General features: G+C 69.9%; 59 protein-coding genes and 4 tRNA genes (1 of these 63 only partly in view). 30 read left to right on the top strand and 33 right to left on the bottom strand.

The features are described from left to right. From alaS to EHW97_RS09810, 7 genes are all read right to left on the bottom strand, one after another. A protein-coding gene (gene alaS / locus EHW97_RS09840; protein ID WP_124236998.1) for an alanine--tRNA ligase crosses the window boundary here: on the bottom strand, nucleotides 1-2,563 show its 5' portion. 89 nt of this gene lie to the left of the window's left edge; the window shows 2,563 of its 2,652 coding nt (coding positions 1-2,563); it begins with the start codon at nucleotides 2,561-2,563; its stop codon lies beyond the left edge, outside the window. After that, nucleotides 2,563-2,835, bottom strand: a complete 273-nt coding sequence (locus EHW97_RS09835) for a DUF6167 family protein (protein ID WP_124236997.1) — start codon at nucleotides 2,833-2,835, stop codon at nucleotides 2,563-2,565. The genes alaS and EHW97_RS09835 overlap by 1 nt, the downstream gene beginning before the upstream one ends. After that, complete coding sequence (locus EHW97_RS09830; RefSeq protein ID WP_124236996.1) at nucleotides 2,832-3,314, bottom strand: hypothetical protein; 483 nt, start codon at nucleotides 3,312-3,314, stop codon at nucleotides 2,832-2,834. Before EHW97_RS09830 ends, EHW97_RS09835 begins: the two co-directional genes overlap by 4 nt. Before the next feature lie 9 nt (nucleotides 3,315-3,323). After that, complete coding sequence (locus EHW97_RS09825) at nucleotides 3,324-4,688, bottom strand: replication-associated recombination protein A (RefSeq protein WP_124236995.1); 1,365 nt, start codon at nucleotides 4,686-4,688, stop codon at nucleotides 3,324-3,326. A gap of 56 nt (nucleotides 4,689-4,744) precedes the next feature. Beyond that, nucleotides 4,745-6,499: an aspartate--tRNA ligase gene (aspS, locus tag EHW97_RS09820; RefSeq protein WP_124236994.1), complete on the bottom strand. Its 1,755-nt coding sequence runs from the start codon at nucleotides 6,497-6,499 to the stop codon at nucleotides 4,745-4,747. After that, nucleotides 6,496-7,827 (bottom strand): histidine--tRNA ligase, encoded by a 1,332-nt coding sequence (hisS, locus tag EHW97_RS09815; protein WP_124236993.1) that lies wholly within the window; start codon nucleotides 7,825-7,827, stop codon nucleotides 6,496-6,498. The genes aspS and hisS overlap by 4 nt, the downstream gene beginning before the upstream one ends. A gap of 79 nt (nucleotides 7,828-7,906) precedes the next feature. Beyond that, nucleotides 7,907-8,602 carry an MBL fold metallo-hydrolase gene (locus tag EHW97_RS09810; protein WP_124236992.1) on the bottom strand — a complete coding sequence of 232 codons (696 nt, stop codon included), beginning with the start codon at nucleotides 8,600-8,602 and terminating at the stop codon, nucleotides 7,907-7,909. 76 nt (nucleotides 8,603-8,678) lie between these two features. Between EHW97_RS09810 and EHW97_RS09805 the strand changes: the two genes are divergently transcribed. Further along, on the top strand, nucleotides 8,679-9,914 hold the full coding sequence (locus EHW97_RS09805; RefSeq protein WP_124236991.1) for a DUF349 domain-containing protein: 1,236 nt from the start codon (nucleotides 8,679-8,681) through the stop codon (nucleotides 9,912-9,914). Nucleotides 9,915-10,088: 174 nt separating this feature from the next. Here the strand turns inward: EHW97_RS09805 and EHW97_RS09800 are convergent, their stop codons facing one another. From EHW97_RS09800 to thrS, 14 genes are all read right to left on the bottom strand, one after another. Then, the gene (locus tag EHW97_RS09800; RefSeq protein WP_124236990.1) at nucleotides 10,089-12,413 is read right to left on the bottom strand and encodes a RelA/SpoT family protein; all 2,325 of its coding nucleotides are present in this window, start codon (nucleotides 12,411-12,413) and stop codon (nucleotides 10,089-10,091) included. A gap of 144 nt (nucleotides 12,414-12,557) precedes the next feature. Then, a complete protein-coding gene (locus tag EHW97_RS09795; RefSeq protein ID WP_124236989.1) occupies nucleotides 12,558-13,091 on the bottom strand; it encodes an adenine phosphoribosyltransferase in 534 nt (177 codons plus the stop codon). Next, nucleotides 13,088-13,552, bottom strand: coding sequence for a hypothetical protein (locus tag EHW97_RS09790; RefSeq protein WP_124236988.1), 465 nt, complete (start codon nucleotides 13,550-13,552; stop codon nucleotides 13,088-13,090). Before EHW97_RS09790 ends, EHW97_RS09795 begins: the two co-directional genes overlap by 4 nt. After that, on the bottom strand, nucleotides 13,552-13,848 hold the full coding sequence (gene yajC, locus EHW97_RS09785; protein ID WP_166367468.1) for a preprotein translocase subunit YajC: 297 nt from the start codon (nucleotides 13,846-13,848) through the stop codon (nucleotides 13,552-13,554). The genes EHW97_RS09790 and yajC overlap by 1 nt, the downstream gene beginning before the upstream one ends. A 67-nt stretch (nucleotides 13,849-13,915) precedes the next feature. After that, nucleotides 13,916-14,959: a Holliday junction branch migration DNA helicase RuvB gene (gene ruvB, locus EHW97_RS09780; protein ID WP_124236986.1), complete on the bottom strand. Its 1,044-nt coding sequence runs from the start codon at nucleotides 14,957-14,959 to the stop codon at nucleotides 13,916-13,918. Beyond that, nucleotides 14,959-15,561 (bottom strand): Holliday junction branch migration protein RuvA, encoded by a 603-nt coding sequence (ruvA, locus tag EHW97_RS09775; RefSeq protein ID WP_124236985.1) that lies wholly within the window; start codon nucleotides 15,559-15,561, stop codon nucleotides 14,959-14,961. Before ruvA ends, ruvB begins: the two co-directional genes overlap by 1 nt. Beyond that, entirely contained in the window at nucleotides 15,558-16,076 is a 519-nt protein-coding gene (gene ruvC / locus EHW97_RS09770; RefSeq protein ID WP_124237054.1) for a crossover junction endodeoxyribonuclease RuvC, read from the bottom strand. Before ruvC ends, ruvA begins: the two co-directional genes overlap by 4 nt. 70 nt (nucleotides 16,077-16,146) lie before the next feature. Continuing rightward, entirely contained in the window at nucleotides 16,147-16,905 is a 759-nt protein-coding gene (locus EHW97_RS09765; protein ID WP_124236984.1) for a YebC/PmpR family DNA-binding transcriptional regulator, read from the bottom strand. 11 nt (nucleotides 16,906-16,916) lie between these two features. After that, a complete protein-coding gene (pdxT, locus tag EHW97_RS09760) occupies nucleotides 16,917-17,534 on the bottom strand; it encodes a pyridoxal 5'-phosphate synthase glutaminase subunit PdxT (protein WP_124236983.1) in 618 nt (205 codons plus the stop codon). Then, nucleotides 17,531-18,436, bottom strand: a complete 906-nt coding sequence (pdxS, locus tag EHW97_RS09755; RefSeq protein WP_124236982.1) for a pyridoxal 5'-phosphate synthase lyase subunit PdxS — start codon at nucleotides 18,434-18,436, stop codon at nucleotides 17,531-17,533. Before pdxS ends, pdxT begins: the two co-directional genes overlap by 4 nt. Nucleotides 18,437-18,468: 32 nt before the next feature. Next, a complete protein-coding gene (locus tag EHW97_RS09750; RefSeq protein ID WP_124236981.1) occupies nucleotides 18,469-19,437 on the bottom strand; it encodes an NAD-dependent epimerase/dehydratase family protein in 969 nt (322 codons plus the stop codon). Nucleotides 19,438-19,491: 54 nt separating this feature from the next. Further along, complete coding sequence (pgsA, locus tag EHW97_RS09745; protein WP_124236980.1) at nucleotides 19,492-20,106, bottom strand: phosphatidylinositol phosphate synthase; 615 nt, start codon at nucleotides 20,104-20,106, stop codon at nucleotides 19,492-19,494. Continuing rightward, nucleotides 20,106-20,624 (bottom strand): HIT family protein, encoded by a 519-nt coding sequence (locus tag EHW97_RS09740; RefSeq protein ID WP_124236979.1) that lies wholly within the window; start codon nucleotides 20,622-20,624, stop codon nucleotides 20,106-20,108. The genes pgsA and EHW97_RS09740 overlap by 1 nt, the downstream gene beginning before the upstream one ends. Continuing rightward, the gene (gene thrS / locus EHW97_RS09735) at nucleotides 20,624-22,621 is read right to left on the bottom strand and encodes a threonine--tRNA ligase (protein WP_124236978.1); all 1,998 of its coding nucleotides are present in this window, start codon (nucleotides 22,619-22,621) and stop codon (nucleotides 20,624-20,626) included. The genes EHW97_RS09740 and thrS overlap by 1 nt, the downstream gene beginning before the upstream one ends. A gap of 191 nt (nucleotides 22,622-22,812) precedes the next feature. Between thrS and EHW97_RS09730 the strand changes: the two genes are divergently transcribed. The 5 genes from EHW97_RS09730 to EHW97_RS09715 are packed head-to-tail and all read left to right on the top strand — an operon-like array spanning nucleotide 22,813 to nucleotide 26,366. Next, entirely contained in the window at nucleotides 22,813-23,382 is a 570-nt protein-coding gene (locus tag EHW97_RS09730) for an HhH-GPD-type base excision DNA repair protein (protein WP_124236977.1), read from the top strand. Then, nucleotides 23,375-24,322, top strand: a complete 948-nt coding sequence (locus tag EHW97_RS15550) for an MFS transporter (RefSeq protein ID WP_208001978.1) — start codon at nucleotides 23,375-23,377, stop codon at nucleotides 24,320-24,322. The genes EHW97_RS09730 and EHW97_RS15550 overlap by 8 nt, the downstream gene beginning before the upstream one ends. Then, nucleotides 24,240-24,854: an MFS transporter gene (locus EHW97_RS15545; protein ID WP_208001977.1), complete on the top strand. Its 615-nt coding sequence runs from the start codon at nucleotides 24,240-24,242 to the stop codon at nucleotides 24,852-24,854. The genes EHW97_RS15550 and EHW97_RS15545 overlap by 83 nt, the downstream gene beginning before the upstream one ends. A 38-nt stretch (nucleotides 24,855-24,892) precedes the next feature. Continuing rightward, entirely contained in the window at nucleotides 24,893-25,354 is a 462-nt protein-coding gene (locus EHW97_RS09720) for an NUDIX hydrolase (RefSeq protein WP_124236976.1), read from the top strand. Nucleotides 25,355-25,370: 16 nt separating this feature from the next. Then, entirely contained in the window at nucleotides 25,371-26,366 is a 996-nt protein-coding gene (locus EHW97_RS09715; protein ID WP_243696381.1) for an NAD(P)H-dependent flavin oxidoreductase, read from the top strand. Here the strand turns inward: EHW97_RS09715 and EHW97_RS09710 are convergent. Next, nucleotides 26,347-26,796 carry a hypothetical protein gene (locus EHW97_RS09710; RefSeq protein WP_124236975.1) on the bottom strand — a complete coding sequence of 150 codons (450 nt, stop codon included), beginning with the start codon at nucleotides 26,794-26,796 and terminating at the stop codon, nucleotides 26,347-26,349. The two genes, EHW97_RS09715 and EHW97_RS09710, sit on opposite strands and share 20 nt — an antisense overlap. A 190-nt stretch (nucleotides 26,797-26,986) precedes the next feature. Between EHW97_RS09710 and EHW97_RS09705 the strand changes: the two genes are divergently transcribed. After that, nucleotides 26,987-27,487: a hypothetical protein gene (locus EHW97_RS09705; RefSeq protein ID WP_124236974.1), complete on the top strand. Its 501-nt coding sequence runs from the start codon at nucleotides 26,987-26,989 to the stop codon at nucleotides 27,485-27,487. Nucleotides 27,488-27,544: 57 nt separating this feature from the next. Here the strand turns inward: EHW97_RS09705 and EHW97_RS09700 are convergent, their stop codons facing one another. The 4 genes from EHW97_RS09700 to EHW97_RS09685 all read right to left on the bottom strand — a co-directional run bounded on the left by EHW97_RS09700 (nucleotide 27,545) and on the right by EHW97_RS09685 (nucleotide 30,475). Beyond that, on the bottom strand, nucleotides 27,545-28,924 hold the full coding sequence (locus EHW97_RS09700; protein WP_208001976.1) for a basic amino acid/polyamine antiporter: 1,380 nt from the start codon (nucleotides 28,922-28,924) through the stop codon (nucleotides 27,545-27,547). Between the two features lie 123 nt (nucleotides 28,925-29,047). Continuing rightward, nucleotides 29,048-29,119 (bottom strand) — tRNA-Val (locus tag EHW97_RS09695). Between the two features lie 157 nt (nucleotides 29,120-29,276). Beyond that, nucleotides 29,277-29,615 (bottom strand): hypothetical protein, encoded by a 339-nt coding sequence (locus EHW97_RS09690; RefSeq protein ID WP_124236973.1) that lies wholly within the window; start codon nucleotides 29,613-29,615, stop codon nucleotides 29,277-29,279. Nucleotides 29,616-29,641: 26 nt separating this feature from the next. Then, nucleotides 29,642-30,475, bottom strand: a complete 834-nt coding sequence (locus EHW97_RS09685; protein ID WP_124236972.1) for an aminotransferase class IV — start codon at nucleotides 30,473-30,475, stop codon at nucleotides 29,642-29,644. Nucleotides 30,476-30,556: 81 nt separating this feature from the next. Here EHW97_RS09685 and EHW97_RS09680 point away from each other — a divergent pair. From EHW97_RS09680 to EHW97_RS09670, 3 genes are all read left to right on the top strand, one after another. Then, nucleotides 30,557-30,628, top strand: a tRNA-Gly gene (locus tag EHW97_RS09680). A 29-nt stretch (nucleotides 30,629-30,657) separates the two neighbouring features. After that, nucleotides 30,658-30,728 (top strand) — tRNA-Cys (locus EHW97_RS09675). A 20-nt stretch (nucleotides 30,729-30,748) separates the two neighbouring features. Further along, nucleotides 30,749-30,820: transfer RNA gene (locus tag EHW97_RS09670), tRNA-Val, on the top strand. Between the two features lie 214 nt (nucleotides 30,821-31,034). Here the strand turns inward: EHW97_RS09670 and EHW97_RS09665 are convergent. After that, nucleotides 31,035-31,262: a hypothetical protein gene (locus EHW97_RS09665; protein WP_124236971.1), complete on the bottom strand. Its 228-nt coding sequence runs from the start codon at nucleotides 31,260-31,262 to the stop codon at nucleotides 31,035-31,037. Nucleotides 31,263-31,557: 295 nt separating this feature from the next. After that, nucleotides 31,558-32,529 (bottom strand): NADPH:quinone oxidoreductase family protein, encoded by a 972-nt coding sequence (locus tag EHW97_RS09660; protein WP_124236970.1) that lies wholly within the window; start codon nucleotides 32,527-32,529, stop codon nucleotides 31,558-31,560. 97 nt (nucleotides 32,530-32,626) lie between these two features. Between EHW97_RS09660 and EHW97_RS15330 the strand changes: the two genes are divergently transcribed. From EHW97_RS15330 to EHW97_RS15750, 4 genes are read left to right on the top strand one after another with little or no spacing between them, the layout of a single operon-like run. Beyond that, entirely contained in the window at nucleotides 32,627-32,767 is a 141-nt protein-coding gene (locus EHW97_RS15330; RefSeq protein WP_166367467.1) for a hypothetical protein, read from the top strand. Nucleotides 32,768-32,803: 36 nt separating this feature from the next. After that, nucleotides 32,804-33,280, top strand: a complete 477-nt coding sequence (locus EHW97_RS09655) for a YbaK/EbsC family protein (protein WP_124236969.1) — start codon at nucleotides 32,804-32,806, stop codon at nucleotides 33,278-33,280. A 16-nt stretch (nucleotides 33,281-33,296) separates the two neighbouring features. Continuing rightward, the gene (locus tag EHW97_RS15755; protein ID WP_243696380.1) at nucleotides 33,297-33,575 is read left to right on the top strand and encodes a hypothetical protein; all 279 of its coding nucleotides are present in this window, start codon (nucleotides 33,297-33,299) and stop codon (nucleotides 33,573-33,575) included. Then, nucleotides 33,572-33,961: an SDR family oxidoreductase gene (locus EHW97_RS15750; protein WP_243696379.1), complete on the top strand. Its 390-nt coding sequence runs from the start codon at nucleotides 33,572-33,574 to the stop codon at nucleotides 33,959-33,961. Before EHW97_RS15755 ends, EHW97_RS15750 begins: the two co-directional genes overlap by 4 nt. 7 nt (nucleotides 33,962-33,968) lie before the next feature. Here EHW97_RS15750 and EHW97_RS09645 read toward each other — a convergent pair whose 3' ends face one another. Then, nucleotides 33,969-34,871: a YihY/virulence factor BrkB family protein gene (locus tag EHW97_RS09645; protein WP_124236968.1), complete on the bottom strand. Its 903-nt coding sequence runs from the start codon at nucleotides 34,869-34,871 to the stop codon at nucleotides 33,969-33,971. 69 nt (nucleotides 34,872-34,940) lie between these two features. Here EHW97_RS09645 and EHW97_RS09640 point away from each other — a divergent pair, with 69 nt between their 5' ends. The 7 genes from EHW97_RS09640 (at nucleotide 34,941) to msrB (ending at nucleotide 41,223) form a co-directional block, all read left to right on the top strand. Beyond that, nucleotides 34,941-35,600: a hypothetical protein gene (locus tag EHW97_RS09640; protein ID WP_124236967.1), complete on the top strand. Its 660-nt coding sequence runs from the start codon at nucleotides 34,941-34,943 to the stop codon at nucleotides 35,598-35,600. 258 nt (nucleotides 35,601-35,858) lie between these two features. Beyond that, nucleotides 35,859-37,544 (top strand): nitrite/sulfite reductase, encoded by a 1,686-nt coding sequence (locus tag EHW97_RS09635; protein ID WP_124236966.1) that lies wholly within the window; start codon nucleotides 35,859-35,861, stop codon nucleotides 37,542-37,544. Between the two features lie 163 nt (nucleotides 37,545-37,707). Then, nucleotides 37,708-38,466 (top strand): sirohydrochlorin chelatase, encoded by a 759-nt coding sequence (locus tag EHW97_RS09630; RefSeq protein WP_124236965.1) that lies wholly within the window; start codon nucleotides 37,708-37,710, stop codon nucleotides 38,464-38,466. 56 nt (nucleotides 38,467-38,522) lie between these two features. Then, nucleotides 38,523-39,554 carry an AbrB family transcriptional regulator gene (locus EHW97_RS09625; protein ID WP_124236964.1) on the top strand — a complete coding sequence of 344 codons (1,032 nt, stop codon included), beginning with the start codon at nucleotides 38,523-38,525 and terminating at the stop codon, nucleotides 39,552-39,554. A 30-nt stretch (nucleotides 39,555-39,584) separates the two neighbouring features. Next, a complete protein-coding gene (locus EHW97_RS09620) occupies nucleotides 39,585-40,289 on the top strand; it encodes a pyrimidine reductase family protein (protein WP_124236963.1) in 705 nt (234 codons plus the stop codon). 9 nt (nucleotides 40,290-40,298) lie between these two features. After that, nucleotides 40,299-40,796: a hypothetical protein gene (locus EHW97_RS09615; protein ID WP_124236962.1), complete on the top strand. Its 498-nt coding sequence runs from the start codon at nucleotides 40,299-40,301 to the stop codon at nucleotides 40,794-40,796. 1 nt (nucleotide 40,797) lies between these two features. Beyond that, nucleotides 40,798-41,223 (top strand): peptide-methionine (R)-S-oxide reductase MsrB, encoded by a 426-nt coding sequence (gene msrB / locus EHW97_RS09610; protein ID WP_124236961.1) that lies wholly within the window; start codon nucleotides 40,798-40,800, stop codon nucleotides 41,221-41,223. A gap of 64 nt (nucleotides 41,224-41,287) precedes the next feature. On the opposite strand, the gene hemQ is transcribed toward msrB, so the two are convergent. The 3 genes from hemQ to hemE are packed head-to-tail and all read right to left on the bottom strand — an operon-like array spanning nucleotide 41,288 to nucleotide 44,370. Beyond that, nucleotides 41,288-41,986 (bottom strand): hydrogen peroxide-dependent heme synthase, encoded by a 699-nt coding sequence (gene hemQ, locus EHW97_RS09605; protein WP_124236960.1) that lies wholly within the window; start codon nucleotides 41,984-41,986, stop codon nucleotides 41,288-41,290. Next, entirely contained in the window at nucleotides 41,983-43,329 is a 1,347-nt protein-coding gene (gene hemG / locus EHW97_RS09600; RefSeq protein WP_124236959.1) for a protoporphyrinogen oxidase, read from the bottom strand. Before hemG ends, hemQ begins: the two co-directional genes overlap by 4 nt. Before the next feature lie 3 nt (nucleotides 43,330-43,332). Next, nucleotides 43,333-44,370, bottom strand: a complete 1,038-nt coding sequence (hemE, locus tag EHW97_RS09595; protein WP_124236958.1) for a uroporphyrinogen decarboxylase — start codon at nucleotides 44,368-44,370, stop codon at nucleotides 43,333-43,335. A gap of 70 nt (nucleotides 44,371-44,440) precedes the next feature. Here hemE and EHW97_RS09590 point away from each other — a divergent pair, with 70 nt between their 5' ends. From EHW97_RS09590 to EHW97_RS09575, 4 genes are read left to right on the top strand one after another with little or no spacing between them, the layout of a single operon-like run. Next, entirely contained in the window at nucleotides 44,441-45,040 is a 600-nt protein-coding gene (locus tag EHW97_RS09590; protein ID WP_124236957.1) for a DUF3000 domain-containing protein, read from the top strand. Continuing rightward, nucleotides 45,037-46,275 (top strand): ribonuclease D, encoded by a 1,239-nt coding sequence (locus EHW97_RS09585; protein WP_208001975.1) that lies wholly within the window; start codon nucleotides 45,037-45,039, stop codon nucleotides 46,273-46,275. The genes EHW97_RS09590 and EHW97_RS09585 overlap by 4 nt, the downstream gene beginning before the upstream one ends. A gap of 13 nt (nucleotides 46,276-46,288) precedes the next feature. Then, nucleotides 46,289-47,467 carry a serine hydrolase domain-containing protein gene (locus EHW97_RS09580; protein WP_124236955.1) on the top strand — a complete coding sequence of 393 codons (1,179 nt, stop codon included), beginning with the start codon at nucleotides 46,289-46,291 and terminating at the stop codon, nucleotides 47,465-47,467. Next, complete coding sequence (locus EHW97_RS09575; protein ID WP_124236954.1) at nucleotides 47,455-48,069, top strand: hypothetical protein; 615 nt, start codon at nucleotides 47,455-47,457, stop codon at nucleotides 48,067-48,069. The genes EHW97_RS09580 and EHW97_RS09575 overlap by 13 nt, the downstream gene beginning before the upstream one ends. Nucleotides 48,070-48,224: 155 nt before the next feature. Here the strand turns inward: EHW97_RS09575 and EHW97_RS09570 are convergent, their stop codons facing one another. Next, the gene (locus tag EHW97_RS09570; protein ID WP_124236953.1) at nucleotides 48,225-49,187 is read right to left on the bottom strand and encodes an aldo/keto reductase; all 963 of its coding nucleotides are present in this window, start codon (nucleotides 49,185-49,187) and stop codon (nucleotides 48,225-48,227) included. A gap of 32 nt (nucleotides 49,188-49,219) precedes the next feature. On the opposite strand from EHW97_RS09570, the gene EHW97_RS09565 reads away from it, so the two are divergent. The 5 genes from EHW97_RS09565 to EHW97_RS09545 are packed head-to-tail and all read left to right on the top strand — an operon-like array spanning nucleotide 49,220 to nucleotide 54,816. Beyond that, entirely contained in the window at nucleotides 49,220-49,582 is a 363-nt protein-coding gene (locus EHW97_RS09565) for a hypothetical protein (RefSeq protein WP_124236952.1), read from the top strand. Nucleotides 49,583-49,627: 45 nt separating this feature from the next. After that, on the top strand, nucleotides 49,628-51,928 hold the full coding sequence (secD, locus tag EHW97_RS09560; RefSeq protein WP_124236951.1) for a protein translocase subunit SecD: 2,301 nt from the start codon (nucleotides 49,628-49,630) through the stop codon (nucleotides 51,926-51,928). A gap of 17 nt (nucleotides 51,929-51,945) precedes the next feature. Beyond that, nucleotides 51,946-52,239: a TM2 domain-containing protein gene (locus EHW97_RS09555; RefSeq protein ID WP_124236950.1), complete on the top strand. Its 294-nt coding sequence runs from the start codon at nucleotides 51,946-51,948 to the stop codon at nucleotides 52,237-52,239. 55 nt (nucleotides 52,240-52,294) lie between these two features. Beyond that, nucleotides 52,295-53,668 carry a cystathionine beta-synthase gene (locus tag EHW97_RS09550; protein ID WP_124236949.1) on the top strand — a complete coding sequence of 458 codons (1,374 nt, stop codon included), beginning with the start codon at nucleotides 52,295-52,297 and terminating at the stop codon, nucleotides 53,666-53,668. Further along, nucleotides 53,665-54,816: a cystathionine gamma-synthase gene (locus tag EHW97_RS09545; RefSeq protein WP_124236948.1), complete on the top strand. Its 1,152-nt coding sequence runs from the start codon at nucleotides 53,665-53,667 to the stop codon at nucleotides 54,814-54,816. Before EHW97_RS09550 ends, EHW97_RS09545 begins: the two co-directional genes overlap by 4 nt. The last annotated feature ends 78 nt before the right edge of the window (nucleotides 54,817-54,894 follow it).

Below are 54,894 nucleotides of genomic sequence, written 5' to 3'. Positions count from 1 at the left end.
CGCGGCCGCCGATCTTCTCGCCGATGACGCCGATCAGCTGATTCGCCGCGATGCCCCGCTCCTGCGCCGCCGGGTTGACCGCGACCACGACGCTCGGTTTGTCGCCGGCCGTGCCGATCACCACGACGACCGCCGGGCGGTCCTGGATGCGCCCGCGGATATCGAGGGCCATCTGGCGGACGTCGCTGCCGCCGACACCGTCCGCACGGTGGGCGACGAGCGCCACGCCGTCGACGTCCTTGGCGTTCTTGGCCAGGTCACCGGCCGCACCGAGGAGCTGGGCGGTCTTGAGGCGCTCCAACTCCTTTTCGCTGGCGCGCAGCCTGCTCACGAGGTCCTGGACGCGTCCGGGCACGTCATCGGGCTTGGTCTTCAACAGATCCGTCAGCTGAAGCACCAGATCGCGCTCCTTGGCCAGGTACCGGAAGCCCTCGAGTCCCACGAGCGCCTCGACGCGGCGGTTGCCCGCACCCACCGAGGAGTCGGAGGTGATCACGACGGTCCCGATCTGGCTGGACCGCTGTACGTGCGTGCCACCGCACAGCTCACGCGACCACGGGCCACCGATCTCGATGACGCGCACGTCCTCGCCGTACGTCTCACCGAACAGGGCGAGCGCGCCGATCTCCCGGGCCTTGGGCAACGGCATGATCGCCGCCGACACGGGAAGGTCCTCGCGCAGCGCGCGGTTCGCCGCCTCCTCGACGTCATGGAGCTGCTCGGGCGAGAGCGCGCCGTTCCAGCCGAAGTCCAAGCGGAGGTACCCGGGCCGGTTGTACGAGCCGGACTGCAGCGCCGTGGGGCCGAGGACCTCGCGCAGCGCGGCGTGCACGACGTGGGTGCCCGAGTGCGCCTGGCAGGCACCGACGCGCCAGTCACGGTCGACGTCGGCCGACAGCAGCGTGTCGAGCGTCAGCTCGCCCTCGAGCACGCGCACCTGGTGCACGACGAGCCCGCGCACCGGCCGCTGGACGTCGAGCACCTCGGCACGGCCGCCGTCCCAGCTCAGCGTGCCGGCGTCGGCGTTCTGACCGCCCGACTCGGCGTAGAAGGGCGTGCGGTCCAGCACGACCTCGGCGAGCGTGCCGGCCGCGGCCGCGGGCGTCGTGGCGCCTTGCGCGTAGAGCGCGAGGACGCGCGACTCGGTCGTGAGAGTCGTGTACGCCTGCCAATCGGTCGGACCGTGTGCGTCGAGTGTCTGGCGGTAGAGCGTCGTATCCGCGTGGCTGCCCTTCTTGGCCTTGGCATCGGCCTTCGCCCGCGCGCGCTGCTCGGCCATCAGGCCGCGGAAGCCCTCTTCATCCACGCTGAGCCCCTGCTCGGCGGCCATCTCCAGCGTGAGGTCGATCGGGAAGCCGTACGTGTCGTGCAGCTGGAACGCCTTGTCGCCGCTGAGCTGCGTGGCGCCGGAGGTCTTGGTCTCGCCGGCAGCGAGATCGAAGACCTGCGTGCCCTTGGCCAGCGTGGAACGGAACGCCTCCTCCTCGGCGTAGGCGACCTGGCTGATCCGCGCGAAGTCGGCCTCCAACTCGGGGTAGGAGCGCTTCATCTTGTCGAGGCTGACCGGCAGGAGTTCAGGCAGCGCCGGGCCCTCGTAACCGAGCAGGCGCATCGAGCGCACGGCACGACGCAGGAGTCGGCGCAGCACGTACCCGCGCGCCTCGTTGCCGGGCGTGACGCCGTCGCCGATGAGCATGAGCCCGCTGCGGACGTGGTCGGCGATGACTCGGAAGCGCACGTCGTCGACGTGGTCGGCGCCGTAGCGCTTGCCCGACATCTCCGCGGCCTTGGCGATGACCGGGAAGACCTCGTCGATCTCGTACATGTTCTCCTTGCCCTGCAGGAGGTACGCGACCCGTTCGAGGCCCATGCCGGTGTCGATGTTCTTCTTGGGCAACGGAGCGAGGACGTCGAAATCGTCCTTCGCGCGGACCGCGCTCAGCTCCTCCTGCATGAAGACGAGGTTCCAGATCTCCAGGAAGCGATCCTCGTCGGCCTCGGGGCCGCCGTCCGGGCCGTACTGCGGGCCGCGGTCGACGTAGATCTCCGAGCACGGTCCGCCGGGGCCGGGAACGCCCATGTTCCAGTAGTTGTCGAGCAGACCACGGTTCTGGATGCGCTCGTCGGGGAGCCCGGCGACCTTCTTCCACAGCTCACGCGCCTCGGTGTCGCTGTGCAGCACCGTGACCCAGATGCGGTCCGGATCGAAACCGAGACCGCCGGCGTCGACCGGATTGGTGATGAGCGACCACGCCAGCTCGATGGCGCCTTCTTTGAAGTAGTCGCCGAAGCTGAAGTTGCCGTTCATCTGGAAGAACGTGCCGTGACGCGTGGTCTTGCCGACCTCCTCGATGTCGAGGGTGCGCACACACTTCTGCACGCTCGTCGCCCGGTCGAACGGCGGCGTCTCCTGGCCGAGGAAGTAGGGCTTGAACGGCACCATGCCCGCGTTGACGAACAGCAGATTCGGGTCGTCGAACAGCAGCGGCGCCGACGGCACGACCGTGTGGCCGGCGGCCTCGAAGTGAGCGAGGAAACGGCGCCGGATCTCTGCGGTGTCCATCAGGTGGGATCCTTCTCGAGTGACAGTCGGGGCTGGTCCAGGGGGGCGGAGTCGAGCTGCGGCGCGCCGAGCACCTCGGCTCGGAGCTGGTACTCCTTGGCGTGCATGCCTTCACGCATCTCGGCGTTGAACGCGCGAACGCCGGTGCCGAGCGCGCTGGCCTGATCGACGAGGCCGGGCATCGACATGCGGTAGGCGGCCCGGCGGGCCTTGACCGAGGCGTACACCCCGGCGGCCGTCCCGGCGACGAACCACAGAACACGTCCCGTCATGAGCTCATCCATCCGTCGGTCTGGCCAGGTGGAGGCGGGGCGACCCGTGCTGCGCGTCGAGCGGCCCGCTGCCGAGCACGCCGTCGCTGGCGGTAGTCGCGCCGCATGAGACCGCTGATGCGGTCGCGGCTCTCCGGTCGCAGGGCGTGCATGACACCGGCGACGACGATGGCGATGCGCACGCTCGGCCGGGTCATCTGGGCGGCGACGAGCTGCTCCTGCGTGGGCGGCACAATGACCCGACCTTCGATGATGCGGGCCTCAGGGGCCGGGGCGACGGCCGGCGCCTCGACCGAGCGAATGTCGAGGTCCTGTCCCCCGCGCTGCTCGGGCTCGACGGGGGCCGGTGTCGGTGCCGCGGAGGCGCGCAGCGCCTTGACCTCGCGGACGGCGCGCAGGGCGACGATCGCGGCGACGAGCGCGACCACGGCGAGCACCGCGGCCACGCCGAGTACGACGACGTCGACCGAAGAGGGCATATGACGAGGTTACCGGTCACGGAGGATGGCGCGAATACGGGCGAGGCGATCGGCGAGCGCTGCCTCCGCACCGTGCCGCCCGGGGCGGTAGTACTCTGCGCCGTCCACGTCGTCGGGCGCGTACTGCTGGGGCACCACCCCGCGCGGGTCGTCGTGCGCGTACACGTAGTCGTGTCCGTGACCGAGCTTCTTGGCCCCCGCGTAGTGGGCGTCGCGCAACGCCGGTGGAACGGCTCCCACCTTGCCGGCGCGCACATCGGCGAGCGCCCCGTCGATCGCGGCGATGACGGCGTTCGACTTGGGCGCCGTGGCCAGGTGGATGACGGCCTGCGCGAGCGGGATGCGCGCCTCGGGGAAGCCGATCATCGCCACCGCCTGCGCCGTGGCCGTGGCCACCGGCAGCGCTGTCGGGTCGGCCATGCCGATGTCCTCGCTGGCGTGGATCATCAGCCGTCGTGCGATGAAGCGGGGGTCTTCCCCTGCCTCGATCATGCGGGCGAGGTAGTGCAGCGCCGCGTCGACGTCGGAGCCGCGGATCGACTTGATGAACGCGCTCGTGACGTCGTAGTGCTGGTCGCCTTGCCGGTCGTAGCGCACCGCGGCGCGGTCGACGGCCAGCGCGGCGTCCTCGACGGTGATCTGCGTCTTGCCCTGGGCGGTGGCCGCGCCGGCCGCTGCTTCGAGGTAGGTCAGGGCCCGGCGGCCGTCGCCTCCGGCGAGCCGGACCAGATGCTCGCGCGCGTCCTCGGTGAGGGTGACCTCGCCGGCCAGACCGCGCTCGTCGACGAGCGCCCGGTCGACGAGCGTGGCGACGTCGTCGTCGGTGAGCGATTCGAGAGTGAGCAGCAGCGAGCGGCTCAGCAGCGGCGAGATGACGCTGAAATGCGGGTTCTCGGTCGTGGCCGCCACGAGGCTGACCCAGCGATTCTCGACACCGGGGAGCAGCGCGTCCTGCTGCGCCTTGCTGAACCGGTGCACCTCGTCGACGAACAGCACGGTCTCCTGGCCGGTGGCCGCCAGGGCGCGGCGGGCGCCCGCGATGACCTCGCGGACCTCCTTGACTCCCGCGCTGACCGCCGAGACCTCGACGAATCGACGGTCGGTCTGCGCGCTGATGAGGCTCGCGAGGGTCGTCTTGCCGGTGCCCGGGGGGCCCCACAGCAGGATGGTGAGCGGCTTGTGGCCGTCGATCATCTGCCGCAGCGGTGAGCCGGGCGCGAGCAGGTGCTGCTGCCCCACGAGCTCGTCGAGGCTGCGGGGGCGCATGCGCACCGCGAGCGGCGCCGAGGCGTGCTGGTTTCCGGCCAGCGTTCCACCGGAATCGGGCCGGGGCGGCGGCGCGTCGGGCAGGTCGAAAAGACCGTCGGACGTCATGAGGCGAGCCTAGCCGCCGCCACCCGCACCGAGCGGTGAGCGGGATGGCTCACCGCTCAGGCGTCGTCGTCCTCGGGGACCGCGTCGACGCCGGCTTCCTCGCGCTGCTGCGCCGTGATGGGTGCCGGAGCCGCGGTGAGCGGGTCGTAGCCGCCGCCGGACTTGGGGAACGCGATCACCTCGCGGATCGAGTCCGCGCCCGACAACAGCGCGCACGTACGGTCCCATCCGAAGGCGATGCCGCCGTGCGGCGGCGCGCCGAAGCGGAACGCGTCGAGCAGGAAGCCGAACTTCTCCTGGGCCTCCTCGGCGCCGATCCCCATGATCTCGAAGACCCTCGACTGGACGTCCTCGCGGTGGATACGGATCGAGCCGCCGCCGACCTCGTTGCCGTTGCACACGATGTCGTAGGCCTGCGCGAGCGAGGTGCCGGGCTCGTCGAGGGTCGCCGGGTCCTGCGGGGCCGTGAAGGCGTGGTGCACCGCGGTCCACTCCCCTGCGCCGACCGCGACGTCGCCGGAATCGAGCTCGTTGACCGGCTCGAACATCGGCCAGTCGACGACCCAGCAGAAGGCCCACGCGGACTCGTCGATGAGACCGCAGCGGTGCCCGATCTCCAGGCGCGCGGCACCGAGGAGGTTCTGGCTGGACTTGCGAGCACCGGCCGCGAAGAACACGCAGTCGCCGGGCTTGGCGCCGACGAACTCGGCGAGGCCGGCCTTCTCCTCGTCGGACAGGTTCTTGGCGACGGGTCCGCTCAGCTCACCGTCCTCGCCGACGAGCACGTACGCGAGACCCTTGGCCCCGCGCTGCTTCGCCCACTCCTGCCAGGCGTCGAGCTGGCGGCGCGGCTGGGACGCACCGCCGGGCATGACGACCGCACCGACGTACGGCGCCTGGAACACGCGGAAGGGCGTGTCGGCGAAGTACTGGGTGCACTCGGTCAGCTCGAGGTCGAGGCGCAGGTCCGGCTTGTCCGAGCCGTACTTGGCCATCGCGTCCGCGTACGTGATGCGCGGGAACGGCGTGGGAAGGTCGACGCCGATGAGCTTCCACAGCTCGACGTAGATCTCCTCGGCGAGCGCCATGACGTCGTCGGGCTCGACGAAGCTCATCTCGAGGTCGAGTTGGGTGAACTCCGGCTGGCGGTCGGCGCGGAAATCCTCGTCGCGATAGCAGCGGGCGATCTGGTAGTACCGCTCCATGCCGCCGACCATGAGCAGCTGCTTGAACAGCTGCGGGCTCTGCGGCAGCGCGTACCAGCTGCCGGGCTTGAGCCGCGCGGGGACGAGGAAGTCGCGGGCGCCCTCGGGCGTCGAGCGGGTGAGCGTCGGCGTCTCGATCTCGACGAATTCGTGCCGCTCCAGCACCCGGCGGGCGGCCGCGTTGACCTTGCTGCGCAGGCGGATGGCGGCGGCGGGTCCGCTGCGGCGCAAGTCCAGGTAACGATGCTTGAGGCGGACTTCCTCGCCGACGTCGACGTGGTCGTCGATCGGGAACGGCAGCGGTGCGGCCGAGCTGAGGATCTCCACATCGTCGGCGATGACCTCGATCTCGCCGGTCGCGATCCCGGGGTTCTCGTTGCCCTCGGGCCGCTTCTCGACGGTGCCGACGATCCGCAGGCAGTACTCGGCGCGCAGCTGGTGTGCGACGTCCTCGCGGACGACGACCTGGACGACACCGGAGGCCTCGCGCAGGTCGATGAACGCGACGCCGCCGTGGTCGCGGCGCCGGGCGACCCATCCGGCGAGCGTGACCTGCTCGCCGATGTTCGCGGCGGTCAGGGTTCCGGCGTCGTGCGTGCGGATCACTGCTGCTTCTCCTTCGTGACGACGACCTGCGGGCGCAGGTCGCTGGCGGGGGGCTCCCAGGCGGCGGGATCGGCCGCCTGCTGGTCGCCGGTACGGATGTCCTTGACCTCGTGGCCGTCCTCGCCCTCCGCGGGCGGGAACCAGACGAACGGGATACCGCGGCGCTCGGCGTACCGGATCTGTTTGCCGAACTTCTGCGCCGTGGCGGCGACCTCGGCGGGGATGCCCCGGGCCCGCAGTTGCTGAGCGACGGCGTCGCTGACCGGCCGGCTGTCCTCGGTGACGAGCGCGACCAGCACGGCGGACGGCACGCTGCGGCTCGCGGTCATGCCGTCGGCGAACAGGGGCGCCAACAGGCGTGAGACGCCGAGGGAGATGCCCACGCCGGGGAACGTGCGCTTGCCGTCGCTCGCGAGCTGGTCGTAACGACCGCCGGAGCAGATCGAGCCGAGCGATTCGTAACCCGCCATCCGGGTCTCGAACACGGTGCCGGTGTAGTAGTCCAGTCCGCGGGCGATCCGCAGATCGGCGGTCACGACGACACCCTGGACCTGCTCACCGGCGCCGACGACCGCGGCCAGCTCCTCGAGGCCCTCGTCGAGCATCGGGTGCTCGACGCCGAGCGCACGGACCTGCTCGACGAACGACGTGTCGGTCGTACGGATGTCGGCGAGCGCCAGGCACTGCGCGGCCTGGTCGTCGCTCAACCCCTGCTCGCGCAGCAGTCCGGCGACCTTGTCGGCCGGGAGCTTGTCGAGCTTGTCGACGACCTGCATGACCGCGGTGGGGTCGGCGATCCCGAGGCCCCGGTAGAAGCCCTCGAGCACCTTGCGGTTCGACACCTGGAGCGTCAGTTCGGGGACCGGGAGCCCGGACAGGGCCTCGGCCATGACCCGGGCGACCTCGACGTCGAAGTGGAAAGGCAGGGTGCCCTCGCCCACGATGTCGATGTCGGCCTGAGTGAACTCGCGGAAGCGTCCCTGCTGCGGCCGTTCACCGCGCCACACCTTCTGGATCTGGTAGCGGCGGAACGGGAAGGTCAGGTGCCCGGCGTTCTCCAGGACGTAGCGGGCGAACGGCACGGTGAGGTCGAAGTGCAGTCCCATGCCGGCGTCGCCCTCATCGTCGGCCGCATGCAGCCGGCGCAGGACGTAGACCTCTTTGTCGATCTCACCCTTGCGCGTGAGCTGATCCATCGTCTCGACGGCGCGGGTCTCGATGTTGGCGAAACCGTGCAGCTCGAACACCCGGCGCAGGTGATCGAGCACCGCCAGCTCCGCGTTGCGCTGCGCCGGCAGGTACTCGGGGAATCCGCTCAACTTGCTCATGCCGACACCTCCTTGATGAACCGACGACAGGTAGGTGCCGGCATGAGGTGATGCCCCATGGACGCGAGCTGGCGCTCGCTCATGCCGACAACTCCGCGAGGAACGGGTTGGTGGCCTTCTCCCGGCCGACGGACGTCTGCTGCCCGTGACCGGGCAGCACGACGACGTCGTCGGGCAGGCTGAGCACCTTGTCGCGCAGACTCTGCTGCATCTGGGCGTGGTCTCCCCCGGTGAGGTCGGTACGGCCGATCGAGCCGAAGAACAGGAAGTCGCCGGAGAACGCCACCTGCGACACGGGCTCCGGACCCGGATAGTCCACCCGGTACATCACGGTGCCGGGCGTGTGACCCGGGCAGTGGTCGACGGTGAGGACGAGCTCGCCCACCTCGATCCGGGCGCCGTCGACCGCATCGCGAACGTCGGCCGGCTCGCCGAACTCGGGCATGTCGATGCCGGCGAACTGCTCACGAAGCATCGCCGCGGACTGGCCGGAGATCGCGGCCATCGGGTCGCTCAGCAGGTGACGGTCGGCCGGGTGGATCCAGACCGGGCAGTCGTAGGCGGCGGCCACGTCCTGAGCGCACCACATGTGATCGAAGTGCCCGTGCGTCACGAGCACTGCAGCGACCGTGAACCCGTGCTGGTCGACGACCTTCTGGATCGCTTCGAAGGACTCCATCCCGGGGTCGACGATCGCGCACGGCGCGCCCTCGCCGGCGGCCACGAAATAGCAGTTCGCCTGCAGCGGACCGGCGGGAAAACTGGTGAGAAGCACGTCGGCCAGCCTACGCGAGCGCCGAGATGCGGCGCGAGGCGTCCTCACCCGGCAGGTCACCACTACACTCGTGCCCATGACTGCTGCCGCCGAGCACCCGTGGGGTCGCGTCGACGCCGAGGGAAATGTGTACGTTCGCGAGGCCGAGGGTGAGCGCCTCATCGGCCAATGGGTCGGTGGGGATCCCGCCGAGGCCATCGCCTTGTACACCCGGCGCTTCGACGGCCTCGAGACCGAGGTCGACCTCCTGGAGAAGCGGCTGTCCGCGGGAACGGTCGCGCCCGACGACGCCGCCAAGGCGCTCGCCGCGGTGCGCGAGCAGGTCGAGGGCGCGCAGGCGATGGGCGACCTCGCCAGTCTCCTGAGCCGTCTCGACGCCCTCGCGCCGCTCGTCGACCAAGCACGCGAGAAGCGCCGCATCGAGCGGGAGCAGCGCCAGCAGGAGGCCAAGGAGGCCAAGACGCGCATCGTGGCGGAGGCCGAAGCTCTCGCCGCGGGCAACGACTGGCGCGCCGGCGCCGATCGCTTCCGCGAACTCCTCGAGGAGTGGAAGGGCCTCCCCCGCCTTCCCAAGTCGCAGGACGACGAACTCTGGCACCGTTTCAGCTCCGCCCGCACGGCCTACACCAAGCGTCGCAAGGCGCACTTCGCCGAGCAGTCCGCCCGGCGCGACGAAGCCGCTCGGGTCAAGGAGAAGCTCATCGCCGAGGCCGAGGCACTTTCGAGCTCGACCGACTGGGGCCCGACGTCGGGTCGCTACCGCGATCTCATGCAGCAGTGGAAGAAGGCCGGACCCGCTCCACGCGGTGTCGAGGACAAGCTCTGGAAGCGGTTCCGCGCCGCGCAGGACGTGTTCTTCTCCGCGCGCGACGCCGCGAACGCCGAACTCGACGCCGAGTACGAGCGCAACGCCGAGGTCAAGGCCGAACTGCTCGCCGAGGCCGAAGCCCTCCTGCCGATCGCCGATCTGGACGCCGCGCGCCGTGCCTGGCACTCGATCGCCGAGCGCTGGGAGGCGGCCGGCAAGGTTCCCCGGGCGAAGGTCAAGGAGTTCGAGAGCCGCATCCGCGCCGTCGAGAACGAGATCCGCAACGCCGATCAGCGCGAGTGGCAGCGCACCGACCCGGAGAAGTCCGCGCGCGCCGGCGACATGATCAGCAAGCTCGAAGCCGCGATCGCCGAGACCGAGGCCAAGCTCGAGAAGGCCCAGGCGGCCGGCGATGAGAAGAAGGTCCGCGAGCTCACCGAGAACCTCGAGTCGCGCCGCGCCTTCCTCGACATCGCCCGCAAGACCGCCTCCGACTTCAGCTGACCCTCGGTCGGCCACCGGCCGATCGAGGCGCGGCCTCTTGTAGCGCAGCCGCGATCACGCGAGACCGCGTGGCTTCGCGACCCTAGGTGGACGAGTAGGAGGTCGCTCAGCGACCGACATGAAGCCATCGCAGGCGGACTCGTCACTACTCGAGCACCACCAGCTTCGGCAGGTTTACTGCGTGGTCAGGCGGTAGACGTCGAAGACGCCGTCGATGGAGCGCACGGCGCTGAGCACGTGACCGAGGTGCTTGGGGTCGGCCATCTCGAAGGTGAACTTCGTCTTGGCTACGCGGTCGCGGCCCGTGCTCAGGCCGGCGGACAGGATGTTGACGTGCTGGTCGGAGATGACCCGCGTGATGTCGCTCAGCAGGCGCGGGCGGTCCAGCGCCTCGACTTGGATGGCCACCAGGAACATGCTCTTGGCCGTCGGCGCCCACGAGACCGGCACGATGCGCTCGGCCTCGCCCTGCAGAACCTGGAAATTGGGACAGTCGCGCCGGTGCACCGAGACACCCGAGGTGCGGGTGACGAACCCGGCGATCGAGTCCCCCGGCACCGGCGTGCAGCACCGCGCGAGCTTGACCATGATGTCGCCGTCGACGCCCTCCACCTCCACTCCCGCGACGCTGCGCGACGTGGGCGTCGGACGCTGCAGCGAGGTCGGGATGCTCGTCGCCTCGGCGATGTCCTCCTCAGCACCTTCGCGTCCACCGGCGAGGTCGATGACCCGCTCGACGACGTTCTGCGGCCCGACGTTGTTCTCGCCGACCGCTGCGTAGAGCGCGGAGATGTCGGCCAGTCCGAGGTCCTTCGCGACCGCGTCGAGGTTCTGCTGGCTGAAGAGCCGGTGGAGCGGGAGCCCCTCCTTGCGCATCTGCTTGGCGATGAGATCCTTGCCGTGCTCGATGGCCTCTTCGCGCCGTTCCTTGGTGAACCACTGCCGGATCTTGTTGCGGGCGCGAGGGCTCTTGACGAAGTCGAGCCAGTCGCGGCTGGGCCCGGCATCGGGTGACTTGGACGTGAAGATCTCGACGACGTCGCCGCTCTCCAGCTCCGACTCCAGCGGCACGAGCCGCCCGTTGACCCGCGCGCCGATACAGGCGTGGCCCACCTCGGTGTGCACGGCGTACGCGAAGTCGACCGGCGTCGCCGCGGCGGGAAGCTGGATGAGGTCACCCCGCGGGGTGTAGGCGTAGACCCCGGCGTTGGTCATCTCGAAGCGCAGGGAGTCGAGGAAGTCGCTGGAGTCGGCAGTCTCGGACTGCCAGTCCATGAGCTCGCGGAGCCAGACCATGTCCTCCGCGCCTGGCGTCTTGTTCTTGCCCGGCTTGCCCGCCGACGCCTTGGCCAGCGCGTCTTCCTTGTACTTCCAGTGGGCCGCGACACCGTATTCGGCTCGGCGGTGCATCGCGTAGGTGCGGATCTGCAGTTCCACGGGCTTGCCTTGCGGCCCGATCACCGTGGTGTGCAGCGACTGGTACATGTTGAACTTCGGGACGCTGATGTAGTCCTTGAAGCGCCCCGGAATCGGGTTCCAGCGGGCGTGCAGGACGCCGAGCACCGCGTAACAGTCGGCCACGTCGTCGACCAGGATGCGGACGCCGACGAGGTCGAAGATGTCGGAGAACTCGCGGCCGCGCACCAGCATCTTCTGGTAGATCGAGTAGTAGTGCTTGGGCCGCCCGGTGACCTTGGCCTTGATCTTGGCGTGACCGAGATCGGACGTGACCTCGCTGATGACCCGCTCGAGGAAGCTCTCGCGCGACGGAGCGCGCTCCGCGACCAGGCGCACGATCTCGTCGTACACCTTGGGGTGCAGGGTGCCGAAGGCGAGATCCTCCAGCTCCCACTTGATCGTGTTCATGCCGAGCCGGTGAGCCAGCGGCGCGTAGATCTCGATCGTCTCGCGAGCGATGCGCTCCTGCTTGTCCTGCCGCAGGTAGCGCAGCGTCCGCATGTTGTGCAGGCGGTCGGCCAGCTTGATGACGAGCACGCGGATGTCGCGGCTCATCGCGATGATCATCTTGCGGATCGTCTCGGACTGCGCCGAGTCGCCGTACTTGACCTTGTCGAGCTTCGTGACGCCGTCGACGAGATGGACGACCTCGTCGCCGAAGTCGGCGCGCAGCTGGTCGATCGTGTACGCGGTGTCCTCGACCGTGTCGTGCAGCAGCGCCGCGCACAGGGTGGGTGCGGTCATGCCGAGCTCGGCGAGGATCGTGGCGACGGCGAGCGGATGCGTGATGTACGGGTCCCCGCTCTTGCGGGTCTGTCCCTCATGCATTTCCGCAGCGATGCGGTAAGCCTTCTGGATCGCCTGGACGTCGCCCTTGGGATGCGTGGCGCGGTAGATCTTCAGCAGCGGATCGAGCACCGGGTTGGCGCTCGTCGACTTGCCGCCGATGCGTGCCAGCCGGCTGCGGACGCGCGCGGACGCCGGGGCGGACTCGGGGGTCTTCGCCTCGCTGGTCTTCTTACCGACCTGTGGATCTGCCACCGCACCTCCTTTTCGTCCATCTTACGCAGGAGGGCACGTCACCGAACGGGGATCACCACAGGATCGTGACGAGGGTGGCGGCCGAGCCGACCAGCAGTGCACCCGCCGCCACGAGGGCGATGACGCGGATCGTGCGTTTGCTCATCATCCGTAGGTCACCAACGCCGCCAGCGGCGTGTCGGACGCGAGGCGCTCGCGTCCGCCGAGGGCGGGGAGCTCCAGCAGCACCAGCTCGCCGACGACCACTCCGCCGAGGGACGTCACGAGGTCGCGGGCGGCAGCGATCGTGCCTCCGGTGGCGAGGACGTCGTCCATGATCAGGACACGATCGCCGGGCGCGATAGCGTCGCGATGCACCTCGACCGTGGCGCTGCCGTACTCGAGGTCGTAGGTGCGGGACTCGGTCGGCGCGGGCAGTTTGCCCGCCTTGCGGACCGGCACGAAGCCGGCGCCGAGGCGCAACGCCACCGGCGGCGCGAGGACGAAACCGCGCGCCTCGATGCCGACCACGGTGTCGATCGGGCCCCAACCCGAGGCGACCTCGGTGAGTGCGTCGATCGTCGCCGCGAGGCCCGCGGCGTCGGCGAGCAGCGGAGTGATGTCACGGAACGTGACGCCCGGCTCTGGCCAGTCGGGCACGGCGCGGATGCGTTCGGCGTGGGCGGCGAAGTCGCTCACTGCTCCCCTCCCAGGGTGAGGTCACACTCGGTCTCGGCGTGCTCGGCGATGGCCTGGCTCGCGCTGTCGAGTTCGTTGAGGTCGAGATCGGCGAGGGCGCCGTCGACGGCCTGAAGGCGCTCCTGCTCCTCGGCGCTGAGGTCGGGCTGCTGGGCGAGCTCGAGCAGTTCGGCGATCGTGAGCCCCTGCTCCTCGACCGCCGCCTGCAACTCGCGGATCGTCCCGGCGAACGTGGCCCATTCCTCGGCGACGTCCTCCGGCGCGGCGTCCTCGATCTCGGTCATGTCGTCCATGACCTGGTCGATCTGGCTGAAGTCACCGTCGCGCAGATCGCCGAACGGCCCGCTGACGTTCTCCAACTGCTCGCAGTACGCCTCGGTGCCGTCACTGCCGCACGCCGACAGCAGGCCCAGCGTGCCGACCAGCACGCCGGTCGCCAGCATCGACCCGCGAGCGCGCATCAGGCCGTCTCGTCGCCGCGCTCGTCGAGGTCCTCGGCGTGGTCGTCCAGCGGCGTGAAGACCTGGGCGACGGCCTGGCGGGCCACCGTGATGACGGTGCCCGGGGCGACCTCGAGGTCGACGGTCTGGTCCTCGACCTCCACGAGCGTGCCGTGGATGCCGCTGGTCAGCATGACGCGCTTCCCCGGCTCGAGGGCGGTCTGGACCTCCTGGAACTGCTTCTGGCGCTGGCGTGCGGGCCGCAGCACCAGCAAGAAGAACACGGCGAGCAGGGCCAAGAGAATGATGATGTCCACGCGGAGCTCTCCCGGTCGGTGAGGAACGATGTCCGCACGAGTCTACGGGTGGGGCCGCACCGCTCGGTCAGTCGGCGTCGTCGAAGGACAGCTGTGCGGCGTCCGACGGAACCGAGAGCCCGAGGTGCTGCCACGCTGCCGGTGTCGCGATGCGGCCGCGCGGTGTGCGGGCCAAGAATCCGAGTCGTACGAGGAAGGGTTCGGCGAGCTCCTCGACGGTCTCGCGCTCCTCCCCCACCGCTACCGCGAGGGTGGAGATGCCGACGGGACCGCCGCCGAAGCTGACGCACAGTGCGTGCAGGACCGCCCGGTCGAGGCGATCCAGACCGAGCTCGTCGACCTCGTACAACTCCAACGCCGCGTGCGCCACGGCGCGATCGACGTGACCGCCGGCGCGCACTTCCGCGTAGTCGCGGACGCGGCGCAGCAGGCGGTTGGCGATGCGCGGAGTGCCACGCGAGCGGGAGCCGATCTCGCGGGCGGCATCGTCGTCGATCGAGAGGTCGAGCAGACTGGCGGACCGCAGCACAATGCGGTGCAGGTCGGCCGGTTCGTAGTAGTCCAGCTGCGCGGTGAAGCCGAAGCGGTCGCGCAGCGGGCCGGGCAGGAGTCCGGCACGGGTGGTGGCGCCGACCACCGTGAACGGCGGAATCTCGAGCGGGATGGCGGTCGCCCCCGGACCCTTGCCGACCACGACGTCGACACGGAAGTCCTCCATCGCCATGTAGAGCAGCTCCTCGGCGGGCCGCGACATGCGGTGGATCTCGTCGATGAACAGGACGTCGCCCTCGCCGATCCCCGAGAGGATCGCGGCGAGGTCGCCGGCGTGCTGGATCGCCGGACCCGAGGTGAGCCGCAGCGGCGCGGCGAGCTGGTTCGCGATGATCATGGCGATCGTGGTCTTGCCGAGACCGGGCGGGCCCGAGAGCAGGACGTGGTCAGGCGTGCGGCCGCGCGCGGTGGCAGCGTCCAGGACGAGCGCGAGCTGCTCACGGACGCGATCCTGGCCGACCAGCTCGTCGAGCGTCTTGGGGCGCAGCGCCGCCTCGAAAGCGCGCTCCTCGGGCAACGCCTCGGCGAACACCGCGTCGGTGTACTCCTCGGGATCCATCAACGCGCCTTGGCGAGCGAGCGCAGGGCGTCGCGCAGGATCGTGGAGACGTCGGGATCGGTGCCGTCGGGCAACTGCGCGGCGGTGGTCTCGATCGCGGCGTCGGCGTCCTTGGCCGACCAGCCGAGACCGGTCAGCGCGTCGTGCACCTGCGAGCGCCACGCCGCGCCACTCACGGCGGAACCGGCGGCAGCGCCCGCCACCACCCCCACGCGGTCCTTGAGCTCGAGGATGATCCGCTCGGCACCCTTGCGTCCGATCCCCGGGACGCTCGTGAGGGTGCTGACCTCGCCGGCGCCGATGGCCTGCCGCAGCCGCTCGGGATCGAGCACCGCCAGCATGGCCTGGGCGACCTTGGGGCCCACGCCGCTCGCGGTCTGGACGAGTTCGAACATGTCGCGCTCGTCGGCCTCGGCGAAGCCGTAGACCGTCAGCGAATCCTCACGGACGACCATCGAGGTGAACAAGGTGGCGGGCTGGCCGAGGCGGAGCTCGGCCAGGGTGCGCGGCGTGCAGAGCACCTGCAGTCCGACGCCACCGACCTCCACCACGGCGGCCGTGACCGTCAGCGCCGCCACGGTTCCCTTGACATGGGCGATCATCGTGCACTCCTTCCGGCCTGCGCCGCGACCGCGGCGGCCAGCCGATCCTGGGCGGCGCCGCGCCAGATCTGACAGATCGCGAGCGCCAACGCGTCCGCGGCGTCCGCGGGCTTGGGCGCCTGCGCCAAGCGCAGAAGCCGCGTCACCATGAGCGTGACCTGGGCCTTGTCCGCACGGCCGCTGCCGGTGACAGCGGCTTTGACCTCGCTCGGCGTGTGCAGGCGCACGGAGAGCCCGTGGCGGGCGGCGACGAGTATCGCGATACCGCTCGCCTGTGCCGTGCCCATGACGGTGCTGACGTTGTGCTGGCTGAACACGCGCTCGACCGCGAGGATCTCGGGACGATGGGTGCGGACGGCCTCATCGAGGGCGTTCTCGAGCCGCAGGAGGCGGCGGGAGAGGTCCAGATCCGCGGGAGTCCGCACGACCGAGACGTCCACCATCGTGAGCGGCCGGCCCACGCTGCCCTCGACGACGCCGATGCCGCAGCGGGTCAGACCGGGGTCGACCCCCATGACGCGGACAGAACGCATGTTCGAAAGCCTATCGGCCGTCGCGATCGGCCCACGTGCGCCACGCCGAGCCTCACAGCTCGGCCATCACCTCGTCGGGCGCGTCGAAGTTGGCGTAGACGTTCTGCACGTCGTCGCAGTCCTCGAGCGCGTCGATGAGCTTGACGACCTTGCCGGCGCCGTCGGCGTCCACCTCGACGTTGACGCTGGGCACGAAGGACGCGTCGGCGGAGTCGTAGTCGAGTCCCGCCTCCTGCAGCGCCGTGCGCACGGCGACGAGGTCGCCGGCCTCGCAGACGACCTCGAAGGAGCCGCCGAGGTCGTTGACCTCCTCGGCGCCGGCGTCGAGGACCGCCATGAGGACGTCGTCCTCGGTGGTCGGGCCGCCCTCCTGCTGCTCGGGCACGATGATGACGCCCTTGCGGTGGAACATGTACGACACCGATCCGGGGTCGGCCATGGTGCCGCCGTTGCGGGTCATCGCCGTGCGGACCTCCATGGCCGCACGGTTCTTGTTGTCGGTGAGGCACTCGATGAGCAGCGCGACGCCGTTCGGGCCGTAGCCCTCGTACATGATCGTCGTGTAGTCGACGGCGCCGCCGTCGAGGCCGCCGCCGCGCTTGACCGCGCGATCGATGTTGTCGTTGGGGACCGACTGCTTCTTGGCCTTCTGGATCGCGTCGTAGAGCGTGGGGTTGCCGTCGGGATCGGGACCGCCGGTGCGCGCCGCCACCTCGATGTTCTTGATGAGCTTGGCGAACAGCTTGCCGCGCTTGGCGTCGATGACCGCCTTCTTGTGCTTGGTGGTCGCCCACTTGGAGTGGCCTGCCATGGCGTCCTTCCCTACGACTTCGTGACGAGGTCGACGAAGAGCCCGTGGATGCGGTCGTCGTCGTGTGCCACCTCGGGGTGGAACGACGTCGCCATGAGCGGGCCGCGCCGAACAGCGACGATTCTACCGGCGGCGTCCTCTTCCGGCGCCGATGCGGGCACCCGGGCCAGCACCTCGACCTCCGGACCGACCTCCTCCACCCACGGCGCGCGGATGAAGACGGCGTGCACGTCCCGGTCGAGGCCGTCGAACTCCAACTCGGCCTCGAACGAGTCGACCTGGCGGCCGAAGGCATTACGGCGGACGGTGATGTCGAGCCCGCCGACGGTCTCCTGGCCGGGTGCGCCGTCGCGGATCCGGTCGGCCACCAGGATCATCCCGGCGCAGGTTCCGAACGCCGGCATGCCCTCGGCCACTCGCGTGCGCAGCGGTTCGAGCAGCTCGAACGTGCGCGCGAGTTTGATCATCGTCGTCGATTCGCCGCCGGGCAGGACGACGCCGTGACAACGCTCGAGCTCCTCCGGGCGGCGGACGGCGATCGCGTCGACGCCGAGCCGCTGGAGGGCGTGGAGGTGTTCACGGACGTCGCCCTGCAGGGCGAAGACGCCGATGGTGGGAGCGGCGGTCACCAGCCGCGGGTCTCCAGGCGGTGCGGTTCGGGGATCTCGTCGACGTTGATGCCGACCATCGGCTCACCGAGACCGCGCGACACCTTGGCGACGACGTCGGGGTCGTCGTAGAAGGTCGTGGCCTTGACGATCGCCTCGGCGCGCTTGGCCGGATCGCCGGACTTGAAGATGCCCGAGCCGACGAACACGCCCTCAGCGCCGAGCTGCATCATCATCGCGGCGTCGGCGGGGGTGGCGATACCGCCGGCGGTGAACAGCACCACCGGGAGCTTGCCGGCCTGCGCGACCTCCTTGACGAGCTCGTACGGCGCCTGCAGCTCCTTGGCCGCGACGTAGAGCTCGTCCTCGGCGAGGGTCTGCAGACGACGGATCTCCTTGCGGATCTTGCGCATGTGCCCGGTGGCGTTGGAGACGTCGCCGGTGCCGGCCTCGCCCTTGGACCGGATCATCGCGGCACCCTCGGTGATGCGACGGAGCGCCTCACCGAGGTTGGTGGCGCCGCAGACGAACGGGACCGTGAAGGCCCACTTGTCGATGTGGTTCTCGTAGTCGGCCGGGGTGAGGACCTCGGACTCGTCGATGTAGTCGACACCGAGGCTCTGGAGCACCTGCGCCTCGGCGAAATGACCGATCCGGGCCTTGGCCATCACGGGGATCGAGACCGTCTCGATGATGCCGTCGATGAGGTCGGGGTCGCTCATGCGGGCGACGCCGCCCTGGGCGCGGATGTCGGCCGGAACGCGCTCGAGGGCCATCACGGCGACAGCGCCGGCGTCCTCGGCGATCTTGGCCTGCTCGGGGGTGACGACGTCCATGATGACGCCGCCCTTCAGCATCTCCGCCATGCCGCGCTTGACGCGCGCGGTACCCGTGGTGGCGCTGGGGGTCTCTTCGGTGCTCACCCGACCATTCTACGATCCGGGCGCGAGTGACCCTAGGCCTGTCCGCCCCTCGAATGCAGCAGCTCGAGCTCATCGGCACGCGACAGTCCTGCCCGGCGCGGACGGCCCACGCCGCGCTGCCGCTCGTCGGCGAGCACGTCGGCGAGCGTCGCGGCGATCGGGCGTCGTTCGGGGCCGAGCCCCAGCGCGCGAGCGTCGTCCATCTGGCCCATGCCGCGATGGCTCGGCGGAAGCCACCAGGGCAGCGATCGCTCCCCCGCCCACGGGTCCACGCCGCGGGCCGTCAGCTCGTCCGGCGAGAACTCGACCCGGTCGCCCACGTGCCCCGCGATCTGCGCCGACACGTCCAGCAGGTGCCCCACCGTCGTCGGCTCGCCGACGCCGTGGACGACCCCGGTCACACCGCGATCGGCGAGCTCGACCACCCAGTCGGCGAGGTCGCGCACGTCGATCATCTGCATCGGCTGGTCCCGGACGCCCGGCAGCACCACAGGCTCCTCGCGCGCGGCGGACATCCGGGCGACGTAGTAGCCGCCGCGGTCGGAGGGGTCTCCCGGCCCGACGATGAGACCGGCGCGCACGATGAGGGCGTCGGGTCCGACCAGCTGTTCGCACGTCACCTTGGCGCTGCCGTAGTCCGCGTCGTCGTCTCCCGCCGGCAGCAGCGGTGAGTTCTCGTCGAGCGGCACGCTCTGGTCGGCATACACCGATCCCGTCGAGATCAACGTCCAGTGCGCGGCCCGGCCGCGGAGCGCCGCGACCGCGCCCGCGACGTGCGAAGGGACCCGGGACACGTCGATGACGTGGTCCCACTCGCCGTGGAGATCGCCGTAGGCGTCGGGCTGCGTCCGGTCGGCTCGCACCCACGTCACCCCGTTGGGCACCGCACCACTCTCACCGCGGGCCAGACAGGTCACGGAGGCGCCACGGTCGAGCGCAGTCGCCGCGAGCCGACGGCCCAACCACGCTGTGCCGCCGAGGATGAGGACGCGTGGAGTCATGCCCCCGATGCAACCGCTCGGCACGGCGACACGCCAGGCGTGTTCGCTCTCGGCTCAGCCGGACGTCGGGCCCAGCGCCTGGTTCCGGACCTTGACCATGCGCTGCACGACCGTGATGAGGCTGGCGACCGCGAGCACCCACAGGGTCGCCTGCTGGAGGATCGGCAGGTCGAACAACCCCGAGAGTCCCGTCATCACGAGAATCGCGACGAGGCGGTCGGAACGCTCGGCGATGCCGCCCTTGGCGTCCATACCGAGACTCTCGGCCCGCGCGCGGGTGTAGGACGTCATCATGCCGAGCACGAGGCAGATCAGGCTCAGGCACAGGTAGAGCGGCGAATCACCCTCCCACGCGTACCAGAGCGCGATGCCACCGAAGATCGCCGCGTCGCCGAGCCGGTCGAGCGTCGAGTCGAGGAATGCTCCCCAGTTCGACGACCGGCCGAGCTTGCGGGCCATCGTGCCGTCGACGATGTCGCTGAACACGAACGCCGTGACGAACATCGTGCCCCAGAAGAACTCGCCTTGCGGGAAGAGCCACAGGGCACCGACGCACACGCCGGCCGTCCCCACGAAGGTCACCGCGTCCGGCGAGACGCCGAGCTTGATCAGCCCGTCGGCGACCGGCGACAGCAGCTTGTTCCAGAACTGACGGAAGCGTTCGAGCATTACTCCCCCTGCGCCGTCCAGGCCTCGCGCAGCAGCCCCGCGCTGTCCTCGATGAGTTGCGGGAGCGTCTTGGTGCGGCCGATCACCGTCATGAAATTGGCGTCGCCGCCCCATCGCGGCACCACATGCTGGTGCAGGTGCTGGGAGATGGAGCCGCCGGCGACGCCGCCGAGGTTGATCCCGACGTTGAAGCCGTGCGGTGCGCTCACCGCGCGGATCGTCGCGATCGCACGCTGGGTGAGCTCGGCGAGCTCGACCGTCTCCTCCGCCGACAGCGCCGTGTAGTCGGCCTCGTGCCGGTTGGGCAGCACCATGAGGTGCCCGGGATTGTAGGGGTAGAGGTTCATGGTCACGAAGGTGTGCTCCCCGCGGGCCACGATCAGTTCGCTCTGCCGTCCCCCGCCGGCCATGACGCAGAACGGGCAGGCGTCGTCGCCCGGCTCGGCCTCGTCGCCGCGGACGTAGGCCATCCGGTACGGCGCCCAGAGCCGGTCCAGACCGTCGGCCTCGACCGCCATCAGACCTGCACCCGGTCGCGGACCGCCGCCACGATCTTGGCGACCGCGTCGTCGAGCGAGACGCCGTTCTCCTGCTCGCCGCTGCGGTAGCGGAACGACACCGCTCCCGCCTCGACGTCCTTGTCGCCGGCCAGCACCATGAACGGGATCTTCTGCGTCTGGGCGTTGCGGATCTTCTTCTGCATGCGCTCGTCGGAGACGTCGACCTCGACCCGGATGCCCTCGGCGCGCAGCCGGCCGGCGAGCTCGTCGAGGTACTCCACGTGCCGCTCGGCCACCGGGATGCCGACGACCTGGACTGGCGCGAGCCACGGAGGGAAGGCGCCCGCGTAGTGCTCGACGAGCACACCCAGGAACCGCTCGATCGACCCGAACTTGGCCGAGTGGATCATGACCGGCTGCTGGCGCGAGCCGTCCGGTGCCACGTACTCGAGGTTGAACCGCTCGGGCGACGGCTGGTTGAAGTCGTACTGCACGGTGCCCATCTGCCACGTGCGGCCGATCGCGTCGCGCGCCTGCACCGAGATCTTGGGACCGTAGTACGCCGCTCCGCCCGGGTCGGGCACGAGCTCGATGCCGGTCTCCGCGGCGACGTCGGCGAGCACCTTCGTAGCCAGTTCCCAGTCCTCGTCGGACCCGATGAACTTGTCCTTGGTGTCGTCGCGCGTCGACAGCTCCAGGTAGTAGTCGTCGAGGCCGAAGTCGCGCAGCAGGCTGAGCATGAAGTTCAGCAGGTGACGCACCTCGTCGGGCGCCTGCTCGGGGGTGACGTAGGAGTGCGAGTCGTCCTGAGCGAAGCCCCGCACGCGGGTCAGGCCGTGGATGACGCCGGACTTCTCGTTGCGGTACACGTGCCCGAACTCGAAGAGCCGCAGCGGCAGTTCGCGGTACGACCGCTGGCGCGAGCGGTAGATGAGGTTGTGCATCGGGCAGTTCATCGCCTTGAGGCGGTAGTCCATGCCGTCGACGTCGAGCGCCGGGAACATGCCCTCGCCGTAGTACGGCAGGTGCCCGGAGGTGTAGAACAGCCCCTCCTTGGCGATGTGCGGAGTGCCGACGTACTCGAAGCCCTCCTCGATGTGCCGGCGGCGGACGTAGTCCTCCATCTCGCGCTTGATGACGCCACCCTTCGGGTGAAACACCGGGAGCCCCGAGCCGATCTCGTCGGGGAAGCTGAACAGGTCGAGCTCCGTGCCGAGGCGGCGGTGGTCGCGCCGCTGCGCCTCCTCCAGCCGGTGGAGGTAGTCGTCGAGCTCTTCCTTGCTCGGCCAGGCGGTGCCGTAGATGCGCTGGAGCTGCTTGTTCTTCTCGTCGCCGCGCCAGTAGGCGGCGGCCGACCGCAGCAGGGTGAACGCGGGGATGCGCTTGGTGGTGGGCAGGTGCGGACCGCGGCAGAGGTCCTTCCAGACCACCGAACCGTCGCGCTTGAGGTTGTGGTAGATGCTCAGGCCGCCGGCGCCGACCTCCACGCTCGCACCCTCGGCGGCGTCGCCAGCCGAGGACTTGAGACCGATGAGTTCGAGCTTGTACGGCTCGTCGACAAGCTCGGCGCGCGCGTCGTCGTCGCTGATCTCGCGCCGGGAGAACCGCTGGTTCTCCTTGATGATCTTCTTCATCCGCGCCTCGATCTTGGTCAGATCGTCGGGCGTGAACGGCTCCGGGACGTCGAAGTCGTAGTAGAAGCCGTCGGCGATCGGCGGACCGATGCCGAGCTTCGCCTCGGGGAAGAGTTCCTGCACGGCCTGAGCCATGACGTGGGCGGTGGAGTGGCGAAGGATGTCGAGGCCGTCCGGGGACTCGATGGCCACCGGCTCGACGGTGTCGCCCTCGGCCAGCTCGTAGGACAGATCCTTGAGTTCGCCGTTGACCCGCGCCGCGATCACCGCAGCGTCGTCGGCGAACAACTGCCAGGCCTTCGTGCCCGGCTCGACGGTCCGTGGTGCGCTCTCACCTCCCTCCGCGGCGGTCGAGCGGACGGAGACGGTCAGGTCGGACATGACGCACCTTTGGTTGTCGGGACGCGCCCTACGGCTGGCGCGTGCTGTTCGCTCCCACTGTAGTCAGCCCTCACCGCGCGCCGGTCGCGACCCGACGAGACCCCAGATTTGCGCTCACATCGTCAACCGGGGTCCGCCCAGGTCACCGAGTAGCGCGCAAACCTCGGGTCTCACGGTGGGAGAATGACCGCATGGCGCTTCACATCACCGACGATCCGGCCGCCGACGAGCTGTTGACCGAGAATCCCCTCGCACTGCTCATCGGCATGCTGCTCGACCAGCAGGTGGCGATGGAGACCGCTTTCGCCGGGCCGCTGAAGATCCGCGAGCGGGTCGGCGCGGTCGATGCGTCGACGCTCGCGTCCTACGACCCCGAGGCGCTGGAGCAGGCCTTCCGGCAGACCCCCGCCGTGCATCGCTATCCGGGTTCGATGGCCAAGCGCGTGCAGGCGCTGTGCGCCGAGATCGAGGAGCGATGGGGCGGCCGCGCCGAGGCGATCTGGTCCGAGGGCGACCCTGACGGCAAGGAGGTGCTGAAGCGTCTCAAGGCACTGCCCGGTTTCGGCGACCAGAAGGCCAGGATCTTCCTTGCTCTGCTCGGCAAGCAGTACGGCTTCGAGGGGGCCGGCTGGCGTGAGGCGGCCGGCGACTACGGCGATGACGGCTCGTTTCGCTCGGTCGCCGACATCACGAGCCCGGAGTCGCTTGCCAAGGTCCGTGAGTTCAAGAGGGCGATGAAGGCCGCCGCCAAGAATGGTTGAGACGGGGTTCGCCCCGGAGCAGCGGCGGGTGCTGCCGACGATCCTCGTCCCGGCTTTCCTCTCGCTTCTCAGCGTCTCCATCGTCAACGTCGCTCTGCCCGCCGTCGAGAGCTCGCTGGGAGCGGGAACGTCCGGCCTTCAATGGGTCGTGTCGGGTTACGCGCTCGCGTTCGGCGTCCTGCTGGTCGCCGCAGGGCGAGCGGGCGACCTCTGGGGCCGTGGAAGGCTCTTCATCCTCGGGCTCGCGATCTTCGCCGTCGGGTCGCTCGGCTCGGGCCTCGCACCGAGTATCGCCGTGCTCAACCTGGCTCGCGCCGTCATGGGGATCGGATCGGGCCTGCTGACTCCTCAGGTGAGCGGCATCATCCAACAGTTCTTCCAAGGCGAGTTGCGTGGCCGCGCCTTCGGAGCCCTCGGCTCGGCCGTCGGCGTCTCGGTCGCGATCGGTCCGGTACTCGGCGGCGTGTTCATCACCTCCCTCGGCCCCGAATGGGGATGGCGCTGGTGCTTCCTGATCAACGTGCCGATCGCCATCACGGGGATCGTGGCGGCGCGTGTCTTCCTGCCACCGTCAGCCTGGAAGGCGGCCTACACCGAGGTCGAGTCGTCGACGCCCGACTCCAGGCGACGCATCGACTTCGATCCGGTCGGCATGCTCCTGCTCGCCCTGGCCACCTTGCTCGTCATGGTGTCGTTCATGGAGGCGGGGTGGGGCTGGTGGTCCTGGGGCTTCCTGGTTCTCGGGTCGATGCTGGTCGTCGGCTGGGTGCGATGGGAGTTGAGGTATCGGCGCACCGGCCGGACGCCGATGGTGGACATGCAGCTCTTCCGCACACGGTCCTTCGCCAGCGGGGGCGATGCTCACGACGCTGTACTTCCTGGGCTACACCAGTCTCTGGCTCCTGGTCGCCCAGTACATGCAGATCGGTCTCGGCCATGACGCGCTCACGGCCGGGATGATCGGCCTGCCCGCGGCCTTCGCCGGCGCGATCACCGCTCCCATCGCCGGCCGGTACGTGGTCCGGGTCGGACGGGTGATCGTGCTGTGGGGACTCGGCGTCGGAATGCTCGGCCTGCTGCTCAGCGCGGGGGTGGTGCTCCTGCACGGACGCAGCGGCGTGACCGAATGGTGGCTGCTGGGCACGTTGATGCTCACCGGCGTCGGCCAAGGTCTGGTCGTCTCACCCAATCAGACGCTCAGTCTCGCCGAGGTGCCGCTCAGATATGCAGGGAGCGCCGGTGGGGTGCTGCAGACCGGCCAGCGCATCGGCACGTCGGTCGGCATCGCGGTGATCACGACCATCGCCTTCGGCGTGGCCACAACCTCGGGATGGGACGTGGCGCTCGCGGTCGGTTTCGGCGCGATCATCGTGGTGGCCGCAGTTGCGATGCTCGTCGGGGCCTACGATCTCGCTGCGAGCCGCCGCGACCGCATCGAGCGGCGTGGCGACCCTAGCTCCACGCCCGGATGATGAGGCTGATCGCCACGGCGACTCCGTAGGCTCGGGGCATGGCGACTCCCGAATTCGTCCTGGCACTGCGCGAGAAGGTCGGGACCAGCCCGCTGTGGTTGTGCGGCGTGACCGCCGTCGTGATCAAGGACGGCGACGTCCTGCTCGTGCGGCGGGCGGACAACGGCGCGTGGACGCCAGTCACCGGCCTCGTCGATCCCGGCGAGCATCCCGCGGTCGCGGCCGCGCGCGAGGTGCTCGAGGAAGCAGCCGTCGCGGCCGACTGCACGCGACTGGCGCGGGTGGGCGTGACCGAGATGGTCACGTACGACAACGGCGACCAGACCCAGTACGTCGACCTCACCTTCCGGCTCGAGTGGCGCTCCGGCGACCCTCACCCGGCCGACGGCGAGAACACCGAGGCGCGGTGGTTCTCCCCCGACGCGCTTCCGGCGATGAGCGACGACATGGCCGCGCGCATCGCAGCGGCCCTTCCCCAGCGTGGCGAGACGCTGTTCTGAGCGAGAGGATCGAAGGGTGCTGGACCTCGACCTTCCCCTGATCGCGGCACCGATGGCCGGCGGACCGTCGACGCCCGAACTCGTCGCCGCCGTCACCCGCACCGGCGCCGGTGGTTTCCTCGCGGCCGGATATCTCGCCCCTGAGGCGGTCGCCGCTCAGCTACGGCGCACCGCGGAACTCACTCACGGCCGTCCGTTCGGCGTCAACCTCTTCGTCGTGGAGGAGACGCCCGTCGACGAGGCGGAGCTCCAGCGGTTCTCCGCCGCCCTCGAGCCGTATGCGCGCGAGGTGGGTGCGGAGCTCGCCGAGCCGACATTCGACGATGACGCCTTCGCCGCGAAACTCGACATCGTGCTCGCGGAGCGGCCGGCCTGGGTGTCGTTCACGTTCGGCTGCCCGGACGCTGAGGTCTTCACCGCGCTTGCGGACCGGGGCATCGTGTCCGCCCAGACCGTGACCGACTCCGACGAGGCCCGGATCGCCGCCGAGCGGGGCGCGGATGTGCTGGTCGTCCAGGGCCCGGAAGCCGGCGGACACCGCGGAACGCTCCGTGCGGACGTCTGGCCGACGGACACTCCCCTCGTCGAGCTGTTGCAGGATATCGCCGACATCGGGGTGCCGATGGTGGCCGCGGGTGGCATCGCGACGCGCGCCGACGTGCGTCGCGTCCTCGACCACGGTGCGCGTGCCGCGCAGATCGGTACAGCCCTGCTGCTCGCGGACGAGGCGGGGACCAACCCCACGCATCGCGCCGCGCTGCGCAGCGAGGAGTTCGCGACCACCGTGGTGACCAGGGCGTTCACCGGTCGGCCCGCCCGCGGGCTGGCCAACACCGTCGCACGCCTCGAAGCGCCGGCCGCGTATCCCCACGTGCACACCATGACGAGCGCCTTCCGCAAGGCGGCTGCGGCTCAGGGGCGTGCGGACCTGACCCATCTGTGGGCCGGCCTCCGGTATCGGGAGGCGCAACCCGGGCCCGCGGCCGGCATCATCACGGCACTGGTGCCCTGAACAGCTGAGGGTGCGTCAGGTAGGCCATGCGGGCTCCTGCCAGGCCGGATGCGGCGCACAGGAGCACGAGCGGCATCACCACGTGACCGGTGTAGTACGAGCTGCCCTCATCGCGCACCATCCACAGCGGTGCCACTGCACCGACGATGCCGATCAGTGCGGCGAGCATCAGAAGCAGGGGCTGCCGCACCGGCGCAGTCGCCCAACGGTCGACCAGCAGTGCCGCCACCCACACCACCACCGGAGCCGACCACCCCAACCAGGTCGTGACCAGCACCAGGGCGCCAGCACTCGTGGACTGCCACGGCAGCATCGCAAGCCCGCTAGCGAGGACAGCGGTCGCGTACCACATGGCGGCGACCGCGCAGCACGATCCGACAGTCGCCAGCGTGCGCCACGAACTCAGCGCCTGCCTCACCACTGATGCCATGACGACCGAGCCTAGAGGGCTCCGGACACCCGGTGTGTCACATCATCCGAATCGGGCACGTCTTCTGTACCCATCCCTGAGTTTCGACGAAGGAGAACGGCGGGACATCCACAGAGACCGTCCCGATCCCGACGAGGACGGGCGCACCACCCGCGATCGCCACCTCGAGGCGCGTGACACCTTCGGCGGCATGAGCTGGGGAGCGTGCTTCTTCGGATGGCTCGTGTCGATGGGACTTGCCGTCCTGCTGACGAGCATCGTCGGAGCGATCCTCAGCGCGGTCGGCTCCAACGTGCGCATCACCCAGAACGACGCGGAGCGCGAGGCCGGCACGATCGGCATCGCGACCGCGGTCATCTTGCTGCTGGTCTTGGCGATCGGCTACTACGCCGGAGGGTACGTCGCCGGCCGCATGTCGCGCTTCGACGGCGGGCGTCAAGGCGTCGGCGTGTGGCTGATCGGGCTCATCGTCGCTCTCGTGGCGATCGGGCTCGGCTTCCTGTTCGGCTCGCAGTACAACATCCTCGACCGCGTCAGCCTTCCCACCCTTCCCATCAGCGGCGACGCGATCGGATGGGGTGCGGCGATCACGGCGCTGGCGATCCTCGCCTTGACGCTGCTCGCTGCCGTGCTCGGCGGAAAGGTCGGTCAGCGGTACCACCGCAAGGTCGATCGGGCGGTCGGGTACTGACGAGGCGAACCCGGGGCCCTCCCCGTCAGAGTGAGAGCCGACCGGAGGTGAGGCCGATCAACCCGAGGACGGCCCCGACGACGATGACCGCGTGAAGACGCGCTGGCGGCGCTCACGTCGGCCCCGAACGTAGAGCAACACACCGGGGGCATAGATGATGCAGGTCACCAGCAGGTAGGCCAGCCCGGCGACCGCGATGAGCACGGTCGTGTAGAGCATCGCGAGGACGCCGACGACGAGTTCGGATCTCCGCCCTCGCGGTCGGTCGCCGGGTTGGGGAGCAAGGCTGATCTTGACCGCGTACGCCGCGGCGAGCAGGTACGGAATCAAGGCCAGGCTCGTGCAGAGCTCGAGCATGACGTTGAGCGCATCGTCAGCGAGGAGGGTCGCGAGCAGCAGGAGTTGGACGAATCCGCTCGCGAACCACAGCGCCGCCGTCGGTGTGCCGTTGCGCTCCGCCGCCAGGAAACGCGGCATGTCCCCGCTGCGGGCGGGGATGAAGAGGACCTCGGCTGCCATCAGGGTCCAGGCGAGGTACGCGCCGAGGACGGCCACGATGACTCCCACGCTGATCAGAGCCTCGCCCCACGGGCCCACCACGACCTCCAGCACGCCGGCCATCGACGGCTGTGGGGTCGAGGCGAGGTCGCGCTGCGGAAGCACGCCGTAGCTCGTCAAGGTCACCAGCGCGAAGAGGGCGAGGACGCTGAGGAACCCGACGACCGTCGCGCGTCCGACGTCCTCGCGCCGACGAGCGAACCGCGAGTACATGCTCGCGCCCTCGATCCCGAGGAAGACGAACGTCGTGACGATCATGGTGTCACCGACCTGCCGAGCGACGTCGCCGATGTCTCCACGCTCGCCGCCCCAGAAGTTCGCGGTGAACGCCTGGACGTCGAAGGCGAACACCAGCAGCACCACGAACATGACGATCGGGATCACCTTGGCGATCGTCACGATGCGGTTGAGCGCCGCGGCCTCACGCACCCCTCGCAGCACGAGGATGCAGAACGTCCACACCGCCAACGAGGCGGCCCCGACCGCCAGCGCAGTGTCGCCTTCGCCCAACGCGGGAAAGACGGCGCTCAGCGTGGTCATGATGAAGACCCAGTAGAAGGCGTTGCCCGCGCAGACCGACGCCCAGTAGCCGAAGGCCGCATTGAAACCCACGTAGTCGCCGAATCCGGCCTTCGCGTACGCGAAGATGCCGGCGTCGAGCTCAGGGCGCCTGACGGCCAGGTTCTGGAACACGTACGCGAGCATGAGGATCCCGAAGCCCGCGATCGACCATCCGATGACGGTTCCCACCACGCCGGTGGCTTCGCCGAACCGCGCAGGCAGGGAGAACACACCGGCACCGATCATGGAGCCCACGACCATGGCCGTCAGCGTGGGCAGGCTCAGCCCGCGGGTCGCCTGCTCGTCGGTCGCACTCATGGCCGCCTCTGGTCGCTTCTCGACACTGTAGATCCCCAGACGCCGGGGCGTGCTGCGGAAGCGGCACCGCGGGGCCGACCGTAACGCGAACATCCCCGCTCGGAGCCGGCGGGGATGTCAGGGTGGGCGATACTGGGTTCGAACCAGTGACCTCTTCGGTGTGAACGAAGCGCGCTACCACTGCGCCAATCGCCCCTGAGTGCGTTGGACACTTTAGCGCACGCCCCCAGCCTCGTTCCACAGCACCTCCCCCGCCTCGGTTTTCCCACCGACGCACGTCCGTTTCACCGGAGAGCTCCGCTCGCTCGGGGAGAGCCTCGGCGCCCGCCGCAAGGCGGGCGAGCGGAATCGCTCAGTGCTCGAGGCGCAGGCCCTCCGTCACCGGCGCGGTCAGTTCGACCCGCTCCCCGTAACGATCCGGATAACTCATGTCGACGAGCTGCACCGTCACATGGGCCGGGCTGGCCTCGACCAGCTCTGCTCGCATCCAGACATCGTCACGCTTCAGAGCCCACCGCTCCGCGAGATACGACAACCCCTTGCCGACGAGGGCGTCCTCGGCATCCTCGCGCGACCTGTGCTCGCTCAGCGGGTAGCCGAACACGGTCGCGGCGATCCATCCCCCGTCGCTCTCGGTCACGAAGCCGACGAGCTCACCGTCCTCACGGTGCACGGGCGCGGGTTGAGTCATGGGCGCCACTGTAGGGGTCTCGATTCTCACGGGTCGACATACTTCGCGGCTTCGCGCGCCCAGATCTCCTGAGCCCGTCGCGTCAACGGACCCGGCGCCGGCACCTCCCGGTCGTCGACCCGCGCGATGGCCTGCACGTCGCGCGTCGTCCCCAGCAGGATCACCTCGTCGGCGTCCTGGAGCACCTCCAACGGAGCGTCCCGCTCTACGACCTCGAGTTCGTCCGACAGCCATTCCAGCGCCAACGCACGTGTCACGCCCGCAAGGCAGCCCGATTCGAGCGTCGGCGTCACGAGCTGTCCGCCGAGCGCGTACATGATGTTCGAACCGGTGCCCTCGCAAAGGTCACCCCTGGTGTTGGCCATGACGGCTTCAGAGGCCCCCCGCGACCGCGCGTATTCGATCATCAGCGCGTTCTCCGCGTAACTGGTCGTCTTGAGACCCGCGAGGGCTCCGCGCTCGTTGCGGACCCACGGAACCGTCACGATCTCGGCGACATCCCCAGGACGCTCAGCGGGCTCCGTGACAATAATCACCGTCATCGGCCCCTCGCCCCGAGGCGACCCGAGCGGCCCTTCGCCCGACGTCACGGTGATGCGCACCTTGCCGAAGGGCAGATTCTGCCCGTCGATCGTGGCCCCGACCCCCGCGCGGATGGCGTCGATGTCCGGCCTCCCGATCCCGAGCCCTTCGGCGGAGCGCACGAGCCGATCGAGGTGACGGGTGAGTGCGAACGGCTGACCTTGCGAGACGGCCACCGTCTCGAACACCCCATCACCCACGACGATCCCGTGATCCAGCACATTCAGCGCGAGATCCCGGGGAGAATCGAGCACCTGTCCGTTCACCCAAGCTTTCATGTCTCGACCCTATGCCGACCCCCTGTTGGACGCCTTGGGAGGACCGTGTAATGTTCTGTGACGCCTGCTGATTGAGGCAGCGCGGATGTGGCTCAGTGGTAGAGCATCACCTTGCCAAGGTGAGGGTCGCGGGTTCGAATCCCGTCATCCGCTCGGAGCGGGTCTCGCCGGACCCATCCAGTGGTGGGTTGGCCGAGAGGCGAGGCAACGGACTGCAAATCCGTTTACACGGGTTCAAATCCCGTACCCACCTCGAACACAACTCAACACCACGGGCGATTGGCGCAGCGGTAGCGCGCTTCCCTGACACGGAAGAGGTCACTGGTTCAAACCCAGTATCGCCCACCCAAGAGAACCCCTGGCTCTGCCAGGGGTTCTCGCTTTTCCTCTCCTCTCCCCCGATGTCGGCCCACCTGCCGACTGCGTCGTCGCTCGACCAGATGAACTCGAGCGATCGCGCCGCCGTGCCTCCGGAGTCCCTCGCCGCCGACGCGCTGGCTCGTCGCCCCCTCGGCAGGTCGCCGCAGGTAACTACGTGGCTACCTCGAGCGCACCTCTTCTACGCGTCCTCATCGGGGTCGGCGTATCCGTACCTCGTCGGGTTGCCCAGGATGGTGTCCACGGTCGTTGCTGCGGCAACCTCGTTCATCGCGACCTGCTGCAGAAGTTCGATCGCGCGTTCCCTGACGCCCTCGTTGATCGCGGAATCGAACTGGTCGAGCAAGCCCGCCGCAGAAAGCCGCTCGTTGACCGTCATTCCGCCGAAGCTCGGACCTTGTCCACTCACGTCATCACCGTAACCGGGCCGAGTCCACAAGGTTGATCCACGCCAGGGACGCACAACGTGAAGGCGGAGCTCGATCAGGAACGGGCGATCACCTCACGGTTCACGTCGGAGCGACAACGGCCAGCGCGATGCAGTGAGCGAGGATGCCGTCCCCTGGGCTGAGACGTCAGCGGCGACATGTGGCCGTGCAGGCGGCTTCCTCGTGGCAGGCACCGCATGAGGAAGCGCTCAAGTTCAATAAGCCGCCTTCGCGCCGCCGCCCGCGCGGGAACGCCGCACAGGGCGCGCTAGACCCTCAGAGTTCGAGGACGAGCTTGCCGGTGGCTTGCGCCCGGTCGAGCGTCAGGAGTGCGTCGGACGCGCGCTCCAGCCCGAAGCTCTCGCCGAGGACCGGCTTGAGCGCACCGGAGGCGAGGTGCTCCTCCATCGCCTCCCACTGGCGCTTGATGAGACCGGGACGCTTCATCGCGTAGGCGCCCCACCCGACGCCCACGGCCGAGACGTTGTTCAGCAGAAGCCGGTTGGCCGCGATCTTGGGGATCTCGCCCGCGGTGAAGCCGATGACGAGGATGCGCCCGTCGTCGACGAGGCAGCGCAGCGAGTCGGTGAACCGGTCACCGCCGGGCGGGTTGCCGACGGGGTCGACCACGATGTCGACACCTCCCGCGGCCTTGACCTCGTCCTTGAATCCCTCCGACAGCACGTACTCGTCGGCCCCGGCCGCCACCGCGATCTCGCCCTTCTCCTTCGTGGAGGTCACGGCGATGACCCGGCCGGCGCCGAAGGCCTTGGCGACCTGGATCGAGGCCGTCCCCACACCACCGGAGGCGCCGTGCACCAGCACGCGCTCACCCGGCTGCATCGCGCCGCGCTGGACGAGCCCGAAGTACGCGGTGCCGTAGTTGAACATGAAGGACGCGCCCTCGGCGAACGAGACCGAGTCGGGGAGCGGGAAGGTCAGGAGCGTGTCGGCGACCACGTACTCCGCGAAACCGCCCAACATCGGGAGCGCGGCGACGCGGTCGCCCGCGGCGAAGCCGGAGTCGGCAGGAGCCTCGACCACGACGCCGGCGACCTCTGCGCCGGGCACGAAGGGCAGCGGCGGCTGGATCTGGTACTTGCCGCGGCTCTGCAGCAGTTCGGGGAACGCGACGCCGGCGGCCTTGACCTCGATGAGGACCTGGTCGTCGCCGCGGCTCGGGGCGGGAACGTCGACGAGTTCGACGGCTTCGGGACCGTCCGTGGATGTGATCTGGATCGCTCGCATGCCCGCAGCGTAGCCGATGTCTAAGCGCTTGCTTAGCCTCTCGGTCGTGTTTGAGCGGGGCGGGAGGCGGGAACGCCCTTGTCGAAGAGGAGGAACCATGACGACGACACCCCTCGGTCCCGATACCGATCCGATCGATCCGACCGCCCCGGTCGACCCCGATCCCGAACCCGACATGGATCCCGACGAACCACCGGAGGTTCCCGTGGAGCCCAGCCGCACGAACACGGCCGACTGAGCGCTCCGGGCGCCGCGGCTCCCCTACGATCGAGCCATGTCTCTGGAGACCGCACGCGCCCACCTGCAGGCCTTCGGCCGCGGCGACGACATCGTGGTGACGGCGCAGTCGAGCGCAACCGTGGAGCTGGCGGCCGCCGCTCTCGGCGTGGAGCCTGAACGCATCGCCAAGACGCTGAGCTTCCGCGCCGCTGAACCCGACGCCGCCATCCTCGTCGTCCTCGCCGGTGACGCACGGCTCGACAACGCCGCCTTCAAGCGCACCTTCGGCGTCAAGGCCTCGATGCTGAAGGGCGACGACGTCGAGCGGCTCACCGGGCACGCCCCCGGCGGAGTGTGCCCGTTCGCCAACCCGCCGGCCGCCGCGGTCTATCTCGACACATCGCTGCAGCGCTTCTCGAGCGTGTTCCCGGCGTGCGGGAGCGCCAACTCCGCGATCGAGGTGACGTGCGACGAGCTCGAGAAACTCGCCGGCACGTCGGACTGGGTGACCGTCTCGAAGCTGCCGGAATGATCCCTATGATCGGGGCATGCCCGTCGCCTTGATCACTGGCGCAGCCCGCGCCGACAGCATCGCCGCCGGCATCGTTCCCCGGCTGCACGCCGACGGCTGGGACGTGGCGACGAGCGACCTCGAGGGCGGCGATTACCCGTTCGACCTCTCGCGGGCGGATGCTCCCGGGCGCCTGATCGAGGCGGTGCAGCGCGACCGCGGCCGGATCTCCGCCCTGGTCCTCAGCCACGCTCATGACGTCGAGGCGGGGTCCTCGACACGACCGCCGAGAGCTTCGACCGGCACGTCGCGGTGAATGCGCGCGCGAGCCTGTTGCTGATCGCTGCGTTCGCCCGCCAGATCCCCGACGACGGTGGGTCGATCGTCGCGTTGACGAGCGATCACACGACCGGGAACCTCGCCTACGGCGCTTCCAAGGGCGCCCTCGACCGCATCGTCATCTCGGCGGCGCGCGAGCTGGGGCCACGGGGCATCTCGGCGAACGCGCTGAACCCCGGACCGGTCGACACCGGGTGGATGGACGACGAGTTGCGCGGCGCCCTCGTCCCCCACCATCCGCTCGGACGCCTGGGCACGCCCTCGGACATCGCCGGCGTGGTGGCTTTTCTGCTGTCGTCGGAAGGCCGCTGGGTGTCCGGCCAGCTGCTGCACGCCGACGGCGGCTTCTCGGCGCGCTTCTGACCGCCGGTCAGACCGTCGAGGGGTCGACCGGCTCGTCGAGGTCGCGGGCCAGCAGGATGCCGTCCGCGGAGGCGTTCAGGGCGGCGCCGATCAGCACCGAGATCGACAGCATGTACAGCCACAGCAGCAGCGCGATCGGCGCGGCGAGCGGACCGAAGATCGACATGCCGCCGGAGGAGAAGTCGAGCGCCCACCGCACGATCCAACTGCCCACGATCCACAGCACCACGGTGAACGCGGCGCCGGGAAGCGCCACACGCCACGGCTTCCGTGCCGGGACCGAGAGGTGGTAGAGCGTGGCGAGGAAACCCGTGGAGACCACGAGGACCCCCGGCCAGTAGAAGGCGCTGAGCCAGTTCAGGTCGTCAGGGATCCACTGCGCGATGACGACGGGACCGATCAGCACCAGCGGCACCAGCACGATGCCGACGAGCAACGCGACGACGTAGAGGCTGAACGACAGCACCCGCGTGCGGATGATGCCGCGCTCGCCGCCGAGTCCGTACATGATCGAGATCGTGTCGATGAAGACGTTGAGCGCCCGCGATCCGGACCAGAGCGCGAGGACGAAACCGATCGAGATCACGTCGATCCGGCCTCCGCGCAAGACCTCGTCGACGGTCGGGACGATGATCGCGTCGACCGTCGCATCGTTGAGCGCCTGGGAGCTGAAGTCGATGATCCGCTGGCGGAACAGGTCGAGCTGGGCCACGTCGTAGTGGCTCGCGATGTACCCGATCGAGCCGGCGAGGCCGAAGATCAGCGGCGGCAGCGACAGGATCGCGAAGAAGGCCGCCTCCGCGGCCAGCCCGGTCACCCGGTAGCGCAGACACGCCCCGAACGTACGCGCGACCACCCGCTTGAGGTCGTCCACCGTGCTGCGGTGTCCGACCGAGTCGCTGGTCGCCATGGGGCACACGGTAGCCGTCCCGAGCGTGGCGTGTTCCACCTCACGCGCGCGCACCGTACGGTGACCCCCATGGAAGCTGGGTACCACGTCCCGTCGCTGGCGCGCCGACTCGTGATGGCCGGGACGATGTCACTGCTGCTCACCCTCGTCGCCGTCGTCGGGCTCCACGCCACCAACGCGACCCTGACCGTCGCCGCACTGGCGCTCGTGACGGTGGCGTTCGGGTGGTTCGCACGCCTCTCGAGCAGCGATCCGCTTTCCGGGCTGGGCGCGCTGAACGGCGGCTGGGCGCTTGCCCTGGCCATCGTGGGACGGCAGCGGTTCGGCGAACTGCTGCCGCTTGTGGTCGTCCAACTGCTCGCCGCACTCGCCGGCGGAACGCTTCTGCGTGCCCTCGGCGACCGGATCGGCGAGCCACAGCTCTTCGCCGACCCCAGCTGGTCGAGTGTGACCCTCGTCTCTCTGCTCGCCACGCTCGTCGGCACGTGGGCCGTCCTCGGCGTGGACGGCGACGGCCCCGATGCGCTCCTCGCGGCGCCGGTCGTCGTCGCGGGCGCAGGACCCACCGTCGCGCTCGTCGCCACCGCGAATCCTGCGATCTGCGTGGGAGTGGCGGCAGCGGGCCTCCTGCCGTGGGGGCCGGCGCTCGCCGGTGCCGCACTGGGCCTGGTCGGCGCCGCGGCCGGCGCGTACGCGATCGCTCTGGTCACGCCGGCTCCGGAGAGCTGATCTCAGCATACGGTCAGGTGTCTCACACGCTGAGACTAGCGTTTGTGCGTGCCGTTCTGGCTCAGCAGACTGTGGGACATGCTCACCGCACAGACCGTCTGGCTCGTGGAACGACTCCACGTGGACCTCGGTCGTGCGCGTTCGATGATGTGTCGCTGATCTCGCGACCCCTCCCTGCTTCCCGCAAACCGGTCGCGCGGCACTCCCCCGCGTCGAGGTTCATCGTGCCGTGCGCTCCCCTCTGTCCGAGAGAGACCCATGGCACCTGCACCCGGCACCGACACCCCCACCCGCCGTCCCCGCCGCACCCGCGGTGAGGGGCAGTGGGCCCTCGGCTACCGCGAGCCGCTCAACGCCAACGAGCAGTCCAAGAAGGACGACAACCCGCTCAACGTGCGGGCACGCATCGAGAACATCTACGCGCACCGCGGCTTCGACTCCATCGATCCAGGTGACCTTCGCGGCCGCTTCCGCTGGTGGGGCCTCTACACCCAGCGCAAGCCCGGGATCGACGGCGGAAAGACCGCCACGCTCGAGCCCGAGGAGCTCGACGACCGCTACTTCATGCTGCGCGTGCGCATCGACGGCGGCCAGCTGACCGTCCAGCAGCTGCGCACGATCGCAGATCTCTCGACGCGATACGCCCGCGACACCGCGGATCTCACCGACCGCCAGAACATCCAGTTCCACTGGATCGACGTCCGCGACGTGCCCGCCATCTGGGAACAGCTCGAAGCGGTCGGGCTGTCCACGCAGGAGGCGTGCGGCGACTGCCCGCGCGTCATCCTCGGGAGCCCGGTCGCCGGCGTGTCGGCCGACGAGATCATCGACGCCACCCCCGCGATCGAGGCCATCGAGAGCCGTTACATCGGCGACAAGGCGTTCTCGAACCTGCCGCGCAAGTTCAAGTCCGCGATCAGCGGCCACCCCGGCCACGACGTCGTCCCGCAGATCAATGACGTCGCGTTCATCGGCGCCGTCCACCCCGAGCACGGTCCCGGCTTCGACGTCTGGGTCGGCGGTGGGCTCTCGACCAATCCGATGCTGGCCCAACGCCTCGGCGTCTGGGTGCCGCTCGCCGAGGTTCCCGAGGTCTGGGAGGGCGTGACGAGCATCTTCCGCGACTACGGCTACCGCCGCCTGCGGTCGCGCGCCCGACTGAAGTTCCTCGTCGCCGACTGGGGTATCGAGAAGTTCCGCGAGGTTCTCGAGACCGAGTACCTCGGCCGCGCGCTGGTCGACCTCGAGGCCCCGGAGGCGCCGGTCACCCCCGTCGACCATGTGGGCGTGCACCGCCAGGTCGACGGCCGCTTCTTCGTCGGCGCCGCCCCGAGCGTCGGGCGCGTCTCCGGCACCCTGCTCCGTCAGGTCGCCGACATCGCCGAGGCGCACGGCTCGAACCGTCTGGCCACCACCCCGATGCAGAAGCTGCTCGTGCTCGACGTCGAGGAGGATCGCGTCGAGTCGCTCGTCGACGCGCTGGACGAGCTCGGTCTGCACGCGCGGCCGTCGCAGTGGCGACGCAACACGATGGCGTGCACCGGCATCGAGTACTGCAAGCTCGCGATCGTCGAGACCAAGCAGCGCGCCGCTGATCTCGTCAGTGAACTCGAGAGCCGGGTTCCCGAGCTCGACTCCCCCATCACCGTCAACGTCAACGGCTGCCCGAACTCGTGCGCCCGCATCCAGACCGCCGACATCGGGCTCAAGGGCCAGCTCGTGGTGGACGAGGACGGCCGGCAGGTCGAGGGCTTCCAGGTCCATCTCGGCGGCGCGCTCGGCCTGGACGCGGGCTTCGGCCGCAAGCTGCGCGCCCACAAGGTCAGCGCCGAACAGCTGCCGGACTACGTGGAGAAGCTGTCGCGCACCTACCTCGCACAGCGCGAGGACGGCGAGTCCTTCGCCCGATGGGTCGCCCGCGCCGACGAGGAGCTGCTGCGATGACCACCCGCGCCATGCCGTACCACTGCCCATACTGCGCGGACGAGGACCTGCGTCCGCACGGTGAGCGTCACGGCGACTGGGAGTGTCGCAGCTGCCTGCGCGCGTTCCGCCTGTCGTTCATCGGCCAACTCAACCCCGCAACCATCCCTGGAAGGAGGGAAGCATGACCGCACCAGCACTCGTTGCTCTTGCACACGGCAGCCGCGATCCCCGCTCTGCCGCCACCATCAATGCCCTGACGGAGCTCGTCGCGTGCATGCGACCCGACCTCCGCGTCGAGACCGCGTTCCTCGATCTCTCCGAGCCCGGCTTCGACGAGGTGGTCGACCGGCTCGTCGCCGAGGGCTACTCCGAGATCGTCGTCGTCCCGCTGCTGCTCACGGAGGCGTACCACGCCAAGGTGGACGTTCCGCAGGCCGCGGAGCAGGCCTCCTCACGGCACGAGGGCCTGCGCATCCACGTCACGAAGGTGCTCGGTATCGAGTCGGCGTTCTTCAACGTCCTCGACCGTCGGCTGCGCGAAGCGCTCAAGGAGAACCGCGTCCGCGAACTCGACGCGCTCGTGCTCGCTGGTGCCGGTTCGTCCGATCCGCTCGCGAACGCGATGATCTCCCGCGCGGCGCGTGCGTGGGGCTCGCACCACCGGCTGCCGACGATCGCGGCGTTCGCCTCGAGCGTCCCGCCGGCGGCGGGCGAGGCGGTGCGGGCGCACCGCGCGGACGGACGCCGCCACATCGCCGTCGGCATGCTGTTCCTCGCGCCCGGCGTGCTGCCGGACCGGGTGAAGGAGCTGGCCCTCGAGGCCGGAGCCGTCGCCGTCGCCGAACCGCTCGGCGCCGAGCAGGAGATCGCTCAGGTGATCCTCGCTCGGTACGCCGTCGGCGCCGTGGAGCTCGTGCCGCTGGAGGCGATGTTCGCCTGAGGTGCTCAGCCCTGGGCGGCGTCCGCCTGAGCGCCGCCCTCGGTTAGGTTCGACGGGTGAGAGGAGTCCGACGGATCGCGCTGCTGGCGCTGCTGGTCATCGCGTTCGTCGGACTCTTCGAACTCGTCGGACTCACCTCCGGCGTCCTCATCGGCGCTCTGGCCGGAGCGCTGGTGTTCACGCTGCTGCTGAAGCAGACACTTCCGCTGCCCGAGCCGTTGTACGTGCTCGGGCAGGCCGTTCTCGGTGCGTCCATCGGCGCATCGATCGACCTCGAGACCCTCAGCGCGCTCGGCAGCGACTGGTCCTGGGTTCTGCTCGTGAGCGTCGCGACGATCGCGGTGAGCGTGGCGCTGGGCCTCGTGCTCTGCCTGCGCGGTGAGATCTCCCGCGAGACCGCGATCTTCGCCTCGGTCGCCGGCGGAGCGGCGGGCCTCACCGCCATGTCGCGCGACCTCGGCGCCGACGATCGGGTCGTCACGGTGCTGCAGTATCTGCGGATCGTCGTGATCGTCGCCTCGCTCCCCCTCATCGTCGAATTCGCGTTCCATCCCTCCGGGTCCGGTGGCATCACCAGGGCCGGCGCGGGCGAGATCATGCCCGCGCTGGCCTTCACCACCGTGAGCATCGTCGTCGGGGTCGTCCTCGGGCGGCTCGTACGACTTCCCGCAGCTCCCGTGTTCGGCCCACTCATCGCCGCCGCGGCCGTTCATCCGCTGTTCGGTGCGGTCGGTGTCCCCGCGCTGGTCGAGCAGACCGGTTACCTGCTCATCGGGCTCGCGGTGGGACTGCGCTTCACCCGCGACGCCGTCGCCACGATCAGCCGCCTTCTGCCCCTCGCCGTGTTGAACGTCGTCGTAGTCGTGGTGGTGTGTGCGGCGATGGGTGCGGCGCTGGCCCACATCACCGGCGAGAGTGCGCTCGACGGGTACCTCGCGACCACGCCGGGCGGGTTCTCCGCGGTGCTCGCGATCGCCTCGACGACCGGGGGCAACCTCACGTTCGTGACCGCGACCCAGCTCGTCCGTCTGCTCCTGATCCTGGCGCTGGCGCCCGTCTTCGGCGCCTGGCTGCGGCGGCGCGGCTGAGCGGGCGCCGACCGACCGTAGGGTGGCAGCATGCTGGACGTGGACGAACTCGCCGACCGCTTCGCCTACCCCGACGATCTGACCCGTGCGTGGGTACGCACAGTGTTCGTGTCGTCGGTCGACGGCTCCGCGACCGACCACCGTGGGGTGTCCGGTGACCTCGGCGGCGCACCTGACTCGACGCTGTTCGCTCTGCTGCGCTCCTTGAGCGACGTCATCCTCGTCGCGGCCGGGACGACGCGCGCCGAGGGGTACGCACCGGTCACACCTTCCGAAGTCGACGCCGAGCTGCGGACGAGGCTGAAGCTGAGCCCCGTGCCGCCGATCGCGGTGGTGTCGGCGAGCCTGGACCTCCCCGAACCGCTCGTCGCGCCCGGTCAGCTCGTGTACACGTGCGCGTCATCGCCGAAGGATCGGCGCGACGCTCTGGCCGAGACGATGGACGTCGTCGTCGCCGGCGAGCGCCGGGTCGACTTCCGGGCCGTCGTCGACGACCTCTCGCGCCGCGGTCTTCACCGCGTCAGCTGCGAGGGCGGGCCCACCCTGCACGGTGAGCTGATCGCGCAGGACCTGGTCGACGAGGTGTGCGTGACGATCGGGCCGACGCTGGTCGGCGGCCCGGGTCCGCGCATCGCACACAGCAACGCCGTCACCGAGCGGGCGATGAGGCTGGCCACGCTGATCGAGGCCGACGGCGTGTTGCTGACCCGCTGGCTTCGCGACCGTTCGGCCTAGGATTGGGACATGTACAACGTCGTCCTGCTCATCGAACGTCAGCTCATCGAGCTCGACGCCAATCAGGTCGTCGCGCTGCACGAGGGCGTCGACGACGATCTGACCTATCACCTGCTCCTGCCGGTGGAGAGTTCCGCAGCCATGCTCAGCTCCTCGATGAGCGCGTTGGGCGGCGGTCAGTTCATGCCGATCAGCGAGCCGGACACGCTCGCTGTGGTCGAGCAGGAGATCCACGAGGCCGGTGAGGCCGAACTCGAGGCGAGCGCCGCGCTGCTGCGCGACCGCGGCCAGCACGTCACGGCCAAGCTCGTCGAGGGCGACCCGATCGAGGCGCTGGAGCGGCTCGTCGCGGAGGTCTCCGGCGACGAGGTCATCATCATGACCGAGCCGCACCTCGTGCGCGAGTTCCTCAAGCTGGACTGGACGTCGCGCGCCCGTCGCGCCCTCGACGTCCCGACCCTGCACCTCCTGGAACACCTTCCCTTCGAAGCACAGACGGAGATCTGATTTGTCCTCCCCCACCGAGAAGAACTACAACGTCGACAAGACCGACGAGCAGTGGCGTGAAGAGCTCAGCGCCGCTGAGTACCACGTGCTGCGCCAGGCCGGCACCGAGCGGCCGTTCAGCAGCCCGTACGAGACCGATCCCACCGTGGGCGTCTACTCCTGCCGGGCCTGCGGTGCCGAGCTGTTCCGCAGCGAGACCAAGTTCGACGCCCACTGCGGCTGGCCGTCGTTCTACGCGCCCCTGGCCGAGGACCGCGTCGAGTACATCGAAGACCGCTCCATGGGCATGGTCCGCACCGAGGTGCGGTGCGCCAACTGCGGCTCCCACCTCGGGCACGTGTTCAGCGGCGAGGGCTTCGACACCCCGACCGACCAGCGCTACTGCATCAACGGCATCGCACTGAATCTGCAGCCCGAAGCCAGCTGACACGAGAACGCTCCCCGGGCGTGCGCGATCGCGCACGCCCGGGGAGCGTTGTCGTCGCCGGGGGTCAGGCCCAGAGGGCGACCAGCTCGGCCACGCTCAGAGCGCGGCCGGTGAAGAACGGGATCTCCTCGCGCACGTGGCGGCGAGCCTCGGTGTCGCGAAGCTCACGCATGAGGTCGACGATGCGGTGCAGGTCGTCGGCCTCGAAGGACAACAGCCACTCGTAGTCGCCGAGCGCGAACGCCGGGATCGTGTTGGCCCGGACGTCCGCGTAGTCGCGGGCGGCGTGCCCATGATCGCGCAGCATCGTCGAGCGCTCCTCGGGCGGCAGCAGGTACCACTCGTAGGACCGGACGAACGGGTAGACGCACAGGTAGCGGCGCGGCGCCTCACCCGCCATGAACGCCGGGATGTGGGCGCGGTTGAACTCGGCGGGTCGGTGCACGCCCATGTTCGACCAGACCGGCTCGAGATGCGCTCCCAGCGCGGTGCGGCGGAAGGCGTTGTACGCCTCCTGCAGCGCGTCGGCGGAGGGTGCGTGCCACCAGATCATCAGGTCGGCGTCGGCACGCAGCGCGCTGACGTCGTACGTGCCGCGGATCACCACGTCGTCGGCACCGAGCTTGGCGAACAGCGCTTCGACCTCGTCCACGAGCGGCGTGCGGTCGCCCGACCCGAGCGGCGTTCGCACCCGGAACACCGAGTACATCGCGTAGCGGATCGTGGCGTTGATCTGATCGGGATTCACGTCGCTGGTCGTCATGACTCCATTGTCTCCTGTCCGAGAATCCGTTCCGCTGCGGCATGAGCGGTCGCGACGACCGCCGGGATGCCCACACCGTGATAGGCCGCGCCGCACAGCGCGAGCCCCGTGACGGCCTGCGCGTCCCGCTCGATCGCGGCCACGGTGTCCAGATGGCCGACCTCGTACTGCGGGAGACCGCCGCCCCAGCGCTGCACCCGATGCGCCGTCACACGCCCGACGGTGCCTGCGGGTTCGATCGCGCGGCGCAGATCGGCGAGCGCGGCCGCGACGAGGTCGTCGTCGGGACGCTGCAGCGCCGTGGTGTCTCCGGCCCGTCCGAGAGACGTGCGCACGACGGCCGCGTCACCTGCGCTCTCGGCGAGCCACGCCCACTTGTTCGTCGCGAAGGTCGCCGCCTTGATGGCCGCTCCGTCCACGGGCGGGACGAGGAAGCCGGACCCCGGCGGCAACTGCGCGCCCTCGAGCACGAAGGTCACGAGCGCCATGGACGCGTAGTCGATGCCGGCCAGGGTGAATGCTGCGCGCGGCGCCACCTCGGCCAGCAGCCGCGAGGCGGCCGGAGCCGGAATGGCGAGCACGACGGCGTCGAAACGCTCGCGTCGCGCCCGCGTCGTAGGGCCGACGACGAGGGTCCAACCGTCGCCCTCGCGCGTCAGCGCGCGCACCGTGTTGTTCAGCCGGACGTCGAGCCGCTCCGCAAGCGCCAACGGCAGGGTCCCCACGCCACCGGCCAGGCCGGCGAGCATCGGTGCCGAGGGAGCACCGGCCGAGGCGCGCCGCTCGACGGCCGCGGCGACGGGATCGGGGCCGAGCGCGGCGATCATCGGCGCGGCGGCTCGCAGCGAGAGCCGGTCGGCGTGACCCGCGTACACACCGCCGAGCAAGGGCTCGACCAGCCGATCGACCACCTCGCGGCCCGCCCGCTCGGCGACGAACGCGCCGACCGACATGTCCTGGTCGGGAACGGGGACGCTGCGCGCCTCGAGGGGCCCGCTGAGCACCCCCGAGGTCTCGAGGGCCCCGAGGTCGGCCGGAACCCCCATCACGGTGGGCGGCATGGGGCGCAGCGCACCCCGGGTCCACAACGTGGCCGGCGACGGTTCGGGGTGCACCAGGCGGTCGCCCAGGCCGAGCGAAGCCACGAGCTCGAGGGCCTCGGGACGACGCGCGAGCATCGACTCCGCACCCAGATCGACCGTGAGATCGCCGACCTCGCCCACGAGCAGCTTGCCGCCGACCCGGTCGGCGCCCTCGAGCACCACGACGTCCGCTCCGGCCTGCTGCAGGTCGAATGCACAGGTCAGACCCGCGATCCCGGCTCCGACCACCGCGACACGCACGGGTCAGGCCACCGGGTAGGCGTGCACGTAGTCCACGAGCCGCGCCAGTGCGTCGGGGTCGGTGGCGGGAAGGACACCGTGCCCGAGGTTGAAGACGTGGCCGCGCGCCGCGCGGCCCGCCTCGACGATCTGAGCCGCACGTTCGTGCACGACCTCGGTCGGCCCGAAGAGCACGGTCGGGTCGAGATTGCCCTGCAGCGCGCGCTCCGGACCCACGCGGCGCGCGGCCTCGTCCAGCGGAACCCGCCAGTCGACACCGACCACGTCGGCGCCGGCCTCGCCCATGGCGCCGAGCAGCTCACCGGTGCCCACGCCGAAGTGGATGCGCGGGACGTTCAGATCGGCGACGGCGGACAGGACGGTGGCCGAATGCGGCTGGACGTAGGTGCGGTAGTCCTGCAGCGAGAGCGCGCCGGCCCATGAGTCGAAGAGCTGGATCGCCGACGCACCGTGCTCGACCTGCAGCCGCAGGAACTGCCCGCCGAGGCGGGCGATGCGATCGAGGAGCGCGTGCCACAGGTCAGGGTCGCTGTACATCAGCTCCTTGGTGCGCCGGTGATCGCGCGAGGGGCCGCCCTCGATGAGGTAGGACGCCAGCGTGAAGGGCGCGCCGGCGAACCCGATGAGCGGCGTGCCGCCCAGTTCGTCCACCAGCGCCTCGACCGCGTCGGTCACCGCTGTGACATCATCCGGTTCGAGGTCGCGCAGCTGGTCCAGTTGCGCGGCGCTGCGGATGGGGTCGGCGACCACCGGGCCGGTCCCGGCGACGATGTCGAGGTCCACGCCGATGGCCTTGAGCGGCACGACGATGTCGGAGAAGAAGATCGCCGCGTCGACGCCGTACCGACGCACCGGCTGCATCGTGATCTCCACGACGAGGTCGGTGCGGAAGCACGATTCGAGCATCGGGATGCCCTCGCGCACCTTCAGGTACTCCGGGAGCGAGCGGCCGGCCTGCCGCATGAACCAGACGGGCGTGTGGGCGGGTCGCTCCCCACGACACGCGGCGAGGAAGGGGCTGCTGGCGATCGAGGTGCTCACATCCCGAGTCTCTCAGGCACCGCCGCGTGTCGGGGGTGGAGGTGGGCGGGATCCGGCCTAGGATCGCGGTGTGGCAGCCCGTAGCGAGATCGACGGCGTGCCCGCAGCGTTCGCGCGGGCCGTCGAACAGATCATGCGGGCGCACGCCCGCCCCGAGCTCACCGTCGAGGTGATGCCTCCCCCGCAGCGCATCGCGCCGTATGCGCACGCCATCAGCGGCGACCTGACCGTCGACGGCGAGGACGTCGCCACCGGGCGTTTCATCTGCCTCCACGACCCGGCCGGCCACGACGCGTGGCAGGGCACCTTCCGCTGCGTCACGTTCGCGAAGGCCGACATCGACACCGAGATGGCCGCCGATCCGATGCTCACCGAAGTCGGGTGGAGCTGGCTCACCGACGCCCTCGACGCCGTCGGCGCACAGCATCACGCGGCCAGCGGCAGCGTCACCGTGGTGCGCTCGGACAGCTTCGGCCAGATGGCCGACGACGGCAGCAGCGCCCAGATCGAGGTCCGTGCCTCGTGGTCGCCCGCCGAGGGTGACGACTTCGGACCGCACGCGGACGCCTGGATGCACCTGCTCGCCGAACTCGCCGGATTGCCGCCCCTCGCGCCGGGCATCGTGCCGCTGCGACGCACCGGCCGCGGCGGACCCGGGGTGGTGCGGTGACCGCGCCGGACGCCGGAGCCACGCCCGACGGCGCCCCCGAGGAGGCGCCGCTCCCCCGTCTCGGCCTGCGCGAACCGCTCGGCGCCGTCATCGACGACGAAGACGAACTGGCCCGCGCCTGTGCGGAGATCTCCCTGGCGTACGGCCCCATCGGCCTCGACGCCGAACGCGCGTCGGGCTACCGCTACTCCCAACGTGCGTACCTCGTGCAGGTCCGACGCGAGGGCGCCGGCACCTTCCTCATCGACCCGACCGCATTCGACGACCTCACCGATCTCGGCGAGGCCTTCGGCGACGCGGAGTGGATCTTGCACGCGGCGACGCAGGACCTCCCCTGCCTGGCCGAGGTCGGTTTGCGGCCGACGGCCCTGTTCGACACCGAGCTCGCCGGGCGACTGCTCAACCTGCCGCGGGTCGGTCTGGCCGGGCTGGTCGAGCACTACCTGCACATGAGCCTCGCCAAGGAGTTCTCGGCCGCCGACTGGTCCACCCGCCCCTTGCCCGAGCCGTGGCTGGAGTACGCCGCGCTCGACGTCGAGGTGCTCGTGGAACTGCGCAATCTCGTCGAAGCCGATCTCGAACGCACCGGCAAACTCGCCTGGGCGCACGAGGAGTTCGAGGCGCTGCTGTCCTTCACCGGCCCGGCCGAGCGCAGTGAGCCCTGGCGTCGCACCTCGGGTATTCACAAGGCGCGGGGGCGGCGCTCGCTGGCGGTCGTGCGGTCGTTGTGGCAGGCCCGCGACCGCATCGCGCGCGAACGCGACGTCACGCCCGGCCGCGTTCTGCCGGATTCCGCGATCCTCGAGCTCGCCATGTCCCCGCCGCGCGACCTCGGAGAACTGCGCTCGGCGCGCCCCATGCGCGGCCGCGGCCCGCGCCGATTCCTCGACCAGTGGCATGAGGCGATCGAGGAGGCCTTGTCCCTGGACGAGTCCGAGCTGCCGACCGCGGGGCAGCGCCACGACGGACCTCCGCCGCCGCGAGCCTGGGCCGAGAAGAGCCCCGCTGCCGCGGAGCGTCTGCAGCGAGCCAAGACCGTTGTCACCGAACTCGCCGAGCAGTACGACCTGCCGAGCGAGAACCTCGTGTCCCCAGGCCTCATCCGCCAGCTCGCCTGGGAGCCGCCTGCCGTCATCGACGTCGACACGGTCGGCGAGGCCCTCAGCGCGATGGGCGCCCGACGATGGCAGATCGGTCTCGTGGCCGGTCCGGTCAGTCAGGCCTTACGCGAGTGATTACGCTGAAGCGATGACGACAGCGCCGTCTCGCCGGGCCCCGCTCGTCGACCCCCGTTTCACCGAGGTCGACGCCCTGCTGCAGCGCAACGTCGCGGACGGCGTGGAGCTCGGCGCGAGCCTGTGCGTGATTCGCGAGGGCGAGGTGGTCCTCGACACCTGGGCCGGCTGGACCGACCGCGAACACACCATCGCCTGGCAGCACGACACGATCACGCCGATGTGGTCGACCAGCAAGACGCTCGTCAACCTCGCGGTGTGGGTGCTGCACGACGACGGCGTGCTGGACGTGGACCGGCCCGTCGCGCACTACTGGCCGGAGTTCGCTCAGCACGGCAAGGCCGACGTCACGGTTCTCGACGTCCTCGCGCACACCTCCGGCGTCCCGGCGTGGAGCCCGGCGATCGGGATCGACGATCTCTACGACTGGGAACGCAGCACCGCCGACCTCGCCGCCTCCGCTCCGTGGTTCGCTCCGCGTTCCGCGCCCGGTTACCAGCTGCTGAACCAGGGCCATCTGCTGGGCGAGGTCATGCGCCGCACCACCGGCCTGCTGCCCGGAGACGTCATCGCACAGCGCATCGCCGCGCCGCTCGGCGCCGACGTCCACATCGGGCTGTCACCCGCCGACGACGTCCGGGTCGCCCCGGTGGTTCCGCCCCGGCTGATCGAGCTCGATCCGCTCGACCCCGAGAGCGTCGCGAGCCGGGCGCTGGTGCGCCCGTTCGTCCACGTGCGGGAGTCGTCCACCGAACGCTGGCGCCGCGGTCAGATTCCCGCGGCGAACGGTCACGGCAACGCCCGCGGCGTCGCCGTGGCTCAAGCCGTGATCTCCCACGGAGGCGAGTTCGGCGGTCACCGGCTGTTGCGGACGGCCACGATCGAACGCCTGCTCACCCCCCACGTCAGCGGCGTCGACCTCGTGCTCGGTCTGCCGCTGACCTTCGGCCCAGGCTGGGCTTTGGCCGGTTCGCTACCGTCGGCAACCGCGCCGGGCCGACGTTGCTATTGGGGCGGACTGGGCGGATCGGTCGTCGTCAACGACATCGACACCGGCACCACCGTCGCGTACGTCATGAACCGCATGCGGTTCGAGCACCCTGTCGGGGGCACGCCCCGCGTCACCCGGCCGTGCGGGGACTCGCGCTTCGACGCGTACCTCGCCGCGATCGACGCAGCATGGAAGGACTGACGGTGGCCGACTTCGACAAGCCCGCACTGCCCGGCCAGAATCTCTTCGACGTCCAGCCTGATCCGGCCTCCGATCCCTCGGAGGCCACCGCGGCCGGGCATCGCATCGCCAACCTGCTCGTGCGCGGGATCAAGGACCCCGCCGCCGACGACCAGGAACTGGTCGACCGCGTGCTGCACCTCGCCGACGAGGAGGGGCTCGGGGTGATCGCCGAGCTCTGGTCCCGCGCGTCGGCCGATTCCCTCGCCGGAGCGCTCTGGCGTCTCTACGTGCTGCGGACCTGGGTACATCACCAGCCCGACCGCGCAGCCCGCGAGTTCGCACTCGGCAAGGCCTATGCGCCCGTCCAGGAGGTCCTCGCCGGCGTCGTCGAACCGCCCGGCCCCCAGGAGGTCGTCGCCCTCGTCGACACGGTCGTGCGCGGCATCGTCGGCGAGAACTTCGATGTGACGCTCGATCGGGCCGCGGCGTTCGCGCACATCGTCGGCGTCGGACGAGCTCAAGCCGAGGACGGCGACGCCCCCAGCGGCGCTCGGCTGGTCGACACCGCCCGCGCCCTGCGCCGCGCCGCCGAACTGGAACGCGCCGGCGCCCTGTATTGATCGTCACGCTCGACCTCGGCCGTCGGCCTTGAGCTGATCCGAGGGCGGGTTAGGCTGGTAACTGCGCCGGGTTGCGGTAGCCCCGGGTCCCAACATAAGCCGCTACGAGCGGCCACGCGCCGTGAGGCGCTCCCAACCCGGCGCACCCTCCTGTCCTACGGCGCGAACGTCGTGTAGCTCTGCTCCGGCCGTCCGATCGCGGCGAGTTCGATCAAATCGTCCTCGCTCGGTTCCCAACGGCCCGCGGCCGCGTTCGCGGCGATCTGCTCGGGCTTCGTCGCGCCGGCGATGACGCTCGCGACCTGCGGCTGAGCGGCGAGGCCGCCGATCGCCACGTCGAGCAACGACACGTCGCGCGCCTCGGCGAACGCCTGCAGCGCCTCGATGCGGTCCCAGTCCGCCGCCTCGTAACGCGCCCGCTGCTGGGCGAGACGAGTGCCCTCCGCGGGCGGCTCGTCGCGACGGTACTTGCCGGTGAGGAGGCCGTACGCCAACGGGAAGTACGGAAGGATGCCGACGTCGAGCCGACGGCAGGCCGGGGTCAGTTCCACCTCGGCCGTCCGGTTGTACAGCGAGTACTCGTTCTGCGCCGTGACGAACGACGTGTAGCCCTCGGTGCGACTGATCCAGTCGGCGTCGACGAGCTGCCAGGCTTGGAAGTTCGAGCACCCGACCGCCCGCACCTTGCCCGCCTGCACGAGCTCGTCGAGCGCCCCGAGCGTCTCGGCCACGGGAGTCGTGGGGTCCGGCGTGTGGAACTGGTAGAGGTCGATGACGTCGACGCCGAGGCGGCGAAGACTCGCCTCGCAGGCCCGGTGCACGTACTCGCGGCGGCCGCGGCTTCCGCCGTCGTCACCGTTGACGCCCTGCATGTCCATGCCGAACTTGGTCGCGACGACGACCTCGTCGCGACGGCCGCGCAGCGCCGCGCCCAGCAGCTCCTCACTCGCGCCGAGCCCGTAGACGTCGGCGGTGTCGAAGAAGGTCACTCCGTGCTCGAAGGCGGCGTCCACCACCGCCGCGGTCTGCTCGGCGTCGATGCGCGCGCCGAAGGCGTTGCATCCGACCCCGACCGGGCTGACCACGATTCCGCTGCGACCGAGTGTGCGTTGTGCCATGGCGTCAGCGTACGTGCGGTTAGACTCGCCGGGTGCGTCCCACCCGACCGACCGTCCGCGGGATCGCCGCGAGCAGCGCGGCGGTCCTCGTGGCCTTCTTGGTCGCGGTCTCGTGGCCGGGAGCGGCGGCACACGCGCGCTCATCGTCCAGCGCGCCGTCGGCATCGGTCAGCGCGGGCGACGCCTCCACGTCCACGTCCCGGGCGACGGTCGCCCAGCCGGACGCGCACGATCACGAGGTGACCGCCGCGGGTGATCACGCCCAGGCGATCCTCGTCGCCGAGCTTCTCCTCACGGTCGCCTTGCTCGGCATCGTCGCGCTGACGCGCGGCGGCGCGGCCCTCGGTCGGCGCCGGCTCCCGGCCCTGGGGCGGGCACCCCCGGCGAACGCCTGATCCTCGCGTCCGCCGTCCCGCCCACCCCACTGTGAAAGCTCACCCATGACCATGACCCCGTCGCGCTGGCGCGCGATCGCCGCGCTCTTCGTCGTCATCCTCGCCGGCCTCGCTGCCTGGCACTTCCCTCCCAACCTCGGCCTCGACCTTCGCGGAGGCACCCAGATCGTCCTCGAGGCCGAGTCCACGGACCGCGTGGACGCTGATGCCGAGGCCACCGACCGCGCCCTCGAGGTCATCCGCGGCCGCGTCGACGCCCTCGGCGTCTCGGAGCCGACCCTCGCCCGTTCGGGTGAGAACCGCATCATCGTCGAACTTCCCGGTGTCGAGGACCCCCGCAAGGCCGCCGAGGTCATCGGCCAGACGGCCACTCTGGAGTTCCGCGAGGTGGTCTCCCCCGCCACCGCCGAAACGCAGCCGGAGGAGGGCCAGGTCGTCCTGCCCGACGAGTCCGGTCAGCAACTGCTCCTCGCGCCACCCAGCCTCGACGGCAACGGGATCAGCGACGCACAAGCCGCGCAGCCGCAGAACAGCATCGGCAGCTGGGTGGTCAACGTCGACTTCAACAGCGAGGGACGCGGCCCGTGGTCCGACCTCGTCAGCTCCGCCTGCGCCAACGCCGCCGGCGGTCAGCGCATCGCCATCGTGCTCGACCAGCAGGTCATCTCCTCACCTCAGATCCAGCCCGACCTCTGCGCGAGCGGCGGCGGCAGCACCACGAGCATCACCGGTGACTTCTCCTCGGCCGCGGCCAACGACCTCGCGGTGCTGATCAAGGGGGGCGCGCTGCCGGTTCCCGTCTCGATCATCGAGCAGCGCACGATCGGCCCGACCCTCGGCGCGGCAGCCATCGACGCCTCGTTCGAAGCCGCCGTCATCGGCCTCGCTCTCACGGGCCTGTTCATCGTCTTCGTCTACCGCGTCGTCGGTTTCATGGCGACGGTCGCGCTGGGCATCTACACGCTGATCTCCTACGCCATCCTGGTCTGGTTGGGAGCGACGCTGACCTTGCCGGGCATCGCCGGTTTCGTGCTGGCGATCGGTCTGGCCATCGATGCCAACGTCCTGGTCTTCGAACGCGCACGCGAGGAGTACCAGGAGAACGAGAAGAGCGGCCTCAGCCCGGCTCTGACGACCGGCTTCACCAAGGCCTGGTCCGCCATCATCGACTCCAACATTACGACGATCCTCGCGGCGATCCTGCTGTTCGTGTTCGCCACCGGTTCGGTCCGAGGCTTCGGCGTCACGCTGACGATCGGTGTCCTGGCGTCGATGATCTCCGCCCTCGTCGTCGCCCGCGTACTGGCCGAGTGGGCCGTGCGCCGCAAGCCGCTGCGCACCCACCCGCGGGCCAGCGGCATCGCCGGCACGGGCAAGATCCGCGCGCTGATCACCGAACGCGGTCCGTTCATCGTGAAGCGCGCCGGCCTGTGGGTCGCCGTCACCGCGGCGGTGGCCGTGATCTCGCTCGTCGGCATCTTCGGCAAGGGGCTGAACCTCGGCGTCGACTTCACCGGGGGCCGCATCATCGAGTTCTCGACCTCCGAGCAGGTCGACGTCGACCAGATCCGCGATGCTGTGAGCGAAGCCGGCTTCCCGAACGCCGTGGTGCAGGAGTCGTCCGGCGACGGCGGCGACGAGAACGTCACGGTGCGCACGGAGGACCTCAGCGATGAGGAGGCCGGTCAAATCCGCGAGGCGGTCGGTTCCGTGGCCGGCGACGTCGAGCAGATTCGCGACGAGCAGGTCGGTCCGAGCCTCGGCACCGAGTTGCGCAACAAGGCGCTCATCGCCTTCGCGATCGCCATCGGTGCCCAGATGCTGTACCTCGCCTGGCGCTTCCGCTGGACGTGGGCGTTGTCGGCACAGCTCTCGCTCGCCTCGGTCGTGCTGACCGTGGTCGGCATCTTCGCCTGGTGGGGCAAGACGATCGACAGCGTGTTCCTCGCCGGCATCCTGGCGATCATCGGTCTGGCCGTCAACGACACGATCGTCGTGTTCGACCGCATCCGAGAACACACCGGCCTGCGATCCGGAGCCAGCCTGCGGGCGACCGTCAACGAAGCGATCCTGCAGACGATCCCCCGCACGATCAACACGAGCCTGAGCGCATTGTTCATCCTGGGGGCGCTCGCGTTCCTCGGTGGCGACTCGCTCACGGACTTCTCGCTGTCGATCATCTTCGGTCTGACCATCGGCATCTTCTCGACCGTGTTCACCGCCTCATCGCTGGCCGTGCTGCTCGAGGAGCGATGGCCCTACAACCCGGACAAGGACGCGTCGAAGAAGCAGGTCGACCCGTACGCCTACGTCGACAACGGACGTAGCGACGGTGCGGTCATCTGACGCCGAGGCTGACGACCATGACGACACCACCGCCCGGCTGGTGGGGACCTTCTCCCGAGGCCCCCTACGGCCGTCACCCGGTGACCGGCGCGCCCTACTCGGACAAGTCGAAGATCATCGCGGGTCTCCTGCAGATCCTCATTCCGCTGGGGATCGGGCGGATGTACGCCGGTCACGTGGGTCTCGGGGTCGGCCAACTCGTGGTGACGCTGGTGACGTGCGGCGCCGGGGCGTTGTGGCCGTTCATCGACGGCATCGTCATGCTCGTGGGCGACCCGACGGACGCCGACGGGCGGCCCCTGCGCAGCTGACCGGTCACAGCCTGGGCCCCGGGCCCGGGCTGTGACCGGATGCGACAATGGAGCCATGCCGATCGCCAATCACGTCGTCGACCTCATCGGCGGCACTCCCCTGGTCCGCCTCAACTCCGTCGTGCCATCGGGAGGGGCGACCGTCGTCGCCAAGATCGAGTACCTCAACCCCGGTGGCAGCGCCAAGGACCGCATCGCGGTCAAGATGGTCGAGGCCGCCGAGGCCAGCGGTGCCCTGAAGCCCGGCGGAACCATCGTCGAGCCCACGTCGGGCAACACCGGCGTCGGTCTCGCGCTCGTCGCACAGCAGCGCGGCTACTCGTGCATCTTCGTGTGCCCCGACAAGGTCAGCGAGGACAAGCGCAACACCCTGCGGGCCTACGGCGCCGAGGTCGTCGTGTGCCCGACGGCCGTGCCGCCGGACCACCCCGACTCGTACTACTCGGTCTCCGACCGCCTCGTCCGGGAGACTCCCGGCGCTTGGAAGCCCGACCAGTACTCCAACCCGGCCGGCCCGGAGTCGCATTACGAGACCACGGGCCCCGAGATCTGGAAGGATACCGAGGGCAAGGTCACGCACTTCGTCGCCGGCGTCGGCACCGGCGGCACGATCACCGGCGTGGGCCGCTTCCTCAAGGAGCAGAACCCCGAGATCCGCGTCATCGGCGCCGATCCGGTCGGCTCGGTGTACTCCGGCGGCACCGGCCGCCCCTACCTGGTGGAGGGCGTGGGCGAGGACTTCTGGCCCAGCGCGTACGATCCCTCGGTCCCGGACGAGATCATCGCCGTCTCCGACGCGGACTCCTTCGAGATGACCCGTCGGCTCGCACGCGAGGAGGGCCTCCTCGTGGGCGGCTCGTGCGGCATGGCGGTCGTCGCGGCGCTCCGCGTCGCCCAGGAGGCCGACCCGGACGATCTCGTCGTGGTCCTCCTCCCCGACGGGGGACGCGGCTACCTGTCCAAGATCTTCAACGACGACTGGCTCGCCTCGTACGGCTTCCTGCGCACCCCGTTGTCCGGCACGTCCGGGTCCCTGTCCATCGGCGACGTGCTGCGCCGCAAGTCCGGCGACCTTCCCGCGCTCGTGCACACGCACCCCTCCGAGACCGTCCGCGACGCGATCGAGATCATGCGCGAGTACGGCGTCTCGCAGATGCCGGTCGTCGGGCCCGAGCCGCCGGTCGTCATCGGCGAGGTGGCCGGCAGCGTGAGCGAGCGCGAACTCGTCAGTGCGGTCTTCGAAGGCCGCGCCACCCTCACCGACGCGGTCGCCGAGCACATGGAACCGGCCCTGCCGCTCATCGGCGCCAACGAGGACCTCCAGGCCGGGCTCGACGCGCTGAGCGACAGCGACGCCGTCATGGTCGTCGACGAGGGCACCCCGCTCGGCGTCCTCACCCGTCTCGACCTGCTGGGAGCTCACGTATGACGCACTCGGACGACTCCGGTTTCGCCACTCGCGCCATCCACGCCGGGTTCATGCCCGATCCGGTCACCGGCGCGGTCAACGTCCCCATCTACGCAAGCTCGACGTTCGCACAGGACGGCGTGGGCGGTATGCGCAGCGGCTACGAGTACGCCCGCACCGGCAACCCCACCCGGACGGCGCTCGAAGCCACGCTCGCCGCACTCGAGGGCGGCCGGTTCGGCCGCGCGTTCGCCTCCGGCATGGCCGCGACGGACACCGCGCTGCGGACCCTGCTGCGCCCAGGCGATCACCTCGTGATCCCCGACGACGCGTACGGCGGCACCTTCCGGCTCATCGACAAGGTGTTCACGCACTGGGGCATCACCTACACCCCCGTCGCCGTGAACGACCCCGACGCCGTGCGGGCCGCCGTCCGCGAGAACACCAAGGCGGTCTGGATCGAGACTCCCACCAACCCGCTGCTGAACATCGGCGACATCGCGGGGATCGCGGCCATCACGCGCGAGGCCGGCATCCGGCTCGTCGTCGACAACACGTTCGCCTCGCCGTACCTGCAGCAGCCGCTCGCACTCGACGCCGACGTGGTGCTGCATTCCACGACGAAGTACATCGGTGGACACTCCGATGTCGTCGGCGGCGCCCTCGTCACCGACGACGAGGAACTGGACGCGGGCTTCGCGTTCCTGCAGAACGGGGCGGGAGCCGTGCCCGGCCCGTTCGACGCCTACCTCACGATGCGCGGAGCCAAGACGCTGGCGGTCCGCATGGACCGCCACTGCGACAACGCCGAGGCGGTCGTCGACCTGCTGCTCGGCCACCCCGCCATCGCGCAGGTGCTCTACCCCGGCCTCCCCGAGCACCCCGGTCACGCAGCGGCGGCGCGCCAGATGCGCCGTTTCGGCGGCATGATCTCGGTGCGCCTGGCCGGCGGGCGGGACGCGGCTCTGGACTTCTGCTCGCGCACGAAGATCTTCACGCTCGCCGAGAGCCTCGGCGGCATCGAGTCGCTCATCGAGCACCCCGGCGCCATGACGCACGCGTCGACGGCGGGATCGGCGCTGGAGGTTCCCGACGATCTCGTGCGCTTGTCGGTGGGCATCGAGGACATCGACGACCTCGTGGCCGACCTCGAGCAGGCGCTCGCCTAGGTGTGATGTCCAGGGACGTTGTTTCTCTGGATAGGTGAAGGCCTCCGGGTGAGAGTGGAGCTGTCTAGGTTCCGTTTC

Origin of the sequence: Aeromicrobium camelliae (genome assembly GCF_003850045.1) — a bacterium.
Taxonomy (GTDB): domain Bacteria; phylum Actinomycetota; class Actinomycetes; order Propionibacteriales; family Nocardioidaceae; genus Aeromicrobium; species Aeromicrobium camelliae.
Note: the sequence above shows the minus strand (reverse complement) of the source record. Positions and strands in the feature narration are given on the sequence as shown.

Bases quoted from the DNA above. Each gene is read 5' to 3' on its own strand.
- EHW97_RS09835 (WP_124236997.1), bottom strand. From the start codon at position 2,835: ATGACGGGACGTGTTCTGTGGTTCGTCGCCGGGACGGCCGCCGGGGTG.
- EHW97_RS09830 (WP_124236996.1), bottom strand. From the start codon at position 3,314: ATGCCCTCTTCGGTCGACGTCGTCGTACTCGGCGTGGCCGCGGTGCTC.
- EHW97_RS09825 (WP_124236995.1), bottom strand. From the start codon at position 4,688: ATGACGTCCGACGGTCTTTTCGACCTGCCCGACGCGCCGCCGCCCCGG.
- hisS (WP_124236993.1), bottom strand. From the start codon at position 7,827: ATGAGCAAGTTGAGCGGATTCCCCGAGTACCTGCCGGCGCAGCGCAAC.
- EHW97_RS09805 (WP_124236991.1), top strand. From the start codon at position 8,679: ATGACTGCTGCCGCCGAGCACCCGTGGGGTCGCGTCGACGCCGAGGGA.
- EHW97_RS09790 (WP_124236988.1), bottom strand. From the start codon at position 13,552: ATGCGCGCTCGCGGGTCGATGCTGGCGACCGGCGTGCTGGTCGGCACG.
- ruvB (WP_124236986.1), bottom strand. From the start codon at position 14,959: ATGGATCCCGAGGAGTACACCGACGCGGTGTTCGCCGAGGCGTTGCCC.
- ruvA (WP_124236985.1), bottom strand. From the start codon at position 15,561: ATGATCGCCCATGTCAAGGGAACCGTGGCGGCGCTGACGGTCACGGCC.
- ruvC (WP_124237054.1), bottom strand. From the start codon at position 16,076: ATGGGGGTCGACCCCGGTCTGACCCGCTGCGGCATCGGCGTCGTCGAG.
- EHW97_RS09765 (WP_124236984.1), bottom strand. From the start codon at position 16,905: ATGGCAGGCCACTCCAAGTGGGCGACCACCAAGCACAAGAAGGCGGTC.
- EHW97_RS09750 (WP_124236981.1), bottom strand. From the start codon at position 19,437: ATGACTCCACGCGTCCTCATCCTCGGCGGCACAGCGTGGTTGGGCCGT.
- pgsA (WP_124236980.1), bottom strand. From the start codon at position 20,106: ATGCTCGAACGCTTCCGTCAGTTCTGGAACAAGCTGCTGTCGCCGGTC.
- EHW97_RS09740 (WP_124236979.1), bottom strand. From the start codon at position 20,624: ATGGCGGTCGAGGCCGACGGTCTGGACCGGCTCTGGGCGCCGTACCGG.
- thrS (WP_124236978.1), bottom strand. From the start codon at position 22,621: ATGTCCGACCTGACCGTCTCCGTCCGCTCGACCGCCGCGGAGGGAGGT.
- EHW97_RS09730 (WP_124236977.1), top strand. From the start codon at position 22,813: ATGGCGCTTCACATCACCGACGATCCGGCCGCCGACGAGCTGTTGACC.
- EHW97_RS15550 (WP_208001978.1), top strand. From the start codon at position 23,375: ATGGTTGAGACGGGGTTCGCCCCGGAGCAGCGGCGGGTGCTGCCGACG.
- EHW97_RS15545 (WP_208001977.1), top strand. From the start codon at position 24,240: ATGCTCACGACGCTGTACTTCCTGGGCTACACCAGTCTCTGGCTCCTG.
- EHW97_RS09720 (WP_124236976.1), top strand. From the start codon at position 24,893: ATGGCGACTCCCGAATTCGTCCTGGCACTGCGCGAGAAGGTCGGGACC.
- EHW97_RS09710 (WP_124236975.1), bottom strand. From the start codon at position 26,796: ATGGCATCAGTGGTGAGGCAGGCGCTGAGTTCGTGGCGCACGCTGGCG.
- EHW97_RS09705 (WP_124236974.1), top strand. From the start codon at position 26,987: ATGAGCTGGGGAGCGTGCTTCTTCGGATGGCTCGTGTCGATGGGACTT.
- EHW97_RS09700 (WP_208001976.1), bottom strand. From the start codon at position 28,924: ATGAGTGCGACCGACGAGCAGGCGACCCGCGGGCTGAGCCTGCCCACG.
- EHW97_RS09690 (WP_124236973.1), bottom strand. From the start codon at position 29,615: ATGACTCAACCCGCGCCCGTGCACCGTGAGGACGGTGAGCTCGTCGGC.
- EHW97_RS09685 (WP_124236972.1), bottom strand. From the start codon at position 30,475: ATGAAAGCTTGGGTGAACGGACAGGTGCTCGATTCTCCCCGGGATCTC.
- EHW97_RS09660 (WP_124236970.1), bottom strand. From the start codon at position 32,529: ATGCGAGCGATCCAGATCACATCCACGGACGGTCCCGAAGCCGTCGAA.
- EHW97_RS15330 (WP_166367467.1), top strand. From the start codon at position 32,627: ATGACGACGACACCCCTCGGTCCCGATACCGATCCGATCGATCCGACC.
- EHW97_RS09655 (WP_124236969.1), top strand. From the start codon at position 32,804: ATGTCTCTGGAGACCGCACGCGCCCACCTGCAGGCCTTCGGCCGCGGC.
- EHW97_RS15755 (WP_243696380.1), top strand. From the start codon at position 33,297: ATGCCCGTCGCCTTGATCACTGGCGCAGCCCGCGCCGACAGCATCGCC.
- EHW97_RS09645 (WP_124236968.1), bottom strand. From the start codon at position 34,871: ATGGCGACCAGCGACTCGGTCGGACACCGCAGCACGGTGGACGACCTC.
- EHW97_RS09640 (WP_124236967.1), top strand. From the start codon at position 34,941: ATGGAAGCTGGGTACCACGTCCCGTCGCTGGCGCGCCGACTCGTGATG.
- EHW97_RS09635 (WP_124236966.1), top strand. From the start codon at position 35,859: ATGGCACCTGCACCCGGCACCGACACCCCCACCCGCCGTCCCCGCCGC.
- EHW97_RS09630 (WP_124236965.1), top strand. From the start codon at position 37,708: ATGACCGCACCAGCACTCGTTGCTCTTGCACACGGCAGCCGCGATCCC.
- EHW97_RS09620 (WP_124236963.1), top strand. From the start codon at position 39,585: ATGCTGGACGTGGACGAACTCGCCGACCGCTTCGCCTACCCCGACGAT.
- EHW97_RS09615 (WP_124236962.1), top strand. From the start codon at position 40,299: ATGTACAACGTCGTCCTGCTCATCGAACGTCAGCTCATCGAGCTCGAC.
- hemQ (WP_124236960.1), bottom strand. From the start codon at position 41,986: ATGACGACCAGCGACGTGAATCCCGATCAGATCAACGCCACGATCCGC.
- EHW97_RS09580 (WP_124236955.1), top strand. From the start codon at position 46,289: ATGACGACAGCGCCGTCTCGCCGGGCCCCGCTCGTCGACCCCCGTTTC.
- EHW97_RS09575 (WP_124236954.1), top strand. From the start codon at position 47,455: ATGGAAGGACTGACGGTGGCCGACTTCGACAAGCCCGCACTGCCCGGC.
- EHW97_RS09570 (WP_124236953.1), bottom strand. From the start codon at position 49,187: ATGGCACAACGCACACTCGGTCGCAGCGGAATCGTGGTCAGCCCGGTC.
- secD (WP_124236951.1), top strand. From the start codon at position 49,628: ATGACCATGACCCCGTCGCGCTGGCGCGCGATCGCCGCGCTCTTCGTC.
- EHW97_RS09555 (WP_124236950.1), top strand. From the start codon at position 51,946: ATGACGACACCACCGCCCGGCTGGTGGGGACCTTCTCCCGAGGCCCCC.
- EHW97_RS09550 (WP_124236949.1), top strand. From the start codon at position 52,295: ATGCCGATCGCCAATCACGTCGTCGACCTCATCGGCGGCACTCCCCTG.
- EHW97_RS09545 (WP_124236948.1), top strand. From the start codon at position 53,665: ATGACGCACTCGGACGACTCCGGTTTCGCCACTCGCGCCATCCACGCC.